The organism is Duncaniella muricolitica (genome assembly GCF_910574735.1).
Taxonomy (GTDB): Bacteria; Bacteroidota; Bacteroidia; order Bacteroidales; family Muribaculaceae; genus Duncaniella; species Duncaniella muricolitica.
In genome coordinates this window covers 1-53,758 of record NZ_CAJTCF010000019.1, presented here as the reverse complement: position 1 = coordinate 53,758, position 53,758 = coordinate 1, and the positions used below count along the sequence as shown (strand labels likewise).

At 52.5% G+C, this 53,758-nt stretch carries 69 protein-coding genes, 3 tRNA genes, 1 rRNA gene, 1 other RNA gene and 1 pseudogene (1 of these 75 cut by a window edge); 15 read left to right on the top strand and 60 right to left on the bottom strand.

Going from position 1 to position 53,758, the window contains the following annotated elements:
* Together QGT73_RS05970 and QGT73_RS05965 are read left to right on the top strand one after the other, a co-directional pair.
* A protein-coding gene (locus tag QGT73_RS05970) for a hypothetical protein (protein ID WP_280121839.1) crosses the window boundary here: on the top strand, positions 1-342 show its final stretch. Its footprint begins 399 nt before the window's first position; 342 of the gene's 741 nt are visible here — the last part of the coding sequence; the start codon falls outside the window, past its left edge; the stop codon is at positions 340-342.
* A 237-nt stretch (positions 343-579) separates the two neighbouring features.
* Positions 580-744, top strand: coding sequence for a hypothetical protein (locus tag QGT73_RS05965; protein ID WP_280121838.1), 165 nt, complete (start codon positions 580-582; stop codon positions 742-744).
* Between the two features lie 143 nt (positions 745-887).
* On the opposite strand, the gene QGT73_RS05960 is transcribed toward QGT73_RS05965, so the two are convergent.
* The 6 genes from QGT73_RS05960 to QGT73_RS05935 form a co-directional block, all read right to left on the bottom strand.
* A complete protein-coding gene (locus tag QGT73_RS05960) occupies positions 888-1,718 on the bottom strand; it encodes a M23 family metallopeptidase (RefSeq protein ID WP_280121837.1) in 831 nt (276 codons plus the stop codon).
* 89 nt (positions 1,719-1,807) lie between these two features.
* On the bottom strand, positions 1,808-2,275 hold the full coding sequence (ndk, locus tag QGT73_RS05955; RefSeq protein ID WP_280121836.1) for a nucleoside-diphosphate kinase: 468 nt from the start codon (positions 2,273-2,275) through the stop codon (positions 1,808-1,810).
* Between the two features lie 427 nt (positions 2,276-2,702).
* Positions 2,703-2,996 carry a ribosome hibernation-promoting factor, HPF/YfiA family gene (gene hpf, locus QGT73_RS05950; RefSeq protein ID WP_123617305.1) on the bottom strand — a complete coding sequence of 98 codons (294 nt, stop codon included), beginning with the start codon at positions 2,994-2,996 and terminating at the stop codon, positions 2,703-2,705.
* Complete coding sequence (locus tag QGT73_RS05945; RefSeq protein ID WP_280121835.1) at positions 2,986-3,924, bottom strand: tyrosine-type recombinase/integrase; 939 nt, start codon at positions 3,922-3,924, stop codon at positions 2,986-2,988. Before QGT73_RS05945 ends, hpf begins: the two co-directional genes overlap by 11 nt.
* Positions 3,925-4,153: 229 nt before the next feature.
* Positions 4,154-5,365 carry an OmpA family protein gene (locus QGT73_RS05940; RefSeq protein WP_280121834.1) on the bottom strand — a complete coding sequence of 404 codons (1,212 nt, stop codon included), beginning with the start codon at positions 5,363-5,365 and terminating at the stop codon, positions 4,154-4,156.
* A 392-nt stretch (positions 5,366-5,757) separates the two neighbouring features.
* Positions 5,758-7,791, bottom strand: a complete 2,034-nt coding sequence (locus tag QGT73_RS05935; RefSeq protein WP_123617302.1) for a transketolase family protein — start codon at positions 7,789-7,791, stop codon at positions 5,758-5,760.
* 346 nt (positions 7,792-8,137) lie between these two features.
* On the opposite strand from QGT73_RS05935, the gene QGT73_RS05930 reads away from it, so the two are divergent.
* Positions 8,138-9,469 (top strand): MFS transporter, encoded by a 1,332-nt coding sequence (locus QGT73_RS05930; protein ID WP_280121833.1) that lies wholly within the window; start codon positions 8,138-8,140, stop codon positions 9,467-9,469.
* Between the two features lie 113 nt (positions 9,470-9,582).
* Here the strand turns inward: QGT73_RS05930 and QGT73_RS05925 are convergent, their stop codons facing one another.
* The 38 genes from QGT73_RS05925 to QGT73_RS05740 form a co-directional block, all read right to left on the bottom strand.
* Positions 9,583-9,882, bottom strand: coding sequence for a hypothetical protein (locus QGT73_RS05925; protein ID WP_280121832.1), 300 nt, complete (start codon positions 9,880-9,882; stop codon positions 9,583-9,585).
* Positions 9,883-10,004: 122 nt separating this feature from the next.
* Positions 10,005-10,493: a 50S ribosomal protein L17 gene (gene rplQ / locus QGT73_RS05920; protein WP_280121831.1), complete on the bottom strand. Its 489-nt coding sequence runs from the start codon at positions 10,491-10,493 to the stop codon at positions 10,005-10,007.
* Between the two features lie 8 nt (positions 10,494-10,501).
* Positions 10,502-11,494 carry a DNA-directed RNA polymerase subunit alpha gene (locus tag QGT73_RS05915; RefSeq protein ID WP_123617299.1) on the bottom strand — a complete coding sequence of 331 codons (993 nt, stop codon included), beginning with the start codon at positions 11,492-11,494 and terminating at the stop codon, positions 10,502-10,504.
* 17 nt (positions 11,495-11,511) lie between these two features.
* Positions 11,512-12,117 (bottom strand): 30S ribosomal protein S4, encoded by a 606-nt coding sequence (gene rpsD / locus QGT73_RS05910; RefSeq protein WP_280121830.1) that lies wholly within the window; start codon positions 12,115-12,117, stop codon positions 11,512-11,514.
* A gap of 204 nt (positions 12,118-12,321) precedes the next feature.
* Entirely contained in the window at positions 12,322-12,711 is a 390-nt protein-coding gene (rpsK, locus tag QGT73_RS05905; RefSeq protein WP_280121829.1) for a 30S ribosomal protein S11, read from the bottom strand.
* A 9-nt stretch (positions 12,712-12,720) separates the two neighbouring features.
* On the bottom strand, positions 12,721-13,101 hold the full coding sequence (gene rpsM / locus QGT73_RS05900) for a 30S ribosomal protein S13 (protein WP_123617296.1): 381 nt from the start codon (positions 13,099-13,101) through the stop codon (positions 12,721-12,723).
* Between the two features lie 155 nt (positions 13,102-13,256).
* Positions 13,257-13,373: a 50S ribosomal protein L36 gene (gene rpmJ, locus QGT73_RS05895; protein ID WP_016562612.1), complete on the bottom strand. Its 117-nt coding sequence runs from the start codon at positions 13,371-13,373 to the stop codon at positions 13,257-13,259.
* Between the two features lie 43 nt (positions 13,374-13,416).
* Entirely contained in the window at positions 13,417-13,635 is a 219-nt protein-coding gene (infA, locus tag QGT73_RS05890) for a translation initiation factor IF-1 (protein ID WP_107031232.1), read from the bottom strand.
* A 53-nt stretch (positions 13,636-13,688) separates the two neighbouring features.
* Positions 13,689-14,471, bottom strand: coding sequence for a type I methionyl aminopeptidase (map, locus tag QGT73_RS05885; protein WP_280121828.1), 783 nt, complete (start codon positions 14,469-14,471; stop codon positions 13,689-13,691).
* Between the two features lie 33 nt (positions 14,472-14,504).
* The gene (secY, locus tag QGT73_RS05880; RefSeq protein WP_280121827.1) at positions 14,505-15,854 is read right to left on the bottom strand and encodes a preprotein translocase subunit SecY; all 1,350 of its coding nucleotides are present in this window, start codon (positions 15,852-15,854) and stop codon (positions 14,505-14,507) included.
* A 20-nt stretch (positions 15,855-15,874) separates the two neighbouring features.
* Positions 15,875-16,321: a 50S ribosomal protein L15 gene (gene rplO, locus QGT73_RS05875; protein WP_123617293.1), complete on the bottom strand. Its 447-nt coding sequence runs from the start codon at positions 16,319-16,321 to the stop codon at positions 15,875-15,877.
* A gap of 23 nt (positions 16,322-16,344) precedes the next feature.
* Positions 16,345-16,524 (bottom strand): 50S ribosomal protein L30, encoded by a 180-nt coding sequence (rpmD, locus tag QGT73_RS05870; RefSeq protein WP_123617292.1) that lies wholly within the window; start codon positions 16,522-16,524, stop codon positions 16,345-16,347.
* Between the two features lie 15 nt (positions 16,525-16,539).
* On the bottom strand, positions 16,540-17,058 hold the full coding sequence (gene rpsE / locus QGT73_RS05865; RefSeq protein ID WP_123617291.1) for a 30S ribosomal protein S5: 519 nt from the start codon (positions 17,056-17,058) through the stop codon (positions 16,540-16,542).
* 6 nt (positions 17,059-17,064) lie between these two features.
* Entirely contained in the window at positions 17,065-17,406 is a 342-nt protein-coding gene (gene rplR, locus QGT73_RS05860) for a 50S ribosomal protein L18 (RefSeq protein WP_123617290.1), read from the bottom strand.
* Between the two features lie 18 nt (positions 17,407-17,424).
* A complete protein-coding gene (gene rplF / locus QGT73_RS05855; RefSeq protein WP_123617289.1) occupies positions 17,425-17,982 on the bottom strand; it encodes a 50S ribosomal protein L6 in 558 nt (185 codons plus the stop codon).
* Positions 17,983-18,003: 21 nt separating this feature from the next.
* Positions 18,004-18,402: a 30S ribosomal protein S8 gene (gene rpsH / locus QGT73_RS05850; RefSeq protein ID WP_123617288.1), complete on the bottom strand. Its 399-nt coding sequence runs from the start codon at positions 18,400-18,402 to the stop codon at positions 18,004-18,006.
* 227 nt (positions 18,403-18,629) lie between these two features.
* Positions 18,630-18,941, bottom strand: a complete 312-nt coding sequence (rpsN, locus tag QGT73_RS05845) for a 30S ribosomal protein S14 (protein ID WP_123617287.1) — start codon at positions 18,939-18,941, stop codon at positions 18,630-18,632.
* Between the two features lie 9 nt (positions 18,942-18,950).
* The gene (rplE, locus tag QGT73_RS05840; protein WP_123617286.1) at positions 18,951-19,502 is read right to left on the bottom strand and encodes a 50S ribosomal protein L5; all 552 of its coding nucleotides are present in this window, start codon (positions 19,500-19,502) and stop codon (positions 18,951-18,953) included.
* Positions 19,502-19,819, bottom strand: a complete 318-nt coding sequence (gene rplX, locus QGT73_RS05835; RefSeq protein WP_123617285.1) for a 50S ribosomal protein L24 — start codon at positions 19,817-19,819, stop codon at positions 19,502-19,504. Before rplX ends, rplE begins: the two co-directional genes overlap by 1 nt.
* A gap of 29 nt (positions 19,820-19,848) precedes the next feature.
* Positions 19,849-20,217, bottom strand: coding sequence for a 50S ribosomal protein L14 (gene rplN, locus QGT73_RS05830; RefSeq protein WP_107031220.1), 369 nt, complete (start codon positions 20,215-20,217; stop codon positions 19,849-19,851).
* A 3-nt stretch (positions 20,218-20,220) separates the two neighbouring features.
* On the bottom strand, positions 20,221-20,478 hold the full coding sequence (rpsQ, locus tag QGT73_RS05825) for a 30S ribosomal protein S17 (protein ID WP_123615505.1): 258 nt from the start codon (positions 20,476-20,478) through the stop codon (positions 20,221-20,223).
* 14 nt (positions 20,479-20,492) lie between these two features.
* Positions 20,493-20,690, bottom strand: a complete 198-nt coding sequence (gene rpmC / locus QGT73_RS05820; protein WP_123617284.1) for a 50S ribosomal protein L29 — start codon at positions 20,688-20,690, stop codon at positions 20,493-20,495.
* A gap of 6 nt (positions 20,691-20,696) precedes the next feature.
* Complete coding sequence (gene rplP / locus QGT73_RS05815; protein WP_123617283.1) at positions 20,697-21,128, bottom strand: 50S ribosomal protein L16; 432 nt, start codon at positions 21,126-21,128, stop codon at positions 20,697-20,699.
* A 25-nt stretch (positions 21,129-21,153) separates the two neighbouring features.
* Positions 21,154-21,891, bottom strand: a complete 738-nt coding sequence (rpsC, locus tag QGT73_RS05810; protein ID WP_123617282.1) for a 30S ribosomal protein S3 — start codon at positions 21,889-21,891, stop codon at positions 21,154-21,156.
* Between the two features lie 3 nt (positions 21,892-21,894).
* Entirely contained in the window at positions 21,895-22,299 is a 405-nt protein-coding gene (gene rplV, locus QGT73_RS05805) for a 50S ribosomal protein L22 (protein ID WP_123617281.1), read from the bottom strand.
* A gap of 55 nt (positions 22,300-22,354) precedes the next feature.
* Positions 22,355-22,624, bottom strand: a complete 270-nt coding sequence (rpsS, locus tag QGT73_RS05800; RefSeq protein WP_107031214.1) for a 30S ribosomal protein S19 — start codon at positions 22,622-22,624, stop codon at positions 22,355-22,357.
* A gap of 25 nt (positions 22,625-22,649) precedes the next feature.
* On the bottom strand, positions 22,650-23,477 hold the full coding sequence (gene rplB / locus QGT73_RS05795; protein ID WP_280121826.1) for a 50S ribosomal protein L2: 828 nt from the start codon (positions 23,475-23,477) through the stop codon (positions 22,650-22,652).
* 7 nt (positions 23,478-23,484) lie between these two features.
* Positions 23,485-23,775: a 50S ribosomal protein L23 gene (rplW, locus tag QGT73_RS05790; protein ID WP_123617279.1), complete on the bottom strand. Its 291-nt coding sequence runs from the start codon at positions 23,773-23,775 to the stop codon at positions 23,485-23,487.
* Positions 23,776-23,803: 28 nt separating this feature from the next.
* Positions 23,804-24,424: a 50S ribosomal protein L4 gene (gene rplD / locus QGT73_RS05785; RefSeq protein ID WP_280121825.1), complete on the bottom strand. Its 621-nt coding sequence runs from the start codon at positions 24,422-24,424 to the stop codon at positions 23,804-23,806.
* The gene (gene rplC, locus QGT73_RS05780) at positions 24,424-25,041 is read right to left on the bottom strand and encodes a 50S ribosomal protein L3 (RefSeq protein ID WP_123617277.1); all 618 of its coding nucleotides are present in this window, start codon (positions 25,039-25,041) and stop codon (positions 24,424-24,426) included. Before rplC ends, rplD begins: the two co-directional genes overlap by 1 nt.
* Positions 25,042-25,111: 70 nt before the next feature.
* A complete protein-coding gene (gene rpsJ / locus QGT73_RS05775) occupies positions 25,112-25,417 on the bottom strand; it encodes a 30S ribosomal protein S10 (RefSeq protein WP_107031209.1) in 306 nt (101 codons plus the stop codon).
* A gap of 22 nt (positions 25,418-25,439) precedes the next feature.
* Complete coding sequence (gene fusA, locus QGT73_RS05770; protein WP_280121824.1) at positions 25,440-27,566, bottom strand: elongation factor G; 2,127 nt, start codon at positions 27,564-27,566, stop codon at positions 25,440-25,442.
* Positions 27,567-27,592: 26 nt separating this feature from the next.
* Positions 27,593-28,069, bottom strand: a complete 477-nt coding sequence (gene rpsG / locus QGT73_RS05765) for a 30S ribosomal protein S7 (protein ID WP_280121823.1) — start codon at positions 28,067-28,069, stop codon at positions 27,593-27,595.
* A gap of 216 nt (positions 28,070-28,285) precedes the next feature.
* A complete protein-coding gene (rpsL, locus tag QGT73_RS05760) occupies positions 28,286-28,669 on the bottom strand; it encodes a 30S ribosomal protein S12 (RefSeq protein ID WP_016562585.1) in 384 nt (127 codons plus the stop codon).
* A 329-nt stretch (positions 28,670-28,998) separates the two neighbouring features.
* A complete protein-coding gene (locus tag QGT73_RS05755) occupies positions 28,999-29,739 on the bottom strand; it encodes an EFR1 family ferrodoxin (RefSeq protein WP_280121822.1) in 741 nt (246 codons plus the stop codon).
* A protein-coding gene (gene prfB, locus QGT73_RS05750) for a peptide chain release factor 2 (protein ID WP_280121821.1) occupies positions 29,736-30,852 on the bottom strand; the annotation gives its coding sequence in 2 pieces (ribosomal slippage) (positions 29,736-30,788 and positions 30,790-30,852; 1,116 coding nt in all). Before prfB ends, QGT73_RS05755 begins: the two co-directional genes overlap by 4 nt.
* Positions 30,853-30,938: 86 nt before the next feature.
* Positions 30,939-31,013, bottom strand: a tRNA-Val gene (locus tag QGT73_RS05745).
* 48 nt (positions 31,014-31,061) lie between these two features.
* A tRNA-Val gene (locus tag QGT73_RS05740) sits at positions 31,062-31,136 on the bottom strand.
* Between the two features lie 486 nt (positions 31,137-31,622).
* On the opposite strand from QGT73_RS05740, the gene QGT73_RS05735 reads away from it, so the two are divergent.
* The 4 genes from QGT73_RS05735 to QGT73_RS05720 all read left to right on the top strand — a co-directional run bounded on the left by QGT73_RS05735 (position 31,623) and on the right by QGT73_RS05720 (position 33,872).
* Positions 31,623-31,913: a hypothetical protein gene (locus tag QGT73_RS05735; protein WP_280121820.1), complete on the top strand. Its 291-nt coding sequence runs from the start codon at positions 31,623-31,625 to the stop codon at positions 31,911-31,913.
* 145 nt (positions 31,914-32,058) lie between these two features.
* A complete protein-coding gene (locus tag QGT73_RS05730) occupies positions 32,059-32,688 on the top strand; it encodes a DUF4230 domain-containing protein (protein WP_280121819.1) in 630 nt (209 codons plus the stop codon).
* Position 32,689: 1 nt separating this feature from the next.
* Positions 32,690-33,280: a DUF4230 domain-containing protein gene (locus QGT73_RS05725; protein WP_280121818.1), complete on the top strand. Its 591-nt coding sequence runs from the start codon at positions 32,690-32,692 to the stop codon at positions 33,278-33,280.
* Between the two features lie 518 nt (positions 33,281-33,798).
* Positions 33,799-33,872: transfer RNA gene (locus tag QGT73_RS05720), tRNA-Met, on the top strand.
* A 183-nt stretch (positions 33,873-34,055) separates the two neighbouring features.
* Here the strand turns inward: QGT73_RS05720 and QGT73_RS05715 are convergent.
* The 5 genes from QGT73_RS05715 to QGT73_RS05695 all read right to left on the bottom strand — a co-directional run bounded on the left by QGT73_RS05715 (position 34,056) and on the right by QGT73_RS05695 (position 38,357).
* Entirely contained in the window at positions 34,056-34,529 is a 474-nt protein-coding gene (locus tag QGT73_RS05715) for a gliding motility lipoprotein GldH (protein WP_123617268.1), read from the bottom strand.
* A gap of 39 nt (positions 34,530-34,568) precedes the next feature.
* Entirely contained in the window at positions 34,569-35,999 is a 1,431-nt protein-coding gene (ricT, locus tag QGT73_RS05710; protein WP_280121817.1) for a regulatory iron-sulfur-containing complex subunit RicT, read from the bottom strand.
* Between the two features lie 14 nt (positions 36,000-36,013).
* The gene (gene rny / locus QGT73_RS05705; RefSeq protein ID WP_341874108.1) at positions 36,014-37,555 is read right to left on the bottom strand and encodes a ribonuclease Y; all 1,542 of its coding nucleotides are present in this window, start codon (positions 37,553-37,555) and stop codon (positions 36,014-36,016) included.
* A gap of 206 nt (positions 37,556-37,761) precedes the next feature.
* Positions 37,762-38,064 carry a cell division protein ZapA gene (locus QGT73_RS05700; protein ID WP_280121815.1) on the bottom strand — a complete coding sequence of 101 codons (303 nt, stop codon included), beginning with the start codon at positions 38,062-38,064 and terminating at the stop codon, positions 37,762-37,764.
* Complete coding sequence (locus QGT73_RS05695; protein ID WP_123617264.1) at positions 38,064-38,357, bottom strand: hypothetical protein; 294 nt, start codon at positions 38,355-38,357, stop codon at positions 38,064-38,066. The genes QGT73_RS05700 and QGT73_RS05695 overlap by 1 nt, the downstream gene beginning before the upstream one ends.
* A 216-nt stretch (positions 38,358-38,573) precedes the next feature.
* Here QGT73_RS05695 and ffs point away from each other — a divergent pair.
* Both ffs and QGT73_RS05685 read left to right on the top strand, forming a co-directional pair.
* Positions 38,574-38,673, top strand: an RNA gene (ffs, locus tag QGT73_RS05690) — signal recognition particle sRNA small type.
* A gap of 189 nt (positions 38,674-38,862) precedes the next feature.
* Complete coding sequence (locus QGT73_RS05685) at positions 38,863-40,068, top strand: OmpA family protein (RefSeq protein WP_280121814.1); 1,206 nt, start codon at positions 38,863-38,865, stop codon at positions 40,066-40,068.
* 162 nt (positions 40,069-40,230) lie between these two features.
* Here QGT73_RS05685 and QGT73_RS05680 read toward each other — a convergent pair whose 3' ends face one another.
* The gene (locus QGT73_RS05680; RefSeq protein WP_280121813.1) at positions 40,231-41,097 is read right to left on the bottom strand and encodes an RsiV family protein; all 867 of its coding nucleotides are present in this window, start codon (positions 41,095-41,097) and stop codon (positions 40,231-40,233) included.
* A 328-nt stretch (positions 41,098-41,425) separates the two neighbouring features.
* Between QGT73_RS05680 and QGT73_RS05675 the strand changes: the two genes are divergently transcribed.
* Together QGT73_RS05675 and fabF are read left to right on the top strand one after the other, a co-directional pair.
* Positions 41,426-41,662 (top strand): acyl carrier protein, encoded by a 237-nt coding sequence (locus QGT73_RS05675; protein ID WP_123617261.1) that lies wholly within the window; start codon positions 41,426-41,428, stop codon positions 41,660-41,662.
* 168 nt (positions 41,663-41,830) lie between these two features.
* On the top strand, positions 41,831-43,099 hold the full coding sequence (fabF, locus tag QGT73_RS05670) for a beta-ketoacyl-ACP synthase II (protein WP_280121812.1): 1,269 nt from the start codon (positions 41,831-41,833) through the stop codon (positions 43,097-43,099).
* 120 nt (positions 43,100-43,219) lie between these two features.
* Here fabF and QGT73_RS05665 read toward each other — a convergent pair whose 3' ends face one another.
* A complete protein-coding gene (locus QGT73_RS05665; RefSeq protein ID WP_123617259.1) occupies positions 43,220-43,642 on the bottom strand; it encodes a DUF3127 domain-containing protein in 423 nt (140 codons plus the stop codon).
* A 159-nt stretch (positions 43,643-43,801) separates the two neighbouring features.
* Between QGT73_RS05665 and QGT73_RS05660 the strand changes: the two genes are divergently transcribed.
* Positions 43,802-44,365: a hypothetical protein gene (locus QGT73_RS05660; protein ID WP_280121811.1), complete on the top strand. Its 564-nt coding sequence runs from the start codon at positions 43,802-43,804 to the stop codon at positions 44,363-44,365.
* Positions 44,366-44,372: 7 nt separating this feature from the next.
* Positions 44,373-44,825, top strand: a complete 453-nt coding sequence (gene smpB / locus QGT73_RS05655) for an SsrA-binding protein SmpB (protein ID WP_123617257.1) — start codon at positions 44,373-44,375, stop codon at positions 44,823-44,825.
* 82 nt (positions 44,826-44,907) lie between these two features.
* Here the strand turns inward: smpB and QGT73_RS05650 are convergent, their stop codons facing one another.
* The 8 genes from QGT73_RS05650 to QGT73_RS05615 all read right to left on the bottom strand — a co-directional run bounded on the left by QGT73_RS05650 (position 44,908) and on the right by QGT73_RS05615 (position 51,826).
* Positions 44,908-45,360, bottom strand: a complete 453-nt coding sequence (locus tag QGT73_RS05650) for a hypothetical protein (protein ID WP_280121810.1) — start codon at positions 45,358-45,360, stop codon at positions 44,908-44,910.
* 11 nt (positions 45,361-45,371) lie between these two features.
* Positions 45,372-46,367, bottom strand: coding sequence for an endonuclease (locus QGT73_RS05645; protein ID WP_280121809.1), 996 nt, complete (start codon positions 46,365-46,367; stop codon positions 45,372-45,374).
* A gap of 81 nt (positions 46,368-46,448) precedes the next feature.
* Positions 46,449-47,222: an acyl-ACP--UDP-N-acetylglucosamine O-acyltransferase gene (gene lpxA / locus QGT73_RS05640; protein ID WP_123617254.1), complete on the bottom strand. Its 774-nt coding sequence runs from the start codon at positions 47,220-47,222 to the stop codon at positions 46,449-46,451.
* An 11-nt stretch (positions 47,223-47,233) separates the two neighbouring features.
* On the bottom strand, positions 47,234-48,616 hold the full coding sequence (locus tag QGT73_RS05635) for a bifunctional UDP-3-O-[3-hydroxymyristoyl] N-acetylglucosamine deacetylase/3-hydroxyacyl-ACP dehydratase (RefSeq protein WP_280121808.1): 1,383 nt from the start codon (positions 48,614-48,616) through the stop codon (positions 47,234-47,236).
* Between the two features lie 3 nt (positions 48,617-48,619).
* Positions 48,620-49,645 (bottom strand): UDP-3-O-(3-hydroxymyristoyl)glucosamine N-acyltransferase, encoded by a 1,026-nt coding sequence (lpxD, locus tag QGT73_RS05630; protein WP_280121807.1) that lies wholly within the window; start codon positions 49,643-49,645, stop codon positions 48,620-48,622.
* A 189-nt stretch (positions 49,646-49,834) separates the two neighbouring features.
* Positions 49,835-50,641 (bottom strand): hypothetical protein, encoded by an 807-nt coding sequence (locus QGT73_RS05625; protein WP_280121806.1) that lies wholly within the window; start codon positions 50,639-50,641, stop codon positions 49,835-49,837.
* 26 nt (positions 50,642-50,667) lie between these two features.
* A complete protein-coding gene (locus tag QGT73_RS05620) occupies positions 50,668-51,252 on the bottom strand; it encodes an outer membrane beta-barrel protein (RefSeq protein ID WP_123617250.1) in 585 nt (194 codons plus the stop codon).
* Between the two features lie 55 nt (positions 51,253-51,307).
* Positions 51,308-51,826: a hypothetical protein gene (locus QGT73_RS05615; protein WP_123617249.1), complete on the bottom strand. Its 519-nt coding sequence runs from the start codon at positions 51,824-51,826 to the stop codon at positions 51,308-51,310.
* Positions 51,827-52,123: 297 nt separating this feature from the next.
* Here QGT73_RS05615 and QGT73_RS05610 point away from each other — a divergent pair, with 297 nt between their 5' ends.
* Positions 52,124-52,507, top strand: a complete 384-nt coding sequence (locus QGT73_RS05610; RefSeq protein ID WP_172478117.1) for an ISAon1 family transposase N-terminal region protein — start codon at positions 52,124-52,126, stop codon at positions 52,505-52,507.
* A pseudogene (locus QGT73_RS05605) lies at positions 52,473-53,465 on the top strand (ISAon1 family transposase). Before QGT73_RS05610 ends, QGT73_RS05605 begins: the two are co-directional and overlap by 35 nt.
* Before the next feature lie 198 nt (positions 53,466-53,663).
* Here the strand turns inward: QGT73_RS05605 and rrf are convergent.
* A 5S ribosomal RNA gene (gene rrf, locus QGT73_RS05600) occupies positions 53,664-53,758 on the bottom strand; the annotation flags it as partial.

Genomic DNA, 53,758 nt, shown 5'->3' with positions numbered 1-53,758 from the left:
AAAACGCCACAGACAACAGTCCGGAATAGATCCATGTCAAATGCATCCAGATCAATGACAGGTGGAATACTTTATTCCAGCGGCAATAGCTCAACGAGCTTTACCCCAACAAGAGGGACAACAAAAATCAACCTAAAATGTGGTACAAACTGGGCACCGGTTGTGACCTATACTTGTAATGTTACATGTGCCGGCTCAACCAAATCATATATTAAAACCGGTTCGGTATTTTGTACCAGAAGTTTTGAAGCTCCTATTAGCTCATCCTCTAGTGTGATCTATCTATCTTTCTTATCCACTGATCCAAATGGCAGTTACTGTATATGGACTCCATCATTTTAATCAAATATCTACAATCTTATGAAAAAGATAAACTTATTGCCACTCACAGCATTGGCATTATTTACGTCAGCTTGCACTAATAGCTCAGAGGAAACAGCGACAGAGAACAATACGGTCATTTCTGAAACTACAATACATGATAAAATCGTTTCAGATCCGGAAGTCGAGAAGAGAGACCGCAATTACAAGATACTACTCGAGCACATCAAAATCGCACCTGACTCCGTATCGTATATTATGGATATAACCGAAGAGGAGGCCATAAAGCTTGGCATAGACAAAGAGTATTACCAATCGACCGCCGAGCAGATCAGAGCTACCAACGAGGCTCTCAAGGAAGCTGTCGAACGTGGCGATAGTGTCGACCTTATGGATTTCAAAGATCTTCAGATAGCAGAATAACCCTCTGGTGTGATTTTCTATATAGGAGAGAGGTAACAGGGGGCTTTAAGATGACTCAAAAAAGTTACCGCAGCGAGTTTTCATGAGAAAGCTCGCTGCGGTAACTTTTATGCTTTGTATACGTGTTATGTATCCCGTCGGGATTATTTCTTTTTGGCGGTTGTGGTCTTTTTCTTTGTCGTAGTCTTACGTCTTGCAGCCGTTGTGCGGGTCTTGCGCTTGGCGGGGGTGTATTTCTGCGACTTGCCATAGGTGTTTTTATCAAAGGCGAAGATGTCTTTGTGTGGCACACCGTTGTCAAAGTCGATGATAGCGTTGGGGTTGATGGGGATGCCCATGTAACGTGTCTCGAAGTGGAGATGGGCTCCGGTGCTGCGTCCGGTGTTACCTCCGAGCGCGATGGGGTCGCCAGCCTTGACTACCTGGTTGGGCTTCACGAGAAAGCGGCTGAGGTGGCCGTAGACGGTCTCCATGCCGTTGGGGTGACGCATCACTACGTAGTAACCGTAACCTCTGCGTTCATATTTTGTGAGGCGTATTTTGCCAGAGAAAGCGGCTTTCACGGTGTCGCCTACCTGGAGCTTGAGGTCCACGCCGTAGTGGTTGCGGCGGAAACGTGCGCGATAGCCGTAATCGGAAGTCTTGTGTCCGGGACAGGGGGTGCAGTATTCCGACACATCGATGTCTTTGCGGTCGGGGATTATGGCTGCGGAGCCGTAGGCATTGACATGCTCCGAGGCCCAGAATTCCTGAAATATATCACTCTCCATATCCATGGCCTCACGCTCCTTGACATGATTGAGCAGGAGGTCGTTGTTTTCGATCTTGAACGGATTGATAGTGGGAGTCTGCTTGGCAATGAGCGAATTGTGCTGGGAATCGTGCGAGGCGGGAAGTCTGCGCTGTGCCTGCACGGCCACGGCGGTCATCATCACGAGAGCGGCCGAGAGCAATATCTTTAGATTGAAGGTCATTTTTCGGGATTTAGGGCAAGAGGATTGGGATAATGAGGATGAGAGTCTATGATTGAGGAGCGACATGGCGATTTTTACAAGATTAATTATCAGAGTTGAAGCTCGCCGGGCTCATTGATGAAACGCATCGAGACGGGCGTATAGTCAAAGATTTCACCGGGGCTGAAGAATCGGTTGATCTCGACCTCGGCATCCTCGGGCGAGGATGATGCGTGAATGATATTTTCCTGATTGGACATGGCGAAGTCACCGCGTATGGTGCCGGGGGCGGCCTGACGGCCGTTGGTGGCACCCGTCATGGAGCGCACAACCTCAATGGCTTCGACGCCTTTGAGACAAAGCACTATGACCGGGGTGGCGGTCATGGATTCAAGCAATATGGGGAAGAAGGGGCGGTCAACGAGGTGAGCATAATGCTCGCGCAGAATCTCGGGAGAGAGCTGCATCATCTTCATGCCGGCTATGATAAGCCCCTTTGCCTCGAAGCGGGCGAGCACGCGGCCCACCAGTCTACGCTCTATCGAGGACGGCTTGAAGATGACAAGAGTCTGTTGCATCGTTTTGGTTTAACTTTTATTTAGATTTAAATTTCTTACTTTTCAAATTTAGTCATTTTGAGCATCTTATCAAAACCAAATTTCCGCCACGATGTTACACGCGTGTTACAAATCCTAATATTAAACACATATAGTATTAACAAACAAATAGTTAGCCATTAATGCAAAAATAACCTAAAAAATATCAACACGATTTCACACTAAATCGACTTTGTAAAATTATGTAAATTATTGTATTTTAATAACATCATATATTAACAGTCAAAAAAATATCGTCTCAACTCAAATGCACGACACAGCGGCGACCCGACATCTCCATTTGATAATAAAAGGTGCGGCGTGCCGCCGAGTGGAGGCACACCGCACCGTGCAGGTTCAGACTATGTGACGCGTTCATCCCTGAGAAGGCTGACGTGCCGCCTGTCTGTTATTTTTTATTCTTGGCTTTTTCAAGTTGTTTTTCGATTGCGTCGAGAGCTACGTCGATAGCTTCCTCGAAGGTATCGGCAGTCTTGTCGGCGACAAACTCTTCGAGCTGGGGCACCGTCAGACGTACGATGGCCTGCTTGTTGAGCGCGGTCTCGGGCTTCACTACCTTGAGTGAAATGTCAACTGTGCTCACGGAGGGGAAGCGGCGCACTATACGTTCCACCTTCTTGTTGATAAAGGCAGTGAGCTTCTCGGTGATGTCAAAATGGATTGCTTTAATGTTAATGTCCATAGTGTCCTCCTTTGTTGTTTTGTGCACGGGGGTGTGCGAGTTGATAATTATGTTTAAGGTCACGGTAAGTCACGTGAGTGTAGACCTGGGTCGATGAGAGTGATGCGTGGCCGAGTATCTGCTGCACGGAGGCTATCGGCGCGCCGCCGTTGAGCATGTCGGTGGCCATGGAGTGGCGCATCACGTGGGGGCTGAGCCTGGAGGCGTGTGCCCCGCCAAGGCTGAGCATGCGGTGGACCACGTTGTAGACCATCTTGCGATAGAGCGGCTCGCCGTTGTCGCGCACCATCAGGGGGGCCGTGAGGTCACGGGTGCTGACGGCTGTGGATGGCGATGAGTCGCGCAGCAGGCGGTAGGCGTCGATGGCCCGGGCCAGCTCGGGGCCGAATGGTATCACTCTTTCCTTATTACGTTTTCCAAGCACTTTTAGTTCACCCCGGGCGGAGTCGACATCGGCGTCGCGCAGACCGATGAGTTCGCTGCATCGCATGCCTGTGGTGTAGAGGATGTCGAGGATGAGACGGTCGCGCACGGAGGCGAAATCGTCGGGGGCGACGGGGGTGTCGAGGATGCTCTCGGTCTCTTCGTGACGCACGTAGACGGGGAGCACTTTGGATGGCTTGGGGAGGGTGAGTCCGGCTGCGGGATTGACTTTGACTTCGCCGTTGCGGAGCAGAAAGCGGTAAAATGATCTTAACGATGAGACTTTACGCTTGATGGTGCGTGGCGAGATGTGTGATGAGGCGAGTGACGCGACCCATAGACGCAGGTCGGAACGGCTTACGTCGACAGGGCGCAGCGTCTCGGGCTTGCCTGCGGTGGCGAAGTCGGCCCACTGGCGCAGGTCGCGGCCGTAGGCTTCGACTGTGTGGGCCGAGTAACCGAGCTCGCTGACGAGATGCGACAGAAATTGTGTGATATGCTTCATAGGCGACTGTCGGGAGGGTGTCGATTGTAAGTTATCCGATAGCGAAGATATATATTTTATATGTAAAATGCAAATTTTGTGACAATGCTTAAAAACATATATGTTTTGCGCGGATGCTGCCCGGATGTGACAACGGGTTATTTCATAGGATGGTATCGGAGCGGGAACAAAAAAACCGGCCCGCGAATTATCGCGGGCCGGCTATGAGGCTTATCAACCGTGGGGTTGATTACTTGTTGGCCTTGATGGTAACGGCACGGTCAAGCGAAACGTACTCCTTGCCTTCGCCAAAGAGGTTGGCGTCGTTGGTAGTAACGTCGAGCTGAGAAGCCTTGACACCGTTGCGGAGGAGCACGCGCTCAACACCGTTGGCACGGGCTTTGCGGAGACGGTCGTTGACAGCGGCGGTGCCGGTGTAGTTGTCAGCGTAGCCACATACGGTGTATTTCTGGTCGGGGTTGGCCTTCATCACGTTTGACACGGCGTTGAGCACCTTGTTGTCTACGCGGGAGATGCGTGAGCTACCGATGGTGTAGTAGATGGTGCAGAGGGGACCTTCCTCGGCCTCGACAACTGTCTGAACGGGACGGTTGAGGCAGTCGCGGAGCTGACGCTCGAGGTCAGCGATGCGGCCGTTGGCAGCCTGGAGACGGGCCTCAACTTCGTCGCAGTTGGGGATTTCGGGGATAACGGGTACGATGGGTGCTGACCATGTGGACTTGTTGAAGTTGTAGGTCACACCTACGTAGGCCTGGAGGTCAACGTGGTTTTTGCGGAGACCCTGGTTGTTGGTGTCATCGGTGTAGAGACCTGCGCGAAGATCGAGATAGAGGGCGAAGTTCTTGCTGAGGTTGAAGTTGTTGATGAGACCAACGCTACCGGTGAGGTTGTCGTCACCGCCACGGCCCCAGCCGTCACGACGGCCGCCGTTGACATACTTGGGAACGTATACCCAATTGTAGCCTACACCTGCATAGAGGATGCCGTTGTAAACACGACCGGGACGATAGCCACACCACCAGTTGGTGAGGTTCAACATAGCGTTGAGCTGAGCACCGAACTCGTTGCGTTTGTATTTGTCATACACGGTGTTGCCGTCCTGGAATGTGCCATACCAGCCGTAACCGCCGTCGGTACCCATGCCCTTGAGCTGGGTGAAGTTGGCACCGGCACGGAGACCGATGATGGGCGAGAACCACTTACCTACCCAGATGCCGGCGTTGGGCGAGAAACGGTCAAGGAAGCTGCGCTCGCTGTTGTTGCGGTCAAAGTAGTAGTTTATACCACCTTCAGCAGAGATAAACCAGTTGTCGCTGAAGTTGTTGAGGATGTAGCCCTGTGAGGGATCCTCAACGTAGGTAATCTCCTGCGCGCTCTGGGCCATTGCGCTTTGACCCATGAAGAGAGCGGCTACGAAGCCAAGAAGAATACTTTTTTTCATAAATAATTAATTATTGGAAAATAGTTGAAATATTTTGTCTTTATGTTGTGTATAAGTCTGTATATCTCCACCACAGGAGCTACGAAATGACTGCGCACAGTATGGGCACGCAGATTATACGGGGTCAAAGGTAAAACTTTTTTTCCGAATATTCTAAATTTTTGCATAAAAATCTATAATTATTTATAACATCCGGACCTTATCACATATGGGCGTATCGAAAATAGCGTGTCAAAAACGACACATGTGTAAAAACGCACAAAAGTTTCAAAAGAAACATAAGCGGCCATGCTGACATGTGTGTCAATATGACACTAACGTTAAAAAACGATAGTCTGCTTATGTTTCTTTTGAAACTTTTGTGCGTAATATCTCTATTTTACGCCCGGGGATTACTTGCCGAGGAATGCGAGCACACGAGCCTTGACTGCGGGCACGGTGAAGCCGAATTTCTCGTCAAGCACCTTGTAGGGTGCAGATGCTCCGAAGTGGTCGAGACCAAACACTTCGCCGTCGGCTCCCACGACTCCGCGGAGTGTGGAGGGCAGACCGGCTGTGAGACCGAAGGCGGGGACTCCGGGGGTGAGAACGGCCTGACGATATTCGAGGGGCTGGTTGCTGAAGATGCCGATTGAGGGCACTGACACCACGCGGGCGTTGATGCCCTGGGCCTTGAGTTCGGCTGCTACGTCACAGAGGAGCGATACTTCCGAGCCGTTGGCCACAAGCACTACGTCGGGATTCTGAGCCTCGACCACGGTGTAGCCGCCACGACGGCAGCCGGCTGCGGCCTCGGCGAAACGGTCGCCCGAAGCTGCGGGGAGGTCGGGAAGGTTCTGGCGCGAGAGCACGAGTGCCGAGGGGGTCTCGAAGTTTTCCATAGCCATGGCCCATGCTACGGAAGTCTCGGCAGCGTCGGCCGGACGGAGCACGAGCATCGAGGGCTTGCCGCTGAGATTGCGGAGCTCTTCCATGAGACGGAGCTGTGCTTCCTGCTCTACGGGCTCGTGGGTGGGACCGTCCTCACCTACGCGGAATGCGTCGTGTGTCCAGATGTATTTTACGGGAAGCTCCATGAGGGCGGCCATGCGCACTGCGGGCTTCATGTAGTCGGAGAATACGAAGAATGTGCCGCAGGCTGCGATGACTCCGCCGTGGAGCACAATGCCGTTCATGACGGCTGCCATGGTGAGCTCGGTAACACCTGCGTGGAGGAATGCGCCTGAGAAGTCGCCCTTGACAAAGGGATGGGTCTTCTTGAGGAAGGCATCGGTCTTGTCGGAGTTGGCGAGGTCGGCTGAGGATACAATCATATTGTTGACCTTCTCGGCAAGCACACCGAGCACATCGGCCGAGGCCTGACGGCTGGCGATGTTGGCCTTGTGGGGGATGGCTGCCCAGTCGATGGCGGGGAGCTTGTTGTCGAGGAATGTGTGGAGCTCGGCGGCAAGTTCGGGATTGGCAGCTTCCCATGCGGCCTGCTCGGCACGACGGGCCTTGACAATCTCGCGGAGCTCGGCGCGGCGGGCCTCGTAGAGAGCCTTGACGTCGTCATAGATTACCCAGGGATTCTCGGGATCGGCACCAAGGTTGCGGAGGGTGGCGGCGAAGTCGGCTCCCGATGCGCTAAGGGGCTGTCCGTGGGTGGAGCACTGGCCTTCGAAGTTGGAGCCGTCGGCCTTGACGCATCCGCGGCCCATGACGGTGTGGCCTATAATTAAGGTGGGACGCTCGGTCTCGCCCTGAGCTTCAACAATAGCCTTGGCTATCTGCTCGGGGTCGTTGCCGTTAATCTCGAGCACGTTCCATCCCCAGGCACGATATTTGGCAGCCACGTCCTCGGCGTCGACAGCGTCGACCATTGTGGAGAGCTGTACCTTGTTGCTGTCATAGAACATGATGAGGTTGCTGAGACCGAGGTGTCCGGCCAGACGTCCGGCTCCCTGCGAAATCTCCTCCTGAATGCCGCCGTCAGAGATGAAGGCATAGGTCTTGTGGCTCATCCACTCGCCAAAACGAGCTACGAGGAAACGCTCGGCGATGGCACAGCCGACGGCCATGGTGTGGCCCTGTCCGAGAGGTCCGGAGGTGTTCTCTACACCACGCTCGGGATGAAGCTCGGGGTGACCGGGTGTGGGCGAGCCCCACTGACGGAACTGCTGAAGCTCATCGAGTGTGTAGTGGCCGAAGAGTGCGAGCACGCTGTAAAGCATGGGCGACATGTGACCGGGGTCGAGGAAGAAACGGTCGCGGCCAAGCCACTTGCCGTCGTCGGGGTCGGTGACAAGAAATTGCGAGTAAAGCACGTTGACGAAATCCGCGCCGCCCATGGCTCCGCCGGGATGGCCGGAATTTGCTTTTTCAACCATCGAAGCGGCGAGGACACGGATGTTGTCGGCCGCACGATTAACTGATGTTAGATTCATGAGGATTTTTGAATATGATGAATTTAAAATTGTATTTTGTACAATAACCCTCCCCGGTCACATATCAGCGGCCGCATCGAGGGGTGTTGCCTGTGGCAAATATACGAATAAAAATACAAAAAAATGAATAGATGGGTAAGTAATTATGCCGATTTGTACGTATATGATACATAAAGATAAAAATTTTAGTTATCTTTGCCATAAAAACAGGTACAAACCTTTCATGCAGTGTGGAGCGGCCCACTCTTGAATGAACGTTTCAACACCAATATGCCTTTGGCAGCCGCTTATTCCGAACCAAAATCCAATTATACAATATCTAATTCTTATCTTAAACAAAAACTAAATGGAAACTTCCGTTAAAAAAAACAGTAATACGGTAGCCATCGTGACGATGTTTTTCGTTTTCGCGATGATTTCGTTCGTTACCAACATGGCGGCTCCTTTCGGCAATATCTGGGGATTCAGATATGCCTGGGCAGGCATGGCCGGCAACCTTATGAACTTTACGGCCTATCTCTTCATGGGCATCCCGGCCGGTAACATGCTCATCCGTTACGGATACAAGAAAACCACGCTGATAGCTCTCGCCGTCGGTGCCATAGGTCTTGGCGTACAGTTGCTCTCAAGTGTAGTGGGCGACAACATCATCGTGATAGGCGGTGAGGTGCCGACCACCCTCAATCTGTTTATTTATCTGCTCGGCGCGCTTATCTGCGGTGTGTGCGTGTGTATGCTCAACACTGTTGTCAACCCGATGCTCAACCTTCTGGGCGGCGGCGGCAACAAGGGCAACCAGCTCATCCAGACCGGCGGCGCGCTCAACTCGCTGGCCGGTACTCTGACCCCGATGATGGTGGGCGTGCTGGTGGGTACTCTCACCAAGGAGACTACCATGGCTTCGGTGGCTCCGCTTGTGGTGACGGGTATCGTGATATTCGTGCTGGCATTTATTGTCATTTCGTTTGTAAAACTTCAGGAGCCCCAGGCCAATCTGAGCAATGTGAAGTATGAGCACAGCCCGCTGGCTTTCCGTCACTGTCTGCTCGGTATCATCGCCATCTTCTTCTATGTAGGTATCGAAATCGGTATCCCCGGCGAGATGAATGCCTGGATAAGCCGCGAAAACTTTGAAGGCGCGGCTGCCGTGGCCGGTTCGCTCGCCGCTCTCTACTGGCTCATGATGCTCGTAGGCCGTTTCCTCAGCTCGATCATCAGCGGTAAGGTTTCGACCCGCACGCAGCTCGTCACCGCTTCGTCAGTGGCTATTGCCCTCGTGCTCATAGCTATCTTCCTGCCCGAAAGCGTGACTTTCAAGTCGCCTGAAATCAAGATGCTCAACATCTATAGCGGCGAGGTGCCGATGAAGTGTCTCTTCCTCTTCCTCTGCGGTCTTTGCACCTCAGTGATGTGGGGCGGCATTTTCAATCTCGCCACCGAGGGTCTGGGCAAGTATACCGCCAAGGCTTCGGGCCTCTTCATGATGATGGTGGTAGGCGGCGGCATCATGCCTTTCATCCAGGACTGGATCGGCCGTACTACGGGTTATGTAAACAGCTACTGGCTTGTGTTTGCCATGCTCGTCTACATATTCTATTATGCTGTGGCCGGTTCGAAGAATGTCAATACCGATATACCTGTATCGCTCGATGAGGAGCCTGATTTGCGCGACCTCTGATAAGGGGATATTACCATAAATAAAGACTAAAGTATCGGAAGTCCGGCGACAGACTTCCGATACTTTTTTTATGGGAGGGGAGGGTAGCTTTCCGGCATTCCAATACATGACGGTCAATCGATGCGCTCATCACGCGGACTGCGCATCGGGGCGGGGCGGTCGGTAGCATGCTTAATGCCGGCAGCTTTGCGTCTGCGACGACGTGGAGCGAGGGTGGTGTCAGCATGGGAGGAGATGTCAAGAAGTGTGTCGATATGCTCTGTAGGAGTTATGGCGCGATCTTGCGTTATATCTTCATGGCGGTGGCTTAGCGACCGGTCACGCCAGCACAGCAGGATGGTGAAGGCTATGAGCAGGATGAGCAGCGCGATGAGTCCGCGCCGTTCGCCGGCGGTTATACGTGGAGGAGGCATGTCAGGTAAGGGATGGATGTTAGAGCGTGAGAAAGGGGGGGAATAGAAAAAGACCATTCCGGCGTCGGTAGGATACCTCGGCCGAAATGGTCTTTATGACTGTATAATCTATTGTCTTGTGATTATTCAGCTACAGGAGCCTCAGTAGCGGGAGCTTCGGCTGCGGGAGCCTCTGCTGCGGGCTTGTTGCTCTTGCGTGAACGACGGGTGCGGGTCGATTTCTTAGCGGCAGCCTTGTCGTCGAGCATGAGTTCGTTGTAGTCAACAAGCTCAATGAAGCACATCTTGGCGTTGTCACCGAGACGGTTGCCAGTCTTGAGGATACGGGTGTATCCGCCGGGACGGTTGGCAATCTTCTGTGAGATTTCGCGGAACAGTTCGTTGACAGCCTCTTTGTTCTGGAGCTCCGAGAACACGAGACGGCGGTTGGGGGTGCTGTCCTGCTTGGCGCGGTTGATGAGGGGCTCGGCATATACGCGAAGAGCTTTGGCCTTGGCGAGCGTTGTGAAGATGCGCTTGTGCATGATGAGCGAAATCGTCATGTTGGCGAGCAGCGCGTCGCGATGAGCCTTCTTGCGGCTGAGATGGTTGAATTTCTTATTATGTCTCATCGTAGTAGTTACTCTTTATCAAGTTTATATTTGGAGATATCCATCCCGAAGGAGAGATTGAGGTTGGCAAGAAGCTCGTCAAGCTCGGTAAGAGACTTCTTACCGAAGTTGCGGAACTTCAGAAGGTCGGTCTTGTTGAAGACCACGAGCTCTCCAAGAGTCTCGACCTCGGCACTCTTCAGACAGTTGAGAGCGCGCACGGAGAGATCCATGTCGACAAGCTTGGACTTGAGGAGCTGTCGCATGTGGAGAACTTCTTCGTCAAATTCCTCTTCGCCGTTCTGCTCGTCGGCTTCGAGAGTGATTTTCTCGTCGGAGAAGAGCATGAAGTGATAGATGAGGATTTTGGCTGCCTCCTTGAGAGCATCCTTGGGGAGGATGGATCCGTCGGTGGTAATTTCGAGAGTGAGCTTGTCGTAGTCAGTCTTTTGATCAACGCGGAAGTTCTCCACGGCGAACTTCACATTCTTGATAGGGGTGTAGATGGAGTCGATAGCGATTACATCTATGGCGTCGTTGGGGCCCTGGTTTTCTTCGGCGGGCACCCAGCCGCGACCCTTGTTGATAGTGAGGTCGATGGTGAAGCTTGCGCTCGGATCCAAATGGCAGATGACAAGGTCGGGGTTCAGGACTTCAAATCCTGAGAGGACTTTGCCGATGTCACCGGCTGTGAACTCTTCCTTGCCTGACACAGTGATGGAGGCCTTCTCAAAGTCGGTGTCTTCCACCGTCTGCTTGAGATCGACTTTTTTGAGGTTAAGGATGATGTTTGTGACATCTTCCTTGACACCGGGAATCGTGTCAAACTCGTGGCGCACACCGTCGATGCGGATCGACGATATTGCGAAGCCTTCGAGTGAGGAGAGGAGGATACGACGAAGGGCGTTACCTATGGTGATACCATAACCCGGCTCCAATGGCTTAAACTCAAATTTACCGAAATGGTTATCGGCTTCCAACATTAGGACTTTGTCAGGTTTTTGGAATGCTAATATAGCCATGGATCTTAATTTAATGATTATTTAGAATACAACTCGACGATAAGCTGCTCTTTGATATTCTCGGGGATGTCTTCGCGGGCGGGTACGTGGAGGAACTTGCCTGCCTTAACGTTCTCGTCCCACTCAAGCCAGGGATATTTGCTGTGATTGAAGCCTGCGAGGGCATCAGAGATGACTTCGAGTGACTTGGATTTCTCGCGTACGCCGATAACGTCGCCGGGCTTAACGGCGTAAGAGGCGAAGTTGACCACCTTGCCGTTTACCACGATGTGGCGGTGAAGCACGAGCTGACGGGCTGCAGCGCGTGTGGGGGCGATGCCGAGACGGTATACTACGTTGTCGAGACGGCCTTCGAGGAGCTGGAGAAGGATCTCACCGGTGATACCTTTGGCGCGTGATGCCTTGTCGAAGAGGTTGTGGAACTGCTTCTCGAGTACGCCATAGGTGTATTTGGCTTTCTGCTTCTCGCGGAGCTGTACGCCGTACTCGGAAGTCTTGCGGCGTTTGTTGAGGCCATGCTGTCCCGGGGGATAGTTCTTCTTAGCGAGGACTTTGTCTTCGCCGAAGATCGGTTCGCCAAACTTGCGGGCGATTTTGGTGCGGGGACCTGTGTATCTTGCCATTGTTGTTTTATATTTAAGAGTTGTGCACTTTTGCGCCGGCTCTTGCCATTGAAGCGTGAAGTCCGCGTGAGGCGGGCTGCTTAACGGGTGCCTCTTAGTGACAGCCGCGACCACAGAGAGGTGACTTGAATGTGGTCCATTTCACGGGGCACGTCAGCCGACAGATGAAAAGTGATGTAGATTGATGTATTTACTCCAGTGATATTAAACGCGACGACGCTTGGGAGGACGGCATCCGTTGTGGGGCAGCGGAGTTACGTCAACGATTTCGGTAACTTCGATGCCGGCACCGTGGATGGTGCGGATTGCAGACTCGCGGCCGTTGCCGGGACCCTTAACATAAGCCTTTACTTTGCGAAGGCCGAGGTCGTAGGCGATTTTGGCGCAGTCCTGAGCTGCCATCTGGGCAGCGTAGGGGGTGTTCTTCTTGGAGCCACGGAAGCCCATCTTGCCGGCTGATGACCAGGAGATAACCTGACCTTCAGAGTTGGCTAAGCACACGATGATGTTGTTGAAAGATGAGTGAACGTGAAGCTGACCAGCAGCGTCAACCTTGACGTTTCTCTTCTTAGCGGCGACTATCTTTTTTGCCATATTCTGTTATTATTTAGTAGCTTTCTTCTTGTTAGCGACTGTCTTTTTGCGGCCCTTGCGTGTACGGGCGTTGTTTTTGGTGCTCTGACCGCGCACGGGGAGACCGTTACGGTGACGGATGCCACGGTAGCAACCGATGTCCATGAGACGCTTGATGTTGAGCTGGATTTCGCTGCGCAGGTCGCCTTCGACCTTGTAGTCAGCACCGATGACTTCACGCACCTTGGCGGCCTGGTCGTCGGTCCAATCCTTGACCTTGATGTTTACATCAATGCCGGCTTTGTCGAGGATGCTCTTGGAAGCACTGCGACCGATACCGTAGATGTAGGTCAGGGCTATTTCACCTCTTTTGTTCTGGGGGAGGTCAACTCCCACGATTCTAACTGCCATATATTTAAGTTGACTAAAATTTTTTGCAAAGATACAAGTTATTTCGCATTTATACAGGCCAAAACGAGCCTTGCGTAACACAAATTAGAAATCGTTAGAACAATTTAACCAATTTGAGCCTACGCAATGGTCCCGTCGGTGCCTGTCAAGCTATTTTAGCCTTGACGCTGCTTGTATTTGGGGTTTTTTTTGTTGATGACGTAAAGACGTCCTTTGCGGCGCACGATCTTGCTGTCGGGGGTGCGCTTTTTCACTGAAGCTCTTACTTTCATTTTTCAGATATTCTTTGTGGAGTGTGTGATTGATTTTAGCTTATTATTTGTAGCGGAACGCTATGCGGCCTTTGGAGAGATCATAGGGTGACATCTCTACTTTTACCTTGTCGCCGGGGAGTATCTTGATGTAATGCATGCGCATCTTGCCTGAGATGTGGGCTGTGATTTCGTGCCCGTTCTCGAGCTCGACACGGAACATTGCGTTGGACAATGCCTCGACGATGGTTCCGTCCAATTCGATTGCAGCTTGTTTTGCCATACGTTGTTGTGATGGTGAGGGTGGTAATTGGTGATTGGGGATATTGACTGGGGTCAGATGAATCTTTCGCCTAACGCTTGCTCTATGTAGTCAAACGTGGTGAGGATGCGTGGGCCTTCGGGCTGGATGGCTATGGTGTGCTCGTAGTGGGCCGATGGTTTGCGGTCCTTGGTGCGGCACTGCCAGCCGTCGCGCTCGATGACGATGTTGCGGCTGCCCATATTGATCATCGGCTCGATGCATATGCACATGCCTTTCTTTAGTACCGGGCCGCATCCTTTGCGCCCGTAGTTGGGCACTTCGGGGTCTTCGTGCATCTTGCGTCCGATGCCGTGGCCGCACATCTCCCGCACTACGGTGTAGCCGCGACGCTCGCAGTAGGTCTGGACGGCGTTGGCGATGTCGCCTATGCGCCGGCCTTCCTGGGCGGCTTCGATGCCTTTGTAGAGCGATTCTTTGGTGGTGTGCAGCAGTTGCATCACTTCGGGGCTGACTTCTCCGACGGGGAATGTGTAGCACATGTCGCCGTTGTATCCGTCGAGCTCGACGACGGTGTCAATGCCTACGATGTCGCCCTCGCGCAGTTCGTAGCCTGAGGGGAATCCGTGGACCACCGTTTCGTTGACTTCGATGCAGAGGGTGCCCGGAAATCCGCCGTAGCCGAGACAGGCGGGCTTGCCGCCGTTGTCGCGCATAAATTCGCGGGCTACGTTGTCGAGATGGCGGGTAGTCACACCGGGAGCCACACACTTGGCTACTTCGCCAAGTGTGCGGCTCACGAGTGTGCATGCCGCTTGCATTTTCTCGATTTCTTCGGGTGTCTTAAGATAGATCATTAATCAATATCTGCAATTCCGATTGAGACCGGATCAATAAGCTGAACCTGTGGTGCGACCTTTTATCTTGCCGTCCTTCATGAGACCGTCGTAGTGGTGCATCATGAGGTGGCTCTCTATCTGCTGGAGAGTGTCGAGCACTACTCCGACAAGGATAAGGAGCGATGTGCCGCCGAAGAACTGCGCGAAGTTCTGGCTGATGCCGAAGAAGCGAGCGAAGGCGGGGAGGATGGCTACGATGCCGAGGAAGAGTGAGCCGGGGAGTGTGATACGCGACATGATGGAGTCGAGATACTCTGCGGTCTTCTTTCCGGGCTTCACACCGGGGATGAATCCGTTGTTGCGCTTCATGTCTTCGGCCATCTGGGTGGGACGCACGGTGATGGCGGTGTAGAAGTAGGTGAAGGCGACAATGAGGATGAAATAAACAAGGTTGTACCAGAAGCCGTTGATGTCGGAGAACGCTGCTGTGAATCCCGATGCGCCTTCGGAGCTGCTGAAGCCGGCGAGGGTGATGGGGATAAACATGATGGCCTGGGCGAAGATGATGGGCATCACGCCGGCTGCGTTGACCTTGAGGGGGATGTACTGGCGTGCGCCGCCGTACTGACGGTTGCCCACGATGCGCTTGGCATACTGCACGGGCACTTTGCGTGTGCCCTGCACGAGCAATACCGCGCCTACGGTTACGGCGAAGAGGAGGATGATCTCTACCACAAACATGATGAGACCGCCCTGGCTGCCGGTCGATCCGGGGAGACGGCTTGTGAACTCGTAAAAGAGTGCTCCCGGGAGGCGGGCGATGATACCTACAAGGATGATGAAGGAGATACCATTGCCGATGCCGCGGTCAGTGATGCGCTCACCGAGCCACATGATGAACATGGAGCCGGCCGCGAGGATGACCGTCAGGAACGCAATCGTCCAGAAGCCCATGTGGGCACCGCCTGTGGCGGCACTCACCTGGACCTGGAGATTTACGAGATATGCCGGGCCTTGGAGAAGCAGGATGAGCACAGTCAGGTAGCGGGTGTACTGGCTGAGCTTCTGGCGTCCGCTCTCGCCTTCGCGCTGCATCTTCTGGAATGAAGGCAGCACCATACCCAGGAGCTGTATCACGATGGATGCAGTGATGTAGGGCATAATACCGAGGGCGAAGATGGATGCCTGAGAGAAAGCACCGCCCGAGAACATGTCGAGCAACTGCATGAGGCCGCTTCTGTTGGTGAAGTTCGAGAGGGCGTCGAGGTCCTCGGGCGAGATGCCCGGAAGGACAACGTAACAGCCGAGTCGGTAAACGAGCACCAGCATAAGGGTCACGAGGATGCGCTTTCTCAGCTCCTCTATGGTCCAAATGTTACGGATTGTCTGAATAAATCTCATTGCGAGGGGGGAGGGGTTGATTAGATTTTAGTTACAGTGCCACCTGCTTCGGTGATGGCCTTTTCAGCGGCAGCCGAGAAAGCGTTGGCAACGACCTCGAGCTTTTTGGTGAGGGTGCCGTTGGCCAGGATCTTGACGGGCTGCTTGCCGTTGACCATACCTGCGGCGATGAGCTCGGCGGGTGTGATCTTGTCAAGGTTGGCGTTGGCGGCGAGCACCTCGAGATCAGCGAGGTTGACAGCCTTGTATTCGGTGCGCTGAAGGGGCTTGAAGCCGAATTTGGGAAGACGACGCTGGAGGGGCATCTGACCACCCTCGAAGCCGATCTTGCGGCTGTAACCCGAGCGGGACTTTGCGCCCTTGTGACCACGGGTTGATGTGCCGCCTTTGCCTGAGCCGGGACCGCGGCCGATGCGGGTTTTCTTATGTACGGAACCTACTGCCGGTTTCAGATTGCTTAAATCCATAGTAGTGTAAAGATTTTTAGAAATTAGGCATTGGTCACTTCAACCAAGTGATGCACTGCTTTAACCATACCCATCACTGAGGGGGTGTCCTCGAGGACTACCGAGTGATGCATTTTCTTCAAGCCGAGGGCGTCGAGAGTGCGCTTCTGCACTGCGGGAGCATTGATGCGGCTCTTAATCTGGGTGATTTTGATTTTTGCCATTGCGTTTGGTGAAGATTAGCCGTTAAACACTTTGTCGATTGAGATGCCGCGGTTCTGGGCAACCTGTGCGGGTGAGCGGAGCTCGCCGAGGGCCTCGATAGTAGCCTTGACGAGATTGTGGGGGTTGGACGAGCCCTTTGACTTACAGAGGACGTCGGTGATACCCACGCTCTCGAGGACGGCACGCATAGCACCACCGGCCTTAACACCGGTACCGTGGCTTGCGGGCTTGAGGATTACGCGAGAGCCGCCGAATTTGGCTTCCTGCTCGTGGGGGATGGTGCCTTTGTGTACGGGCACCTTGATGAGATTCTTCTTGGCAGCTTCCACGCCTTTGGCGATTGCGGCCTGAACTTCATTGGCTTTGCCGAGTCCCCAGCCTACGATGCCGTTTTCGTTACCAACGACAACGATGGCTGCGAAAGTGAAGGTGCGGCCACCCTTGGTAACCTTGGTGACGCGGTTGATGGCAACGAGACGGTCGTGGAGCTCGAGATCGCCTGTGGACTTAACTTTATTATTCTTTAATGCCATAGTGATTTAGAATTTGAGACCGCCATTGCGAGCGGCGTCAGCCAGTGATTTAACACGACCGTGGAAGAGGTAACCGTTACGGTCGAAAACGACTTCGGAGATGCCTGCGGCGATGGCCTTCTTGGCGATTTCCTCACCGACCTTGGCAGCGATTTCGCACTTTGTGCCTTCCTCGATGCCTTTGGACGAGGCTCCGCAGAGGGTCTTGCCTGCGAGGTCGTCGATGAGCTGAACGTAAATCTGCTTGTTGCTGCGGAACACCGACATGCGGGGACGCGCTGCGGTGCCAGAAATCTTGCCGCGGATGCGGGCCTTGATTTTATTTCTACGCTGTATCTTTGTAACCATAGTTAGTAGACGTTAAAATTATTTTGCGCTTGCTGACTTACCAGACTTGCGACGGATAACTTCGCCCACAAACTTGATACCTTTGCCCTTGTAAGGCTCGGGCTTGCGGAGTGAACGAATCTTGGCGCACACTTGGCCGAGGAGCTGCTTGTCGTCGCTCTCAAGGATGATGAGAGGATTCTTGTTGCGCTCGGTCTTGGCCTCAACCTTGATTTCGGGGGGAAGCTTTATGTAGATGGCGTGAGAGAAGCCGAGCGAGAGCTCGAGCACCTGGCCGTTGGATGCGGCGCGGTAACCTACGCCTACGAGTTCCATTTCTTTGCGGTAGCCGGTAGATACGCCTACGACCATGTTGTGGATGAGAGCGCGGAACAGGCCGTGCTGTGCGCGGTGCTCGCGGTCGTCAGAGGGGCGGGTCACTACGACGTGACCGTCTTCTACCTTGACTTCGAGATCGGGGTTGACTTTCTGAGTGAGGGTGCCCTTGGGGCCCTTGACGGTTACTACGTTGTCCTTGTCGACGGTGACTGTTACACCGGCGGGAATCTCAATGGGAGCTTTACCTATACGTGACATGTTGATTTTCCTCCTATTTGATTAGTAAACGTAGCAGAGCACTTCGCCTCCGATCTTGAGGTCACGTGCCTTTTTGTTGGTCATTACGCCCTTTGAAGTGGAAAGGATGGCGATGCCGAGTCCGTTCAATACGCGGGGCATGTCTTTGTAGCCGGTGTAGCGGCGGAGACCGGGACGCGATACGCGCTGAAGGTCCTTGATGGCGTTGACTTTGTCAACGGGATCGTACTTGAGGGCGATCTTAATGATGCCTGCGGGATTTTCGCCTTCCTCAAACTTGTAGTTGAGGATGTAGCCTTGGTCGAAGAGGATTTTGGTAATCTCCTTCTTCAAGTTTGAGGCCGGTATCTCGACCACACGGTGGTTGGCCTTGATTGCGTTCCTCAATCTTGTCAGATAATCTGCGATAGGATCAGTCATTTGTAAAATTGTTTAAATTGATTGGGGAGTGTCCCAACAATATTTAATACTCACTGTGAATTTTGTCAGAGCGGGAGGATGAGAGGGGGATTGGTCTTTTGAGTGTGATGTAAGCCTTTGTATGTCGGGCGGCCTTGGAGGTAACGGCTCCGAGGGCCGCCGACACTATGGCTTGGTCCGCGTGGGGCTCGTCTCATGGGAGGGTGAGCCTGTGCGGGTGGGTCACTTTACCAGGATGCTTTCTTGACGCCGGGGATGAGTCCTGCAGAGGCCATTTCGCGGAACTGGATACGCGAGATGCCGAACTGGCGGATGTATCCCTTGGGACGGCCTGTGATGGAGCAGCGGTTGTGGAGGCGGATGGGATTGCTGTTCTTGGGGAGCGACTGGAGCTTCTGAGCGGCCTCGTAAGCCTCGGCGCGGTTCTCTTCGTCGACACCTGAGTTAACAATCTTCTTGAGCTCGGCACGCTTCTGGGCGTACTTGGCTGCAAGACGGGCGCGCTTCACTTCGCGGGCCTTCATTGATTCTTTAGCCATAGGGTGTGCTTAGTTTTTAGCGTTCTTGAAAGGGAGACCAAATTCCTTGAGCAGAGCGTAGCCTTCTTCGTCGGTGTTGGCCGATGTCACGAAGGTGATGTTCATGCCCATGAGCTTGTTGATAGCGTCGATGTTGATCTCGGGGAAGATAATCTGCTCGGTGATGCCGAGGGTGTAGTTGCCACGGCCGTCGAGCTTGCTCTCGATACCCTTGAAGTCGCGGATACGGGGAAGGGCGACGCGCACGAGTCTTTCGAGGAACTCGTACATTTTCTCGCGGCGGAGGGTCACCATTACGCCGATGGGCATCTTCTTGCGGAGCTTGAAGTTGGAGATGTCCTTGCGCGAGAGGGTAGCCACAGCTTTCTGGCCAGTGATGGCGGTGAGCTCGTTGATGGCTGTCTCGATGAGTTTCTTATCCTGGGTAGCTGCACCGAGGCCCTGGTTGATGACGATTTTCTTCAACTTGGGGACCTGCATGGGGGTGGTGTAGCTGAACTTTTCGGTGAGGGCGGGAACGATGCGTTCCTGATAGTCCTTCTTTACAGATGTGCTGCTCATTACTTAATTTCCTCTCCTGATTTTTTAGAAATGCGGATTGATTTGCCATTCTCGCGGCGGATGCTGATGCGGGTAGGCTTGCCCGACTTGGGGTCGATCAAGGCGATGTTGGAGATGGCGATGGGGGCTTCCATTTTGATGAGGCCGCCCTGGGGGTGCTGAGCGTTGGGCTTGGTGGCTTTGGTAACCATGTTTACACCTTCCACGATTGCCTTCTGCTTCTGCACGAGGACTTTAAGCACACGGCCCTCTTTGCCGCGGTCTTCACCTGCGAGCACATAGACAATGTCGCCTTTTTTGATGTGTAACTTATGCATTACTTGATGTTATTTGACGGGATTGATGATTAGAGGACTTCGGGTGCGAGCGACACGATCTTCATCTGGTTGGCGGCGCGGAGTTCGCGGGCCACCGGGCCGAAGATACGGGTGCCGCGCAGCTCACCGGCGTTGTTGAGGAGCACGCAGGCGTTGTCGTCAAAGCGGATGTATGAGCCGTCGGGACGACGGATTTCCTTCTTTGTGCGTACGACTACCGCCTTTGATACGGTGCCCTTCTTTACATCGGAAGAGGGGATGACACTCTTGACGGATACCACGATGATGTCGCCTACAGAAGCGTAGCGACGGCCGGTGCCACCCAGAACATGGATGCAGAGTGCCTCTTTGGCACCGCTGTTATCGGCCACTGTTAAACGGCTTTCGGTCTGTATCATAGCTTACTTCACTTTTTCGATGATTTCTACCAGACGCCAGCGTTTTGTCTTGGAGAGGGGACGTGTCTCCATGAGGCGTACGGTATCGCCTACCGAGCATTCGTTTTTCTCGTCGTGGGCGTGATATTTCTTGGTCTTGTTGACGAACTTACCGTAGATAGGGTGCTTCTCCTTCCATTTCACCATTACGGTGATGGTCTTGTCGCCCTTGTTGCTGGAAACAACCCCGATGCGTTCTTTTCTTAAATTTCTCTTTTCCATTTTTGTGGGATGAGTTACTTGTTATTGAGTTCGCGCATGCGCAGTTCAGTCTTTACGCGGGCGATAGCCTTACGGGCATGTGTAATCTTGGCGGGGCTGTCAAGGGGCGAGATAGCGTGGTTGATCTTGAGCTGGGCATAGTCCTTCTCCATCTCAGCCAGGCGGTCGCGGAGGTCCTGTGTGGACACTTCGTTGTATGTCTCTTTCTTCATGATGGCTTACACATTTTGGGTTGGGTCATAGTCGCGGCGAACGACGAACTTGGTTGTCACGGGGAGCTTCTGGGCTGCAAGGCGGAGTGCCTCTTTGGCTACTTCGAAGGGAACGCCCTCGACTTCGATGATGATGCGTCCGGGGGTGACGGGAGCCACGAATCCTTCGGGAGCACCTTTACCTTTACCCATTCGGACCTCGGCGGGTTTCTTGGTGATGGGCTTGTCGGGGAATATGCGAATCCAGATCTGGCCTTGACGCTGCATGTAACGTGTCACAGCGATACGGGCTGCCTCGATCTGGCGACCGGTGATCCACTTAGACTCGAGGGTCTTTATGCCGAACGAACCGAAGGCCAACTGGTTGCCACGCTGCGCAATGCCTTTCATGCGGCCTTTTTGCGCGCGGCGAAATTTGGTTTTCTTGGGTTGTAACATTGTTGTGTTGAATCAATTGGTGGGTTTAACGGTTGTTTTTGGGTTTACGGAAACCACCGCGACGGGGAGCACGGTCGTTACCGGCTGCACCGCGAGACTCCTTCTGGGGGTTGGTGTACTGGGGAGCGAGATCACGCTTGCCGTACACTTCACCGCGGCAGATCCATACCTTCACACCGATAACACCTACCTTGGTGTGTGCCTCGACCAGTGCATAGTCGATGTCGGCGCGGAGTGTGTGCAGAGGTGTGCGGCCTTCCTTGAACATCTCGGAACGGGCCATTTCGGCACCGTTGAGACGGCCTGAGATCTGAATCTTGATGCCTTCGGCACCTGCACGCATGGTGGCTGCTACGGCCATCTTGACGGCACGGCGGTAGGCGATCTTGCCTTCGATCTGACGGGCGATGTTGGCGGCTACGATCTGGGCGTCGAGCTCAGGGCGTTTTACCTCATAGATGTTGATCTGCACATCCTTGTCAGTGATCTTCTTGAGCTCCTCCTTCAGCTTGTCGACTTCCTGGCCGCCCTTGCCGATGATGAGACCGGGGCGCGAGGTGCAGACGGTGATGGTGATGAGCTTCATGGTGCGCTCGATTACGATGCGCGAAACGCTTGACTTGGCGAGGCGGACATTAAGATACTTGCGGAGTTTGGAGTCCTCGAGCAGAGTATCGCCGTATTTCTTACCGCCATACCAGTTAGAGTCCCATCCACGGATAACTCCCAAGCGATTGCTAATTGGATTTACTTTCTGTCCCATTTGTTAAGCGTTTTTATTTTCAATTGTGTCAACAATCAATGTGACATGGTTAGCGCGTTTGCGAATGCGATAGCCACGGCCCTGGGGAGCGGGACGCAGACGCTTGAGCATAGGAGCGCATCCTACCATGATGGTAGAGATGTAGAGCTCGCCGGCGTCGGCTTTGCGTTCGTTTTTGGCCTCCCAGTTGGCGATGGCGGAGCGGAGGAGCTTTTCAAGACGGGCAGCAGCCTCCTTGTTGGAGAACTTCAGGATACCGAGTGCACGGTTCACTTCTACGCCGCGGATCATATCGGCGACGAGGCGCATTTTGCGGGGCGAAGTGGGGACGTTGAGCAGCTTGGCGAACGCGATGTTCTTCTGCTCGGCTTTCCTGAGGTCGGCCGAATTTCTTTTTCTTACACCCATTTTATTTTAATTCTTTTCTTTTTTACAAATGAATTATTTATATCAGGGCCCTATTTTATTTCTTGCGGTTACCGGAGTGGCCGCGGAAAGTGCGCGTGGGGGCGAACTCGCCGAGCTTGTGGCCAACCATGTTTTCGGTAACGTAGACAGGGATAAACTTGTTGCCGTTGTGGACAGCGAATGTGTGTCCTACAAACTCGGGGGCAATCATGGAGGCGCGGCTCCAGGTCTTGATTACAGACTTCTTGCCGGACTCCTCCATAGCAGCCACCTTCTTCTCAAGCTTAACGCTGATAAACGGGCCTTTTTTCAATGAACGACTCATAGAGATGTTGCTTGTTTAAATCAGATTACTTCTTTCTTCTTTCGATAATGTACTTCGAAGAATGCTTCTTCGGTGCACGAGTCTTGAGGCCCTTAGCGTAGAGACCCTTGCGCGAACGGGGATGACCGCCGGATGCACGGCCTTCACCACCACCCATGGGGTGATCGACGGGGTTCATAACTACGCCGCGGTTGCGGGGGCGACGGCCGAGCCAGCGAGAGCGGCCGGCTTTACCGGAACGCTCGAGCGAGTGCTCGGAGTTGCCTACGACGCCTACAGTGGCGCGACATGCTGCAAGGATCTTGCGGGTCTCGCCTGAAGGTAATTTGACGATGGCGTAGGTGCCTTCGCGCGATATCAACTGGGCGAATGTGCCTGCTGAACGTGCCATGAAGGCACCCTGGCCGGGACGCAACTCAATGTTGTGGACGAGTGTGCCGACAGGAATGTTGGCCAGCGGGAGGCAGTTGCCTACCTCGGGCTGGGCCTCAGGGCCTGACAAGAGCACGTCGCCGACTTTCAAGCCGTTGGGTGCAATGATATAAGCTTTTGCGCCGTCTTTGTAGTAGAGAAGGGCGATACGGGCCGAACGGTTGGGATCGTACTCGATGCTCTTTACTACTGCGGGGACGCCGTCCTTGTTTCTCTTAAAGTCAATGAAGCGATATTTGCGCTTGTGGCCACCACCAAGGTAACGGGTGGTGAGATGACCTTCGGCGTTGCGGCCGCCTGAGGCCCTTTTGCCGACTGTAAGAGATTTCTCCGGTGTTGTAGCAGTGATGGTACCTTTGAAAACACCGATAACCTTGTGACGCTGCCCAGGGGTAGTGGGCTTAAATTTTCTTACTGCCATGTTATTTTTAGATGTTGCTGTAGAAGTCAATGTTCTGACCGTCGGCCAGGTCTACGATGGCTTTCTTCCAGGCAGCGGTCTTGCCGCGAAGCAGGCCGCTCTTGGTCCAGCGTGACTTGTTCTTGGGACGGACATTGATAGTGTTGACGCGGGTTACTTTCACGCCGTAGAGGTTCTCGACGAGTGCCTTGATCTGATACTTGTTAGCCTCGGGAGAAACCATGAAGGTATAGCGGTTGAGCTTCTCGGTGAGGAGGCTCGCCTTCTCGGTAACGATGGGTTTGATTGAGATTTCCATTGTCTACTGTTGTTTTCTCGGTGAGGGTTTAAAGTTTATTCACGCAATCAAGGCTGCTCTCGGTGAGGATCACAGCGTTTGAGTTCATGATGGCATAGGTGTTGAGCTCCGATGCTACCATGGTTTTTGCGTTGGGCACGTTTCTGGCTGACAAAGTTACGTTTTTATTGTCGGAAGGTAAAACGAGAAGTACCTTTTTGCCGTCAACTTTAAGATTTTTAGCAATATTTATGAAATCTTTAGTCTTCGGAGCCTCGAAATTGAAGTCCTCGACTACGATTATCTGCGAGTCCTGCACTTTGTAGGTGAGGGCACTCTTGCGGGCGAGGGCCTTAACTTTCTTATTCAACTTGAAGCGATAGTCACGGGGACGGGGACCGAACACGCGACCGCCGCCTACGAGCACGGGCGAGTTGATGTCACCGATACGTGCACCGCCGCCACCCTTCTGCTTGTGGAGCTTGCGGGTCGAGCCGGATACTTCGCTACGTTCCTTGGACTTGTGTGTGCCCTGACGCTGGTTGGCGAGGTACTGCTTCACATCGAGATAAACGGCATGCTCGTTGGCATCGACTGCGAACACCTCGTCGGCGAGCTGGGCCTTGCGGCCGGTATCCTCACCTTTGATATTGTAGATTGCGACTTCCATTATTTCTCAATTAAGACGATTGAACCTTTGCTTCCGGGGATTGAACCTTTGATAAGGAGCACGTTGTGCTCGGGAAGCACTTTAACGACACGGAGGTTTTGGATGGTAACCTTTTCGTTGCCCATCTGGCCGGCCATACGCATGCCCTTGAATACCTTTGCGGGGTAAGAGCAGGCACCTACCGAACCGGGGGCGCGGAGGCGGTTGTGCTGACCGTGGGTTGACTGGCCGACGCCGCCGAATCCGTGACGCTTCACTACGCCCTGGAAACCTTTACCTTTGGAGGTTCCCTGGATGTCTACGAAGTCGTCTTCGCTGAAGATGTCTACGGTGAGGGTGTCACCGAGCTTAACCTCTTCGCCAAATCCTTTGAACTCGGCCAAGTGCCGCTGGGGTGCTACTCCGGCCTTCTTGAAGTGTCCGGCCATGGGGTTGGTTGTGTGCTTCTCTTTCTTCTCTTCGAAGCCGAGCTGCACGGCGGCATAGCCGTCCTTGTCAACCGTTTTCACTTGAGTAACTACGCAGGGGCCTACTTCGATAACAGTGCACGGCACGTTCTTGCCGTCGGCACTGAAAACGGATGTCATTCCGATTTTCTTTCCTAATAATCCTGGCATTTCTCTTTGATTTAGAAAATGTGAACTGATTGTTGTGTTACTTAAATTCCTTTAAAGGGTCTGAATGGTCTTAGACCTTGATTTCCACTTCAACACCTGAAGGGAGCTCGAGCTTCATGAGAGCGTCGACAGTCTTGCCGGTGGAGTTGTGGATGTCAATCAAACGCTTGTAGCTCGAGAGCTGGAACTGCTCGCGCGACTTCTTGTTGACGAAAGTGGAGCGGTTGACGGTGAACACGCGACGGTGTGTGGGCAGGGGTATGGGCCCGCTGATCACTGCGCCGGTGGCCTTAACGGTCTTCACAATCTTCTCTGCCGACTTGTCAACGAGGTTGTAGTCGTAGGATTTAAGTTTAATTCTGATTGTTTGATCCATATTGGTTAGTTGAATGAAAGTGTTACTTGATGAGATCCACGCGGCCCTGGCACTCGGTGAGTACGTTCTTGGCGATAGAGCTGCTTACCTCGGCATAGTGGCTGAAGGTCATTGTGGATGTGGCGCGACCAGAAGTGATGGTACGGAGGGCGGTCACATAACCGAACATTTCGGCAAGAGGAGCCTTGGCCTTTACGATGCGGGCACCGCTGCGGCTTGTCTCCATGCCTTCTACCTGACCGCGACGCTTGTTAAGGTCACCGATCACGTCACCCATGCTCTCCTCGGGGGTTACAACCTCTACTTTGAAGATGGGCTCGAGAAGCACGGGACCGGCCTTCTCTGAGGCTTTCTTGAATGCCTGGATGGCGCAAAGCTCAAACGAGAGCTGGTCGGAGTCAACGGGGTGGAACGAGCCATCGATTACAGTCACCTTGAGACGGTCAAGGGGATAACCGGCGAGCACACCGTTCTTCATAGCGGTGGTGAAGCCTTTCTGAATCGAGGGGATGAATTCCTTAGGAATGTTACCGCCCTTAACCTCGTCAACAAACTGGAGCGAGCCTTCGAAATCGTCGTCGGCGGGCTCTACGCGTACGATGATGTCGGCAAACTTACCACGACCACCGGTCTGCTTCTTGAACACTTCGCGGAGTTCTACGGGCTTGGTGATGGCTTCCTTGTAGGTTACCTGGGGACGGCCCTGGTTGCACTCTACCTTGAACTCACGACGCAGACGGTCGATGATGATGTCAAGGTGAAGCTCACCCATACCGGAGATTACGGTCTGACCGGTCTCCTCGTTGGTCTCTACGCGGAATGTGGGGTCCTCCTCAGCGAGCTTCTGGAGGCCGACACCGAGTTTGTCGAGGTCTTTCTGAGTCTTGGGCTCTACGGCGATGCCGATAACGGGTTCGGGGAACTCCATAGCCTCAAGTACGATAGGATGGTTTTCGTCGCAGAGGGTGTCACCGGTACGGATGTCCTTGAAACCTACACCTGCGCCTATATCGCCGCAACCGATCATCTCCTTGGCGTTCTGCTTGTTGGAGTGCATCTGGAAGAGACGGCTTACACGCTCCTTCTTGCCGGAGCGGCTGTTGAGCACGTATGAGCCGGCTACTACGTCGCCGGAATATACACGGAAGAATGTCAGACGGCCTACATAGGGGTCGGTGGCAATCTTGAATGCGAGAGCACACATGGGGGCGTCGCTCGAGGGCTCACGGGTCTCAACCTGCTCGGGATCCTCGGGGTTGGTACCCTCGATGGCACCTGAGTCAACAGGGCTGGGGAGGTAAGCGCACACACAGTCGAGCAGACACTGCACACCCTTGTTCTTGAACGAAGAGCCGCAGATCATGGGCACAACTTCCATCTTGAGGGTAGCGTTGCGGAGGGCACGCTTGATTTCTTCCTCGGTGATGGTGGAGGGGTCGTCGAAGTACTTCTCCATGAGGGCGTCATCAAACTCGGCGATTTTCTCGAGCATCTTGTCGCGCCACTCTTCAGCCTCGTCAACGAGACCGGCGGGAATCTCCTCGATGGTGTAGTCGGCACCCATAGTCTCGTCATGCCAGAAGATAGCCTTCATCTTGATAAGGTCTACAACACCCTTGAATGTCTCCTCGGCACCGATAGGTATCTCGATGGGACAGGGGTTGGCTCCGAGCACTTCCTTGAGCTGACGCACAACCTCGAAGAAGTTTGCGCCCGAGCGGTCCATCTTGTTGACATAACCGATACGGGGCACATTATATTTGTCGGCCTGACGCCATACGGTCTCCGACTGGGGTTCTACGCCACCTACGGCGCAGAAAGTAGCCACAGCACCGTCGAGCACACGGAGTGAACGTTCTACCTCTACGGTGAAGTCAACGTGTCCCGGAGTGTCAATCAGGTTGATCTTGTACTGTTCGCCAAGATACTTCCAGAAAGTGGTGGTAGCGGCTGAGGTAATGGTGATACCACGCTCCTGCTCCTGCTCCATCCAGTCCATGGTGGCGGCACCGTCGTGTACCTCACCGATTTTGTGGGTAAGACCGGTGTAGAAGAGGATACGCTCGGAGGTAGTGGTTTTACCGGCGTCAATATGGGCCATAATGCCGATATTGCGCGTATATTTCAACTGTTCGTCTGATTTAGCCATTTTGCGTAAGTGTCAAATCGTTGTAATTAGAAACGGAAGTGAGCGAAAGCACGGTTGGCCTCGGCCATCTTGTGCATGTCTTCCTTGCGCTTGTATGCGCCGCCCTGCTCGTTGAAAGCGTCTACGATTTCGGCAGCCAGCTTCTCGGCCATGGTCTTGCCGCCACGCTTGCGGGCATAAAGGATAAGGTTCTTCATAGAGATTGACTCCTTGCGGTCGGGACGGATTTCGGTAGGAACCTGGAAAGTGGCACCACCTACACGGCGCGACTTAACCTCTACGGTAGGAGTTACATTCTCAAGGGCTTTCTTCCAGATCTCGAGAGCGGTCTTCTCCTCGTTGGGGAGCTTGCCTTTTACGAGTTCGAGAGCTGAGTAGAAGATTGTATATGAAGTGTTCTTCTTTCCGTCATACATCAGGTGATTGACGAACTTTGAGACTCTCACGTCATTGAACACGGGATCGGGGAGGATTACCCGCTTTTTAGGTTTAGCTTTACGCATTTTGGGTTGTTGGATTGTTGTTTTTGTTGCTTGGCTGCTGCATCTTTCATCTTCAACGGCCTCTCTCGCCTCTTGTCCGGGCGACCGGCCATTTACTCAACCTGTGATTTAGCCTTCCAATCAAATCAAAAACGAGGTTAACGACTCTGTTTTTAATTCAATGTTGATTATTCAGAAAAGGAGCGTCGTAATTTTTATGATTTTCGTCCGGAGCTATTATTTCTTAGCAGCTTTGGGACGCTTTGCACCATACTTGGAGCGACGCTGTGTGCGGTCCTTAACGCCCGATGTATCGAGTGTGCCGCGCACGATATGGTAACGTACACCGGGGAGGTCTTTCACACGACCGCCACGCACGAGCACGATTGAGTGCTCCTGGAGGTTGTGACCCTCACCGGGGATGTAGCTGTTGACTTCCTTACCATTTGTGAGGCGCACACGGGCAACCTTACGCATAGCGGAGTTAGGTTTCTTAGGGGTTGTTGTGTAGACACGCACGCACACGCCACGACGCTGGGGGCATGAATCAAGCGCAGGTGACTTGCTCTTATCCTCGAGAGCCACACGTCCTTTTCTTACTAATTGCTGAATAGTAGGCATCTTAGTTTCTTTTGTTTGACTTTATAGTTATTAGTATTTCTGTATTTTCTCTTTTACGTTGCCTCTGCATGCACTTCACGCCCCGACAACGCTAACCCTCAATGAGTTAGCGTTGTCGCGACGGCACACTTTTCCCAAAGGCGATGCAAAATTACAACTTATTTTCCTAATTACCAAACATTTCCGAAAAATATTTCGCACCATTTTTATCCACCCATCCCGACAAGACCGATAACAGACCACGCCTGCCCGTCACCGGATACGTGACACCCGCAACCCGGACCAATTAAAAAGAATCTCACATCAAAAGCCCTCAGAACTCCCCTCCCCTACTCCATCCGGCAGCCCGACGCCTTGAGTATGTCACGAAGCGACACACCTTCATGACGATACTGCACACAACTCTTCTCTCCACGATAACGAATAGTCGCCGACGGACAATTGTGATAACATGCCCCACAGGTCAGACACCTCTCCCCTATCTCCGGACGCCCGTCTTTCATGACGATATTTCCGATCGGGCACAGACGCACACACGTGGCGCAGCCATTACATCCGCCATCAGTATAGAAGCGGCCGTATGCATCAGACGACAGCGGAAACAGACGCATCCACCACCCCGCCACACGACCGAAAAACGCCACCCGCTCACGCTTCACAGCTCGCCGACCCACCTCACCGACTATACGTGCAAGATTCTCACCGACATGCTTTGACGGAAGTTCACGCACCTGGCGCGCAACATCAAACATCGGGAAATAATTGTCGACCACACGTATACTCGCCACATAATCCCACCCATGCCGGTCGGCCACCGCAAACGCAGGTGTAGTGCCGCAAGTGAGGACAAGAAACCGATATGGAGCGCGAAGCGTAACCCGATCAAGAAACTCCGACACAGGCCGCGGCAGCTCGCCGAAATACACAGGACAAACCACGCCGACAGCCTCGTCGTCTCCCCACTCCACACATCCCGATGATGCGGCCGACACCAACGAAAGCAACTCGCCACCGATGGCGCGAGCCACGGCGAGCGAGTTGCCTGTAGTAGTAAAATAAAATATTTTCATTGCTCGGTTCCGGCAAATTCCATGAGATAAGCCTTGATAAACGGATCAAGATCGCCGTCCATCACTCCGCCGACATCAGCCGTCTGATGACCGGTGCGGTGGTCCTTGACACGACGGTCGTCAAACACATAGCTCCTTATCTGCGAACCCCACTCTATCTTCATCTTACCGGCCTCAATCTTGGCCTGCTCCTGCAGACGATGCTGGAGCTCCTTATCATAGAGTATGGAGCGCAACTGACGCATGGCGTTCTCCTTATTCTTGGGCTGGTCGCGAGTCTCGGTGTTTTCAATGAGTATCTCCTCATGCTCACTGGTGTAAGGGTCGGTAAACTGATAGCGCAGACGCACACCCGACTCCACCTTGTTGACATTCTGACCGCCGGCTCCACCCGAGCGGAAAGTATCCCACGACAACAGTGCGGGATCGACCTTCACCTCAATGGTATCGTCGACAAGCGGCGTCACAAACACCGACGCAAACGATGTCATACGCTTGCCCTGAGCATTATAAGGCGACACACGCACCAGACGGTGCACACCGTTTTCACTCTTGAGGTAGCCGTAGGCAAAGTCGCCCTCGACATTAATGGTACACGACTTAATACCGGCCTCATCACCTTCAAGAAGGTTAGCTATCGAGGTCTTGTAGCCATGATCCTCACACCAGCGCAGATACATACGCATCAACATCTGGGCCCAGTCCTGACTCTCGGTACCGCCGGCTCCCGAATTAATCTTGAGCACCACTCCGAGTTTATCCTCTTCGCGGCGAAGCATGTTTTTAAGCTCCAGCTCCTCAATCAGAGCGATGGCTTTGGCATACAGTTCGTCAAGCTCGCTCTCTTCCACAAGACCTTCTTTAAGGAAATCCCAGGCCAATTCGAGTTCGCCGACAGCCTTGTCGACCTCTTCATAGCCCTTAATCCAGCTTTGAAGATCCTTGATTTTCTTCATCTGCACCTGTGCCTCCTTGGGATGCTCCCAGAAATCGGGCACATGTGTACGGAGTTCTTCCTCCTCTACTTGAATTTTCTTACTATCGATGTCAAAGATACCTCCTCAACGCGAGCTTGCGTTCAAAAGTCTCTTTTAGCTGTTCCTGTGTGATCATTTCTGTTACTACGGGAATTTATGGTTAATAATAAAAACAACAAACGCCGAGTCCATCGTAAGGATTCAGCGTTTTTCAAACTCGAGTGGGTGCTGAGGGATTCGAACCCCCGACCCTCTGCTTGTAAGGCAGATGCTCTGAACCAGCTGAGCTAAGCACCCGAGCGACTTTCGTCTATCAAGCTTAAGCAAGAGTTTTGGTTTATTGGGTGGGTGCTGAGGGATTCGAACCCCCGACCCTCTGCTTGTAAGGCAGATGCTCTGAACCAGCTGAGCTAAGCACCCTTTCTTGCTTAAAGCGATGCAAAGGTAGAGACTATTTTTGAATCCTCCAAATATTTTCCAAAAAAATTATCGAAAAAATTCAATTTCGCGTATTTTTATCATTATTCCATACCTCGAGTGCATCCCGCAAAAGAGATACACATTAATTATATAGAAAACACCCTGCTGCCGCCCGACCGTATTCTCTCAGCACTACTCAAAATCGTTAAGCAACCAAGGACCTCCACATTAATATATTTTAACTATTTATAATCCGTATTTATTCAAATATGTGGTAAATTTGCCACATATAACAATTCCAATCAATCATTCTACTGCGTCAGATATCGCACGCACGACACGAACCGCACCCCGGTCAGTAACCAAAGACCCAGCACCTCCCCTCTCCCCGCATCGCCTCCCGGGCAACAAGACTTAAAACATTGCCTTATTCTTCCAACAAACCCTTCCATTACCTCCACTGTATTTTGTAAAATACACCTAACTATGTCAACAAAACAAGCACGTCAGCACGACAACACGCACACCCCGACCACAGACGGGACTCCGCACCACCATTATCAGCATTCCGACTCCGACAACAGACCACACCACGACAGCAACGCCGGACATATCCCCGCATGGGTATTTATCATCCCGGCTCTCATCCTCGCTGTTGCTGCCGCAATCTTCATACTCAACCCGGCCGAAAACAATGCCCCGGCCACCGAGCTGCTCGTCGGAGACAACGCTCTGGCAAGCGACTCGGCCTATGTGCAGCAACTGCCGGGCATCTGACGCCTCATCCGCTGCAACACAACCGCCACGACTGCAAACCGTATCGCCGGATTTGAGGTTATAGAATAAACACCCCGTGTAGCGACTGGGTGCCCCACCCTATGTCGACGCCCCCACTCTTACATCAATTATATATGTAGCCTCAATGAACATCATACATCATCTTATTCCCGCCTTACTGCTCAGCCTTCCGGCTGCAGGCCTATGGTCATGCGCCGAAGAAGAGCAACGCGACAACGTGCTCTTCTCCGAAGTCAAGTCGGTCGACAAACTCATTCTTGCCCGAATGACCGTCTCCAAGATGGCCACCATCGATGACATTCCTCTGTCAGAAGCCGAAGGTCTGAAACAGACTTCGGCGGCATTGCTCGACGCCCTGAAACTCGGAAAGCGCAAGGCCGCCTATTCCTACGACACATATCTGCGCGCCTACATCGACCTCTCGAACCTCACACCCGACGATGTGAAAGTCGACGAGAGCACCAAGACCATCACTCTCTCGCTCCCGCCGGTCACAACCGAATATCTCGGACGCAACATGGAGATACGAGAAGACCACTATCGCGTCACCGGCCTGCGCTCCGAAATCGACGTAGACGAGCGTGCCGCCCTAAAAGAGCAGATGAACACTGTGCTCAAAAACGAAGTCAAGAACAAACCGATGTTTCGCAACAAACTCGTCACAGAGGCCAAGGCCAAAGCCGAGGCCTATTTCAGCTCGATGCTCGGCAAAGACGGATACAAGGTAATCATAAATTTCAAGGAGGACAGATAAGATGAAACTTTTCGGAACACTGCGACTGCTGGTCATAATCGCCGTCGTCACCCTTGTCGGCGCGGCCGCCATATGGTGGGCCCGCTCGCCCAAGGCGTCACGCGTCACAACCCACGACTCCGCCATCACAGACATCAGCCCTATGGTGCGACTCTGCGCTCTTGACATATATGAGGATGTACCCATCAAAGCATCGATAGGCACCCGACACATGTTTGCCCGCGCCACTCTCAACGGCACCATAACTTTCGAACTCGAGAACATAGGCCTGAGCGAACAGAACGACACCATACTCGTGACACTTCCCCGCGAAATAGTCGAGATATACGAATCGACCGACCCCGATTCCTATCTTGTCATCGATACATGGAACGACCGGCTCTTTGGCTCGGAGCATTTCACTACATCAGAGGAAAACACCATCAAAGCCAAGGTCCGCGACAATTTCCGACGCAAGATCTATCGCAAAGGCTATGTCAGGCGCGCTCGAGCCGAAGCAGCCGACAATCTCACCTCAATGCTTTCGGGCCTTACAGGCAAGACTGTCATCGTCACCGACCCGACACCCGAAGGCTCCCCCGACATCAGATAACTACCTGGACGCCGCCACACCCTACCGAAGGCAAAAAAGCACATCGACCAGAGACAAAACACCGTAGAATAATTAAAAACCATTAGCGGCACTCCAATTTTCAACTCAATAATCATTCTTTTTAGGTATATACCGAAGCAAATAATCTTAGTAATTTTGCATCAGGATAAAAACCTCATAGTGATCTCTCCTCCTCGTAGGAGATATACGAATGTTATTGTTGAGTAAAAGAATTGCGGCACGGCTCCAAGTTGCGACAACATGGGAGCAATGCCGCTTCTTTGTACAGATATTTAACACTGTTTCCAACAATACCGCCAAGTTGTCAACACAAAATACCCACAAAACAACCATCTATATCACAAGATATTACACTAAAATGTTGATAATTTGTAAAAGCATTGTCAATAACATGTAGAAAGAATGTCAATAAAATGTCAATAACTACGACAAAAGTTTTTGCAGAAAAATTTGGTGATTTTAAACAAAATGTCTACCTTTGCAACGCAAATCGCGATGGCGAGATAGCTCAGTTGGTTAGAGCGTCGGATTCATAACCCGGAGGTCCCGAGTTCAATTCTCGGTCTCGCTACAAAAAGCAGCCTCGGGCATCAATCGTTTGATTGATGCCCGAGGTCTTTACGTATACTATACAGGCCTTTCTCACAAGAACTGATGTCCTGCCGGACACATCTGTCAGGTAGATTGCCGATATTAATCTATGATGCATCGGAATTTCGGCTTAATCCAGCCACCTCTTAGATAGCAGTGCCCCCTATCTCACACTCACTCCTATCCTGTCAAGACCGCGGAGCGTGTCGACACGCATTATATGTCGCACCGTGACAGGTCGGGTAAGATCGATATCGGCACGCGGATTGAGCACAATCTCATGCTGGTAATTTGCACCGAAACCGCTGCCGAGCCATCGGCCGTAGACATCGGCAAGCGACACATTGAGAGTGTCGCGATAGCTGCTTTCCTCACCGTGATAAGTCACCTCAAGCCACAGATTGGAATAAGGATAATCGTTGGAATGAGTGAGCCCGAACCTCAACGGTCGTCTCACAAGCGAATCATTGTCATGAAGAGCCGTGTCGATAGGCAACAGGCTCACCGTGTCGCCATAAGCCCACCCACGGGCCGGCAGGTCGGTCCAGCGGCTATAATCACGCTGCCCACCCGTACAAGAGGCAACCGCCACCCATAGGGCGGCGATTGCTGTAAGTATGTAGACGATTCTGATCATCTCGCGTTAACAAAATAATATTGCATGACATGACCGGGATCAGGCATTACCGTTTTCCTCACCGCGGAAAGCCTTGGGCCCACGGCCCGACGAAGGTGCCGGACGCTGAGATGGCTGTCGTGTCGGCTGATTGCCACCCTGACGCTCGCCCTGAGGCTGGCCGCCCAGTCGCGGCTGACGGTCATCGCGACGCTGCTGTTCAGGCTGACGGGCTTCATTGCGCGGCTTGTCCTGATGTTCGGGTCGGTCCTGCGGCTTGGACTGCGGCTTCTGACCGGCAGGACGCTGTCCCTTGGGCTTACGGTCCCCACCCTCCTGCCGCTGCGGCTTCTGCTCCTGTCGGGCCTGACCGGCAGCGGCCGGTTGCTGTTGTGCCGCCGGAGCCTGTGGCTTGTCGCCGGTCTGTTGTGGTTTCTTTTTCTTTTTCTTCTTTTTGGCCTTGTCAAAGCGTGTGAGGTCATCCTGCGAAGCCAGGTCGATAGGCTTGGCCTTTTCGCGCTGCTTTTCCTGGCCTTCACGCTCGAGCTTCAGCGGCTTCTCGCCCCGACGGTTCATCTCGATTACCTCAAACGCCCTCTCGGCATCGATGGTCACCAGATTGGCCGCCATCTGTTTGTCGGTCGAATAGGTAATCTCCTTCTTGAATATATCGGTCTTGAAGTGATAATATGTATTGTCGGCCGTCTCGAGGCGCACATTCTTCTCGGGAAGAAATTTGGAGCTCTCCACATAGGTGTCCACCTCAAAGTTGAGACAACACTTGAGCTTGGCACACTGTCCGGCCAGCTTCTGCGGATTGAGCGAAATATCCTGATAACGCGCGGCACTGGTGCCGACCGACACAAAGTTGGTCATCCAACTGGCGCAGCACAACGGACGTCCGCACGAGCCGATGCCGCCTATGCGGCCTGCTTCCTGACGCGCGCCTATCTGCTTCATCTCGATGCGCACCTTGAATGTCTCGGCAAGCACCTTGATGAGCTGACGGAAGTCGACACGCTCGTCGGCTATGTAATAGAATATGGCTTTGTTGCCGTCGCCCTGATACTCCACGTCTCCAATCTTCATATTGAGATTGAGTGACTCGGCTATCTTGCGGGCGCGTATCATGGTGTCATTCTCGCGCGCACGGGCCTCCTCATATTTCTCGATGTCGGCCGGCTTGGCCTTGCGAAACACACGCTTAATCTCGGCATCGCTCTTGAAACCGGCGCGACGCATCTGCATGGCCACGAGACGCCCCGTGAGCGTGACGCATCCTATGTCATGGCCCGGAGTAGCCTCCACGGCCACCATCTCGCCGATCTCGAGCGGCAGCCCGAGCGAGTTGCGGTAATATCCCTTGCGGGTGTTCTTGAACTGCACCTCGACAATGTCGTCGACACCCGCTCCGGGCACCTCAGGCACATCATCGAGCCAGTCGAAACAATGGAGTTTGCCGCGCGGACAGCGGCGGTCTTTCTCTTTCATGAGCCTGACCCTCCTTACTTAGCGAAACTTACAGAGCGTGTCTCGCGGATTACGGTAATCTTCACCTGTCCGGGATAAGTCATCTCATCCTGGATGCGGCGTGCTATCTCTTCCGAGAGCTTTTCGGTCTCGACATCGTCAATCTTGTCGGCACCCACTATCACACGCAATTCGCGACCTGCCTGGATGGCATAAGTCTTGATTACGCCGGGATAGCTGAGAGCGAGCTGCTCGAGGTCGTTGAGACGCTTGATGTAAGCCTCGACAATCTCGCGGCGTGCGCCCGGACGGGCACCCGAAATGGCGTCGCACACCTGCACGATGGGCGCGAGGAGCGATGTCTGCTCTATCTCGTCGTGGTGAGCACCTATGGCGTTACATATCTCGGGCTTCTCTTTGTATTTCTCAGCGAGCTTCATGCCGAGGAGAGCGTGGGGCAGCTCGGGCTCCTCATCAGGCACCTTGCCTATGTCGTGGAGCAATCCGGCGCGACGTGCCTTCTTGGGGTTGAGACCAAGCTCGGCAGCCATGATGGCACAGAGGTTGGCCGTCTCGCGCGAGTGTTGCAGCAGGTTCTGGCCATAGCTCGAGCGATATTTCATCTTGCCCACCATACGTATGAGGTCGGGATGCAGACCATGGATACCGAGGTCGATGGCGGTGCGCTTGCCGGTCTCGACAATCTCCTCCTCGATCTGACGGCGCACCTTGCCTACCACTTCCTCGATACGGGCGGGATGGATGCGGCCGTCGGCCACAAGCTGATGCAGAGCCAGACGGGCTATCTCGCGACGCACAGGGTCGAAGCCCGACAGCACGATGGCCTCGGGGGTGTCATCGACGATAATCTCAATGCCGGTCGCAGCCTCGAGTGCACGGATGTTACGGCCCTCGCGACCGATGATGCGGCCCTTGATTTCATCGCTGTCGATGTGGAATACAGTCACCGAGTTTTCAATGGCGGTCTCGGTGGCAAGACGCTGTATCGACTGTACGACGATGCGCTTGGCCTCCTTGTTGGCGGTCATCTTGGCCTCGTCCATAATGTCGTGTATATAGGCGGCGGCAGCAGTCTTGGCCTCGTCCTTGAGACTCTCGACGAGCTTCTCCTTGGCCTCTTCACTCGACAGGCCCGAGATGTGTTCGAGAGCCTCCTGAGCCGAGCGGCGCAGACGGTCAAGCTCCTCGCCACGCACTTCGAGAGCCTGGCTCTGAGCCTCTATCTCGCGGCGCGACTGCTCGATTTCGTTGCGGGCCTTAGTGTTTTCGCTCTGCTGCTGATTGAGCTGCGACTGACGCTGCTTGAGCTTGGCCTCCTCGCTCTGCACGCGCGAGAGCCGCTGGTTGGCGGCCTTCTCGGCCTCGGTCTTGATGCGGAGCTCCTGCTCGCGGGCCTCGAGGAGTTTGTCTTTCATGATCACCTCCGCTTCACGCTGGGCGTCCTCGACGATAGTCTTGGCGCGCGAGCGGCCGGTAGACTTCTGCACGGCCATTAATATGCCTATGCCCAGTGCCGCTCCTATCAATGCGATGGCGATATAAAGTAATGCTATCATAAACATGTCTGAATGTTGATAATAAAAAGGATGAATAAAGATATAAAAAAACACACGTGCCGACCCCTGCGGGCCCTCGGGCTTGCGTCGGCTCCACGCCTGAAAATTGCGCGGGGCTTACGGCCACGGGGCTACGATAGGGTCAATCGTGCGTGATGTGTCGGCATGTGCCGCTCCGGCCGAGGCTTTTGTATGCCTGTGTCGGATTATGTTATGTCGTCAAGAAGCAGGCTGTCAAAAGTCTGCTCCATGCCGTCGAGCATGCTGTCGAGGCTCTCGCCGGCCTCCAGGTTGGAATAATAAAGCTGGGCAAACCTGAAGGTGACCATCGCCAGGACTTCGGCCGACGACTTGTCGCGGAACTCATCCCTCTCCTTCCATTTTTTCCACAGGCCGTTGATATTTTCTTCGGCACGTCTCACCAGCGGCTCCTGACTGTGGGGCACTGTGAGCTGTATGCGTGGCAGGTCGGCGATACGGATGGATATGTTATGTATTTTGTCAGACATCAAATGCTTAACTGAGCGATGCACTTGTCGATTTCGCGCACTAATTCGGATAGGAATGTACGTGTGGCCTCAACGTCCTTATGGTCGGGGGTCAGCACCGACGACACCTTCAGACGCTCTATCTCGGCGTCTCTGAGCGATAATTCCCGCTCAAGACGCAAGACTTGTGCCTGAAGCTCCGCCACCCGGCCTTCGGCCTCTTCCCGGCCTCGCTTCACCACCTTGTATCGGTCGGCGAGCAAGCGGGCTTTGGACTGGAGCCTGTCGATGCGTTGTTGAAGGTTTCCGGCCATTCTTTTCCAAATTTCTACAAAAGTAATAATTTCTTTCCATTTTTCACACCTCCCGCCCTATCTTTTATTTTTACGATTTTATTTTTAACTAAAATAATGTTAATACAAAACACACATTACACCTTATTATATAGAGTGAGTATTGAAAATAAAAAGCATTATAAAAATATTGTGCCAACGCTTGCCGTGATTGAAAAAAGTTGTACCTTTGCAGTCGGGTAAGTCCTACACGACCAGCTCCCCGAGAACTCCGCCAGGTCTTGATCGAAGCAACGGTATCGGGTCGTAGCGGTGCGATGTAGTAAGCTTACCCTTTTTTCGTATCCCTACCTTCCGTCATTTAACGTCCTTAACATAAATGTGTTAAAAAGCCACGCCGGACCCCTACTTTTTGTTTTACTTTGAACAATTAAAGATTGCTTAACGTTACAAGTTCATAAAGTATCATACTTACTTAGCAAGACTAAACAATCTTCAAAAGTTTCATTCCAAATTTATGAGAGTAATGAAAAAGCAACTGTTTCTTATGGCAGCATTAGGCGGTGTCCTCATGTCGGCCAATGATGTGAACGCACAGGAGACTACAGATGTAGTAGTCGAAGAGAGCACTTTTGCCGTAGAGCAGGTGCAGTGCAAGGACATTTACACCCCCGGTTCATGGCGCGACAACTGGTATATACAGCTCGGCGCAGGCATGCGCACCCCGATTATGGAACAGGGCACCAAGGAACGCCGCATAACGGCAATCTACAACATTGGCGTAGGACGCTGGATCTCACCATACCTCGGATTTAGATTCTCGGCCTACTACGGCTCGATGCACTGGCAGAAAGGCGCAATGGCCTCGGCCCGCACAGCCAATCTCAACGTCGACTTCATGTGGGACATGTGTAACTCCATCGCCGGCTACAATCCCTCACGACCCGTGTCAATCATCCCCTACGTAGGACTCGGCGGCACATTTGTCTATAACTTCCGCAACGTCGATGGTGCCAACGATTACCATGAGGCCGGACGCATCAAACACAACCAGTGGATGCTTCCCGTATCGGCCGGCATTCAGCTCCGCTTCCGTGTAAGCCCCTATGTCGACCTCTTTGCCGAGGGACGCGCGATGTTCTATGGCGACAACTACAACAACGTAGTGTTTGACCGCCCCATCGACCTCGACATCTCGGCCACCGGCGGTGTGATCATCCACTTCACAGGCTCGAAGTTTGAACGCTACAACCCCTGCGACTACGTAAACGCACTCAACCAGGCCAATGCTCAGATCAACGACCTGCGCGGCGCACTTGCCACTACATCGGCCGCTCTTGCAGCCGCCGAGGCCCAGCTCCCCTGCCCCGAGGTACCCGAAGCAGTGGAAGTCGAGAGCACTTCGACCACTCTCTTCCCCACCGTACGCTTCAAGATCAACTCGGCCTATGTATCGTCAGAGGAAATAGTCAACGTATATAACATCGCCGAGTATCTCAAGGCCAACCCCAACGCACAGATCGTAGTATGCGGATATGCCGACAAGAACACCGGTACATCGGCCTACAACATGAAACTCTCTCAGCGTCGCGCCCAGGCTGTGGCCGACATCCTCACCGGCGACTACGGCATCTCGGCCGACCGACTCATCCTCCAGGCCGAAGGTTCGGACACTCAGGTATATCCCACCAACGACTGGAACCGCATCGTAATCTTCGCTGCTCCGGAATAATCCCTAACCTTTCCTCGTGAACAATAGTTCCCACGTGCTCCCCGGCCCGACACTCTCGGCCGGGGAGCATTCACATATCACCCTCTAAAAAAGCTCAAAAGCGACGCCAACCGTCACTTTTGAGCTTATCCATGATTATCTATACTTTTTATTCAGAGCATGTCATATGCCGACATCAAAAAGTTTTGCAACCCCGGGGGCAAGAAAACGCTCCACCTCATAGGGGTAGACGGCCACGTCGATCATCCCGGCGGCATAGGGTGCGATGTCATAGGGATTATAATGGAAATACAACACATTGTTGCTGATGTATGGCTGGCCGGGATAAGTGAGCTGAGCCGTAAAGATGCCGGCACGGTCGAGCCCGCTGACAGGGACATCGAGCTGACGGGCGAGAGCATTGACTATCACGGGCATTATACTGTCGCGTCCGGCGGGGGTAAACATATTGTCGAGCGTAAGCACGCGTCCGGCCTCGAGGTCATAGGTAAAGGGGCGGATGGTGGTAAACGGATGCGCCCCGCCCAGATAGGATGATGAGGTGACCTGATAAGTCACCATCTCCTCGTTGAGCTCGGTCACCGAGGCCGTGACATTGTTGAAATAACATCCGAGCCCGGCAATACCCTCGGGCAACGAGTCGACAGGCTCGATGTTTTTATACACCGACTCCTCGCCATCCTCGCCGGTGAGCACCGACACGTCCGATACAAACTTACGGATAGCCTCTTCGGGACCCGCACATGCAGTGTCGCCGAAACAATATGACAGCAGTGAGTCACGCAACACACTCAGATCGGCATCGCCAAGCGACTTGGGCCAGAGCAACGATACATACTGGTCAAGATAGACAGTGTCGCCCTGCAGCAGTGCGCGATAATTGCGGTCGGCTGTCATAATCACCTCGTTCACGGCAAACTCCGTGATTTCCACGCCACCATCCGATTTCTTCTTATCCCTGTCGCCACATCCGGTGGCCATCGCTCCGAGCAGGAGCGAGCAGGAAGCAAACAATACGAGTTTTTTCATTTACATAGGGTTTTTACAACACAAAATTGGGAAATATTACCGCATCCGCCAAATAAACTTATTGACATTTACAGCAAGACAATATCCCTTATCAGATGTAACACATTGTACTCTCGCAGAGTTTCGAGTCAAAAACGAAAAAATCGCACCTTAAATGACCAATTTTTATGACTTTTTGAACAAAATTTACCAAAAAGGAGCCCAATTAACATCTTTACACGTTTAAAAGTTTAGTAATTGATGAAAAATTTCTTACCTTTGCACCGCGAATGTGAAAAAACTTTCGCACCATAAAAACCGAATATACTAATCAAAACTCTTTATTACTATGTCTGAAATTGCATCACGAGTTAAAGCTATCATCGTTGATAAGCTCGGTGTTGACGAAAACGAAGTAACCGAAACCGCAGAATTCACCAAAGATCTTGGCGCAGATAGCCTCGACACCGTTGAACTCATCATGGAATTTGAGAAGGAATTTGGCATCACTATCCCCGATGATCAGGCCGAAGGCATCAAGACCGTGGCCGACGCCATCTCTTACATCGAGGCAAACCAGAAGTAATTAGCCTCAAAAACTCCGTCCGCGCCCGATCGCTCAAACCTACATCATAATACGACCTAAGGTTTGCCGCGAAGATTTGCGGCCGTGAACCATCAAAGGCTCCACTTTCGCCTCTCAGCAAAGTGGAGCCTTATTTCAATTTTTCCTCACTTATACCACAATTTTACAATGGAACTTAAACGAGTTGTAATCACAGGACTCGGAGCTATAACACCTATCGGCAACGATGTGGCCACCACATGGGCCAACGCCCTCGCCGGCGTCAGCGGTGCTGCTCTCATCACCCATTTCGACGCTTCTAAATTCAAGACCCAGTTTGCATGCGAAGTCAAGGGCTACAACGCAGCCGATCACTTCGACCGCAAGAAACTCCGTCAGCTCGACCTCTATGCCCAGTATGGCATCGTCGCAGCCCGTCAGGCCGTAGCCGACTCCAATCTTCTCGAAGCATCCAACCTCGACCGCAACCGCGTGGGTGTAATCGTGGCAGCAGGCATCGGTGGTCTGCACACTTTTGAAGAAGAGGCCGGATATTATGCCGTGAACGGTGCCGAGCAGGGCCCCAAATACAACCCATTCTTCATCCCCAAGATGATCGCCGACATCGCTTCGGGCCACATCTCCATGGAGTATGAGTTTCATGGTCCCAACTTCGGTGTGGTTTCGGCTTGCGCATCATCCAACAACGCCATCATCGACGCCTTCAACCTCATCCGTCTGGGCAAGGCCGACGCCATCGTCACCGGCGGTGCCGAGGCTGCCATCTATCCCGCAGGTGTAGGCGGCTTCAACTCGATGCACGCTCTCTCGACCCGCAACGACTCGCCCGAGACCGCCTCACGCCCCTTCAGCGCGTCGCGCGACGGCTTCGTGATGGGTGAAGGCTCAGTAGTACTTGTACTTGAAGAACTCGAGCACGCCAAGGCCCGCGGTGCCAAGATTTATGCCGAGGTTGCCGGCGGCGGCATGAGTGCCGATGCATATCACCTCACAGCCACCCACCCCGAAGGCCTGGGTGCAATCCTCTCGATGGGCAACGCTCTCGATGATGCAGGCATGAAGCCCGAGGACATCGACTATATCAACGTACACGGCACTTCGACCCCCGTAGGTGACATCTCCGAAGTGAAGGCTATCGTTGATCTCTTCGGCGAACACGCCCACAAGCTCAACATCAGCTCGACCAAGTCGATGACCGGACACCTGCTCGGTGCGACAGGCGCACTCGAGGCCATGTTCTCGGTGCTCGCTTGCCAGAACGACGTAGTGCCCCCCACCATCAACCACGAGGAGGGTGACAACGACGAAAACATCGACTACACTCTCAACTTCACCTTCAACAAGGCTGAAAACCGCCCCGTGCGCGCAGCCCTCTCCAACTCTTTCGGTTTCGGCGGCCACAACGCTACCGTAATCGTGAAGAAGTACGAAGCATAATCAACAAAGGCCATATCGCAAACATGTGATATGGCCTTAGATATACACATAGAGAAAAGTCTCAAAAGAAACTTCTGTTTCTTTTGAGACTTTTCTCTATGTGTAGAATTATTATTCTTTTCAGAAAGGCAAGTCGTCGGTGGGGCTGGGAGCCAGATCGACAGCGGGGGGAGGCACGGGCGCGCCGGGAGTTGCGTAACCCGAAGGCATCTGGGGTGCGGGACCATAGGAGGGAGCGGCGGCTACGGGCTGGGCCATAGGAGCGGCGGGAGCTGCATCGGGAGCCTCGGCTTTCCATGCACGGATGTCGACATACCAACGGCCGTTATACTCACGGCTGTCAATGTCAAAGCTGACCTTTACGACCTGACCCACCTGAAGGGGAAACTGGTCGACACGGTCGCCGAAGAAGTTGAAAAATACCTTTTTGGGATATGTCTCCATAGTCTCGAGCACATATTCACGCTTCTTCCAAGCGTTTCCTTTGGCTGAAGTGCCGCCTACTTCGGGCATGGCCACTATAATCTTGCCTGTAATTTCCATTATATCTGTTTATGATTTTACCTTTGGACGTAATTCGTACAAAAGTACTCAAAAATTTGCTATCACTTTGTTAAAATACATTAATAAAGCATTACGCAAGCATCTGAATTATGGCCCGGTGCACTCTCAACTGCGAGATTCTTAGTAATTTTGCAGTCTATGAAATATTATCTCCAATATCTGTTTCAGCTCATACTCTCCCCTCGCAACGGATGGGAAGACATCGACAAGGCCATGTCGGCAAGCGGCTCTCGGCTCACCCCGTCGCGCATTGCAGCCGAAGGGTTCTACCCGCTCATAGCTGTGGCAGCCGTCAGTGTGTTCACCCAGGCTCTGTTTAAGCACCACGTGGTGTTTCTATCCCTGTTCATGAAGATGATTATAACCTTTGTGGTCTACTTCATCTCATATTTTTTCAGTACATTTGTGCTCTCGGTTGCTGTGGAGCCGATGATTGAGGGGGAATATGACGAGCAGCGGTGCCAGACATTCACGCTGTTCACCCTCGGGATGCTCGCAATGATTTCAATCATTGTCAACTGTCTGCCTATCACGCCACTGGTGTTGTTTTTTCTCCCCTGCTACGTCGCGCTCGTACAGTGGAAAGGATGCGAATATATGCACGTGCGCCCTGACCGCATAGGCCACTTCATGATGCTGGCCATACTGGGCGTGCTGCTCCCTCCCTACATTTTCTATTTCATATTCTCTCTCATTTTCTAAAATTATCATGCAATCCAAGGATATAAACATAAAAAACAGGCGTGCGACGTTTGACTACGCCATCGGTGACACCTATACGGCCGGCATCGTGCTCACCGGCACCGAAATCAAGTCGATACGCGAGGGCAAGGCTTCGCTGGTCGATACATTCTGCTATGTCGACAATGGTGAGGTATGGGTCAAAAATATGTATATCGCAGAATACTTCTACGGCTCTTACAATAATCACGCCGAGCGTCGCGACCGTAAACTGCTGCTCTCTCGCAAGGAAATCAACAAGATAGAGAAGTCGGGCAAGGAGGCGGGATTTACCATCGTGCCCCTGCGCCTTTTCATCAATGAGCGCGGACTTGCCAAACTAGTCATCGGCATAGCCCGAGGCAAGAAAGAGTATGACAAACGACAGTCAATCAAGGAACGCGAAGATAAGCGCGACATGGCCCGTCTGATGCACAAGTAGACATTATAGAGTTTAAAAGATTAGAGGTTAAAGTTTATACGCTTCACAAAGCCATTAAACTTTAACCTCTAACCTTTATACTTTAAAATGGCAAGACCAATATCCACAAGCCGTCGGAGCTGTCGGTGGCCATATACCATGACCTGCCGTCGCCGTGACGCAACATCTTTACCCTGCGCAGAGTCAATGCATGGCCGTTGACAATGATATCCGTCCCCGACATCAGCGAGTCGGTCCCCTCCTTGCCTATCCCGACCGAAACGCTGTCGGCTCCGTCAAGATCTGAAATATTGATCCGACCGTCGGCCTGCGTGTCAAACAATATACCTCCGCGGTCGTAACGCATCGTCAATGTCGGACCCGACACTCGCCACACGTCATCGGCCAGCTCACGCGCCATGGAATTGGATTCTCCGACTCCCGGACGCTGTCCCTCCACACCGGGACGTTCCGTCATAATATCCCGTCCCGACGGACTGTCATGGCCGCATGAACACACCACGGCGAGCATGCCCATACACACTGTTTTAATCATCCCTTTTGACTTCATTTCTCGACAATTTTAATCATTATCCTTCCGCTGCGTCCCGTCGAGGCTGAAGTATAGACAAGATGATGGTCGCCGAGGCCGAGTTGGCGCGGATCATAGCTGTCCGACATGGCCGGAGTGCCGTCAATGGTCCACCGGGCGTCGGCCGGCACATGAGGCGACATCAGATATATCCTGTCAGTGTCCATGCGATAGGTGGAATGAAGCGGCACAGGCTCACCCTCCTCGGCATATGTCTCACCCGCTTTATCACCCCATATATAATCGGCAAGCGATGGATACGACACAAACGGATTGCCACACCCCTGCATGCGGGTCACATAGTCGTCCCATTCCTTTTCAGCCTCGTCGGGCTCACAGTCGCGCGCCCATTCACACAGTAGGCCTGTGGAATAAGGCGTGAGGTAAGGATAGTCGGGGCGTAGCATCATATACCCTTCGGCCTTCAGCATATCAGTATGATACATTGCGGCTATATAGAAGTAGGTGCGGGCCAACCGTCCGCGCAACTCACGCGGGGGTGTATACAGGTCGGTCATCGTACCGTATATCTCGGCTCGGCCTACACTCCAGCGGCCAAAGTCGTCTGTAACCTCGGAGAGCACACCGGGCCGGCGGTCAGTCAGAGCCTTAGCCGCGCTCGGTGTGAGCGGGATGAAGTTGTGCAGGTCTCCCCCTACGCTGTCAGCTCGCGTCTTGTCATCCCACCATGCGGCAGGGACAATCGAACCTGTCAGATAGCCGGACGGAAGATGTCCGGCCGACATCTCAACCACACAGCCCTCAAACGGGTCATAAAAGCTATAGGATATCTGTTCAAGCGTCACAAGCCGCGATGGACGCGCCGTGCGCCTGATAGCTGCCACAAGCCCGTTGCCCGACTTGCCGGCATAAGGATTGAGACTGTTATATGCATCAGGCATCTCCGCGCGGGTAGATACCGTCACGGAGATGCCTGCAAGCAATATTGACAACGCTATGGAGCGTTTCACTTCTGTAATCGTTAAAAAGGTGAGGAGAAAAATTGTCGGTCTGTAGTCTGCACGCTACCGGGCTCAGAGTCCCGTCCGGTGTCAGTAACCGCGGATAATGCCTCGGTTGGAGTTGCGCACGAAGAGTATTATCTCGTCACGCTCTTTCGATGCGGGCAGCTCGGCCTCGATGCGGCTGATGGCGTCGGAGTTGTTAAGGCCGGAGAGATAGAGATAACGGTATATCTCCTGGATGTCGCGGATTGTCTCGTTGGAGTATCCCCTGCGGCGCAGACCGATGGAGTTGACTCCGGCATAGGCTATAGGCTCGCGGCCGGCCTTGACAAACGGGGGTATGTCCTTATTGACCAGCGCGCCGCCCTGAAGCATCACATGGGCTCCGATGTGGCAGAACTGATGGACAAGCGCACCGCCGCCTACGACGGCAAACTCGTCGACCACGACCTCGCCGGCAAGCTGCACAGCGTTTGACATGATGACATTGTCCTTGACCACACAGTCGTGGGCCACGTGGCAATAAGCCATGATGAGACAGTTGCTACCCACCACAGTCTTGCCCTTGGAGGCTGTGCCGCGATGCACGGTCACACACTCGCGTATGGTGGTATTGTCACCGATAATCGCCAGAGTGTCCTCGCCCTTGAACTTGAGGTCCTGCGGGGGACCCGAAATCACGGCTCCGGGATATATATTGCAGTTTTTGCCAATGCGCGCACCCTCCATGATGGTCACATTAGAGTATATGTGTGTGCCTTCGCCTATCTCGACGTTGGGGCCGATTGTGACAAACGGCTCGATCACAACGCTGGGATGAATCTTGGCTTCGGGATGCACGTATGCTAAGGGTTGATTCATTATAGTCTTTCTTATTTGTTCTTTATAATCTGAGCCATAAACTCACACTCGGTGACGATTTTGTCGCCCACGAATGCATAGCCCTTCATCATGGCGCAACCGCGGCGAAGCTCGGTCATGAACGATACGTGGAAAAGGAGTGTATCGCCGGGAACGACCTTCTGACGGAACTTCACATTGTCAATCTTCATGAAGTAGGTCGAATAACGCTCGGGCTCATCGACTCCGCTGAGCACAAGCAGACCGCCGGTCTGAGCCATAGCCTCGATCTGAAGTACGCCGGGCATCACAGGCTCCTGGGGGAAGTGGCCGGGGAAGAAAGGCTCGTTGGCGGTGATGTTTTTCACGCCGACGATATAATTGGTGCCCTTCTCGATTACCTTGTCGACAAGCTGGAAAGGATAGCGGTGGGGAAGAAGTTCGCGGATGCGGTTGTTGTCCATCAGCGGAGCCTTGTTAGGGTTGTATATCGGGGCCTGTACTTCCTGATGCTTGATGTCCTTGCGGATTTTCTTGGCAAAAGTAGTATTGATTGTATGGCCGGGACGGGTGGCGATGATGCGACCCTTGAGCGGACGTCCTATAAGGGCGATGTCACCGATAAGGTCGAGCAGCTTGTGACGCGCGGGCTCGTTGTCGCTTGTGAGAGGACGCTCGTTGAGATAACCGAGCTCAGCCACATCCTTGCGGGCCACACCCATGAGGTCGGCCAGACGGTCGAGCTCACCCTGCGCCATGGGAGTGTCATAGATGACAATGGCGTTGTCGAGGTCACCACCCTTGATGAGATTGTTGGTAACAAGAGGCTCTATCTCGCGTACAAACACGAATGTGCGGCTCGGAGCTATCTCATCGCAATAGGTAGCGATATTCTCAAGGGTGGCAAACTGATTGTTGAGCACCTTAGAGTCAAAGTTGATTTTCACGTCCACCGAGAAGTCATCGTCGGGAAGCACGATAATCGACGAGCCGGTCTCGGGATCTGAGACTTCCATGCGCGACTTCACGTAATAGAAATCCTTGTCGGCCTTCTGCTCCACGATACCTACCGAAGCGATGGCCTCGCAGTAAGGGAGCGCGCTGCCGTCAAGGATAGGCAGCTCGGGCGCATTGACCTCGATGAGACAGTTGTCGATACCGGCGGCATAGAGAGCCGACATGGCATGTTCGATAGTCGAGACACGGGCGTCACCCTTGGCTATCACGGTGCCACGGTTGGTGGCCACCACATTTTCGGCAAGTGCATCGATTACAGGCTGACCCTCGAGATCCACACGCTTGATTTTATAGCCGTGGTTTTCGGGAGCGGGGAGAAACCGGGCTGTGATTTCAAGCCCTGTATGGAGTCCTTTGCCTGTGAGCGTAAACTCGCCGTTAAGAGTTCTCTGATTCATATATTATGGTTTCTTTATTTCTTTTTCGATTGTCTTTACCTGCTCGAAGAGTTTGCCCAGACGCTTGGCATAGACAAGTCCGCGGGCATACTCGCCCATCTCGACAGCCGGTGAGCCCATGATACGTTCACCCGGCTTGGTGGCACGGTTGACACCGCTCTGCGCTCCTATCTGAGTGCCGTCGGCAAGCGAGATATGGCCTACGATGCCTACCTGTCCGCCAACCATACACTGCCGTCCTATCTTGGCCGAACCGGCCACTCCGGCCTGTGCCGCCATGACCGTATTGTCACCCACCGAGCAGTTGTGGGCTATCTGTATGAGATTGTCGAGCTTCACTCCGTTGCATATGCGGGTCGAACCCATCATGGCGCGGTCGATGGTCGTATTGGCTCCGATCTCCACGTCATCCTCGATGATGACATTGCCGGTCTGAGGTATCTTTTCATAACGACCGTCGACAGGTGCGAATCCAAATCCGTCGGCACCAATCACCGCACCCGAGTGAAGTATACATCTCTTGCCTATACGGCATCCGTCATACACCTTGACACCCGAATAGAGAATGGACTCGTCGCCCACCTCACATCCGTCACCCACATAGGTGTGGGGATAGATTTTGGCTCCTGCTCCGATAACGGCACCTTTGCCAATATATGCAAAGGCTCCGACATAAGCATCCTCGGGTATTACCACACCCTCGGCCACATAGCTGGGCTGCTCGACCCCCTTCTTGACCACACGGGTCATCTCCTGCACCATCTCAAGAAGTCGGGCGATGGTGGCATAAGGATCATCCACACGGATAAGGGTGGCTTTGACAGGCTGTTCGGCCACAAAGTCGCGTTTCACAAGTACCACCGACGAATCCGTGGTGTAGATATGGTGAGTATATTTGGGATTGGCAAGAAACGAAAGAGCACCGGGCTGGCCTTCTTCAATTTTGGCAAATGTGCCCACTTTCACTTCACCGTCACCTTCGACATCTCCATGCACGAGGGCGGCAAGTTGGTTAGCAGTAAGTTCCATTATAAAATTGGCTGTGCTGTCGGGTATTAATGATAAAATCAGGTATAATTACCCAATTTCAGCGCAAAGATACTTATTTTTTTGTTAACGGCAATGACCGTTAACTTAAAACAATTAAAACGGGCCCGCATACTCAGTGGAGCGGGCCCGAAACATAATGCTAAATTCCCCGTCTGATGACGTGGTACGTCAGTCCTGTATCACATTGCTGACAATGCCGTCAGTAAATATGATTATGAAATCATTGGTGTACATCCATTGCATGCTCTCGCCTAACGGACTTACGCTGCGTGGCGCACCGCTTATGAGACGTACCTCAGTTTCATTCATTCCTTTGACTATCTTGCCAGCTTTGATGTCAGTCCAATGTGTCACATCGGCCGGCTTGGCCTTAATCGCAGCTCCGGCCATATCATCAATTAAAATCGAATTGGCAAGGCTTAACCCCTCGGACAGTTCGCGATGACTCTCATTAGTGGCCGGTTTGAACTTCTCGATGTTGATCTTACGCGGCAATATGCCTTTCTCTCTATACTCTACATTTATATCATAAGTCGAGAATGACATTTTACCGTCGCTAAACACATAGTCGGTGACAAAACGATACATTACAGCATCCTTATATTCACCCTCACGTATTTCACGATACACTGAAAAACACTTTGCGTCATAGTCCACAGCTTCAATTCTATCAGCATTCCCAAGATTGTCACAGGCATAAATATAGGCAGCAATGAAACCTTGCGATTGTTTTTTGGCCGGGAGTTCGACACTTCCGTCAATACTTATCCGTCCGTCATCTCCGATAGTATTGGGGCGGAATACCTTCACCCCATCCACATCATTAGGTAGGCAGGATACTTCATGTCTGAGCCATACCACAATGTCAATATCAGGCGTTTTGTCTTTCTTTCTATTGAGCCCCTTTATATCCAGCCCCCAACAGACCGACACCATGCAGGATACCAATAGGAATAATATGGATTTTCGAAGCATATTCCGTATGATGACTGACTATGTATTTAGAACCTATAACCTACTCGTATCAGGAAATTGCCTGTCTTGCCGGCATCATCACCAACATTAACAAAACCAAATTGATACATAAAATCAAGATTCACACGCTTATACCAAAAGCCAAGACCGGCCTGTAGGCCTACATCAAATTTATTATCAAACTCATAATCATTGCTCGTTGCAAAATCATAGAGTGCGTATGCCCCGACATGCGGATCAAGTTTAAAATCCTCAGTAATGGCATACTTATATCCCATAGTAAACGGTGACCATTTGATGTCATAAGCAGTCATACCATACTCCTCGCCGTTATATTCAAGGTCTGAACCAAAACCGCGGGTACCGATACCGAGTTCCATACCCCAGTAAAGCGGACTCTGACCAAACGACTTATTAAAGGCAATGTCTACATCAAAGCCAACCTTGCTGTTGAGACCGTCTATACCTGTGATGCTGTTGATGCTGGGACCAGCACGCAAAATCCACTCAGTATTGGACTTTGTCTTTGTAAAGGTGCGGCTGGTGCGCATCTGAGCAGACGCAGAAAGTACAGCCATTGCTGCGACAATAAAAACAAATAACTTTTTCATTACGATAAAAGAATTTTAATGTTTAATGAATGGTATATTATTTTCTTTATATTTATTATTTGGTTCCTTCAGTGGCAGTGGTCACTACAGTGCCGGCATTCTGCTGTTGTATGCCATGGACACCGTTAGGATATAGGGCGCGAATCATATCTATATCGGTAGGTTTTAAAGAACGGAAATTCACATAACTGGCAGGATATCCGGAAAGACTCACCCATATGGTCTTATTATCCTTATCATAAACTGTCGATGTGTAGAGCGGCTCAATTATCAAATCAGCACCTGAGAGACGGCATGCCTTCTGCAATGCACGAGTCTTTACATTTTCAAGCTCTTGGTTTGTAAGAGTGTTAAGATCTTTGGCTAAAGCGAAATCATAGGGGCCATAGTCTACTCGAGTCTTTGAAATCATATTTAGGTCACATATTTGTGGGAATACAAACACCGCGACATTAGGAGTGGCTTCGCGAGCACTTGCCTCCTCAAAAATAGCAACACTCCCCTTTTTCTGCCCAAAAACGCTGAACGCACCCATTGCAAATACTGCGGTCAACAAGAGGAAAATTCTTCTCATCAAACAATACCCTAAAATACGTGTCGGGCACAACTCTTTGATTAAGATTCTACCGCCTACCCCATGACGGAACTAATTAAAACACTGTACAAAACATTCAAATAGTTGGGGTAATACATTGAATATGTCAGCAAATGTACGACAAAAATCACCCCCCCCAATTATTTAACTATCATTAACTTATTTATTCATATATTTACAACGCTTATCAGATAAGGATAGGTTTGAATATGGCGCATGGTAATAAACCTGTGTAATGAAAATAAAAGTAGTACCTTTGCAGAAAATGAAACTGCAATGGAAAAGAACCCATATATAGAGTTGGCTGAGTGTCTTCTGCCGGAAGAAATGGTAGAGTATTTTGAGGTTGTCAAAGTAGAAAAGACTTCCGAGACTCTTGACGTGACATTGGAAGAACGTGATAATGGTGTCGAGGGTTACAAATCCGGAGAACTTCGTCCGAATGGTTTCTACGAGGAAAGCATCGTACGTGACTACCCGGTAAGAGGGCGCAAGATGTCGTTTCACATCAAGCGTCGACGCTGGGTTGAGATTGAGACCGGCAAGAGCGTCAGCCGACGCTGGGATTTAGTAGCCGAAGGCACCCGCTTCTCAAAAGAGTTTGCGGCTTTTTTAAAAGATATGCTTGGACAGATACCCGATTACGGGCCGCTCTCTTGAATGGTTCTTTGATATAGACGGAGATCTGTTTGAGCGTCAGTACAAACGCCATCTGAGCGGCTATTGGCAATGGAAGGACTCGGCCGAGGGCCTTCACGCGGAGCGATGGCGCGTGTTTCCGCAGAATATAGGCCCGCACCTGAGCATAGACGAAACCTCGTTAAGCCGCGGAGAGCTTTATACCATCGTCACCAACAAGGATGCTCACGGCCGTAAAAATGCCATCGTGGCAATAATTCTTGGAACAGATGCCGATACGGTCATCCGCGCTTTGCGTCAGATAAAGAGCGCATTACGCAATAAGGTAACAGAGGTGACGCTTGACCTGTCGGACAGCATGAACAAAATATGCCGCATGGCATTCCCTCGGGCATCACGCGTCATAGACCGGTTTCACGTCCAGAGGCTCGCGCTTGACGCAGTACAGGAAATTCGCATCAAACATCGCTGGGACGCCATCAATTCCGACACCGATGCCCGCGAGAGGGCCAAACCTGAAGGACGCAAGTATGAACCCAAGCGACTTGAAAACGGCGATACACTAAAAGAGCTGTTGGCGCGTGGACGCTACGCCCTATTCAAGTCTCCTGAAAAATGGACAGCCTCACAGCGGCAGAGAACCGAAATGCTGTTCAGCCTATATCCCGACCTTAAGGAAGCATACCGGCTGTCACAAAATCTCTGAGTCATATTCAACAAACGTTCATCCAAAGACAGTGCCCGGCTTAATCTCGCCCACTGGTACGATCGCGTCGCAGACTCAGGCTTCAAGTCTTTCAACACAATTGCTGCAACTTTCTACGAACATGCCGATGAAATACTGAACTTCTTCGACAACCGCTCCTCAAACGCATCCGCCGAATCTATAAACTCAAAAATCAAAGCATTCAGAGCCAAACTACACGGCGTCAACGACACTAAATTCTTCATCTTCCGCCTGTGCAATATATATGCCTAAACACAGGTTTATTACCATGCGCCTTGAATATATATGTTATTTTTATACTACTAACGGAAATCATCTCCTCTAAAAACTTTTGTTTCTTATCGTGCTTATGAGGCTTTTGTATCTCCCCCCGTGGGTCTGCCAGGGGATAGCGGGGGCGGGGATAAAAAAAGTCCGCCCGGATTCCTGTGTAGGAGTCCGGGCGGACGGAAGGGGCGGTTATCTACTTTCCCACTTTCGCAGTATCATCGACGTGGTGAGGTTTAACTTCTCTGTTCGGAATGGGAAGAGGTGGAGCCCTCACG

Excerpts from the sequence above, each read along its gene's own strand:
- QGT73_RS05735 (WP_280121820.1), top strand. The coding sequence starts at position 31,623 with ATGTCAACAAAACAAGCACGTCAGCACGACAACACGCACACCCCGACC.
- QGT73_RS05960 (WP_280121837.1), bottom strand. The coding sequence starts at position 1,718 with ATGACCTTCAATCTAAAGATATTGCTCTCGGCCGCTCTCGTGATGATG.
- hpf (WP_123617305.1), bottom strand. The coding sequence starts at position 2,996 with ATGGACATTAACATTAAAGCAATCCATTTTGACATCACCGAGAAGCTC.
- rpsN (WP_123617287.1), bottom strand. The coding sequence starts at position 18,941 with ATGGCTAAAGAATCAATGAAGGCCCGCGAAGTGAAGCGCGCCCGTCTT.
- QGT73_RS05615 (WP_123617249.1), bottom strand. The coding sequence starts at position 51,826 with ATGAGAAGAATTTTCCTCTTGTTGACCGCAGTATTTGCAATGGGTGCG.
- rpsD (WP_280121830.1), bottom strand. The coding sequence starts at position 12,117 with ATGGCAAGATACACAGGTCCCCGCACCAAAATCGCCCGCAAGTTTGGC.
- QGT73_RS05715 (WP_123617268.1), bottom strand. The coding sequence starts at position 34,529 with ATGATCAGAATCGTCTACATACTTACAGCAATCGCCGCCCTATGGGTG.
- rplX (WP_123617285.1), bottom strand. The coding sequence starts at position 19,819 with ATGCATAAGTTACACATCAAAAAAGGCGACATTGTCTATGTGCTCGCA.
- QGT73_RS05660 (WP_280121811.1), top strand. The coding sequence starts at position 43,802 with ATGAAATATTATCTCCAATATCTGTTTCAGCTCATACTCTCCCCTCGC.
- QGT73_RS05675 (WP_123617261.1), top strand. The coding sequence starts at position 41,426 with ATGTCTGAAATTGCATCACGAGTTAAAGCTATCATCGTTGATAAGCTC.
- QGT73_RS05610 (WP_172478117.1), top strand. The coding sequence starts at position 52,124 with ATGGAAAAGAACCCATATATAGAGTTGGCTGAGTGTCTTCTGCCGGAA.
- rplR (WP_123617290.1), bottom strand. The coding sequence starts at position 17,406 with ATGGTTACAAAGATACAGCGTAGAAATAAAATCAAGGCCCGCATCCGC.
- QGT73_RS05625 (WP_280121806.1), bottom strand. The coding sequence starts at position 50,641 with ATGCTTCGAAAATCCATATTATTCCTATTGGTATCCTGCATGGTGTCG.
- rpsJ (WP_107031209.1), bottom strand. The coding sequence starts at position 25,417 with ATGGATCAAACAATCAGAATTAAACTTAAATCCTACGACTACAACCTC.
- rplN (WP_107031220.1), bottom strand. The coding sequence starts at position 20,217 with ATGATACAGACCGAAAGCCGTTTAACAGTGGCCGATAACAGCGGTGCC.
- rplW (WP_123617279.1), bottom strand. The coding sequence starts at position 23,775 with ATGGAAATCTCAATCAAACCCATCGTTACCGAGAAGGCGAGCCTCCTC.
- rplQ (WP_280121831.1), bottom strand. The coding sequence starts at position 10,493 with ATGAGACATAATAAGAAATTCAACCATCTCAGCCGCAAGAAGGCTCAT.
- QGT73_RS05935 (WP_123617302.1), bottom strand. The coding sequence starts at position 7,791 with ATGAATCTAACATCAGTTAATCGTGCGGCCGACAACATCCGTGTCCTC.
- rplB (WP_280121826.1), bottom strand. The coding sequence starts at position 23,477 with ATGGCAGTAAGAAAATTTAAGCCCACTACCCCTGGGCAGCGTCACAAG.
- QGT73_RS05940 (WP_280121834.1), bottom strand. The coding sequence starts at position 5,365 with ATGAAAAAAAGTATTCTTCTTGGCTTCGTAGCCGCTCTCTTCATGGGT.
- secY (WP_280121827.1), bottom strand. The coding sequence starts at position 15,854 with ATGAGATTTATTCAGACAATCCGTAACATTTGGACCATAGAGGAGCTG.
- rny (WP_341874108.1), bottom strand. The coding sequence starts at position 37,555 with ATGATAGCATTACTTTATATCGCCATCGCATTGATAGGAGCGGCACTG.
- rpsL (WP_016562585.1), bottom strand. The coding sequence starts at position 28,669 with ATGCCTACTATTCAGCAATTAGTAAGAAAAGGACGTGTGGCTCTCGAG.
- fusA (WP_280121824.1), bottom strand. The coding sequence starts at position 27,566 with ATGGCTAAATCAGACGAACAGTTGAAATATACGCGCAATATCGGCATT.
- QGT73_RS05635 (WP_280121808.1), bottom strand. The coding sequence starts at position 48,616 with ATGAATCAGAGAACTCTTAACGGCGAGTTTACGCTCACAGGCAAAGGA.
- rpmJ (WP_016562612.1), bottom strand. The coding sequence starts at position 13,373 with ATGAAAGTAAGAGCTTCAGTGAAAAAGCGCACCCCCGACAGCAAGATC.
- ndk (WP_280121836.1), bottom strand. The coding sequence starts at position 2,275 with ATGCAACAGACTCTTGTCATCTTCAAGCCGTCCTCGATAGAGCGTAGA.
- QGT73_RS05755 (WP_280121822.1), bottom strand. The coding sequence starts at position 29,739 with ATGAAAATATTTTATTTTACTACTACAGGCAACTCGCTCGCCGTGGCT.
- rpsC (WP_123617282.1), bottom strand. The coding sequence starts at position 21,891 with ATGGGACAGAAAGTAAATCCAATTAGCAATCGCTTGGGAGTTATCCGT.
- QGT73_RS05725 (WP_280121818.1), top strand. The coding sequence starts at position 32,690 with ATGAAACTTTTCGGAACACTGCGACTGCTGGTCATAATCGCCGTCGTC.
- rplO (WP_123617293.1), bottom strand. The coding sequence starts at position 16,321 with ATGGATTTAAGCAATCTGAAACCGGCAGTAGGTTCCGTACATAAGAAA.
- rplD (WP_280121825.1), bottom strand. The coding sequence starts at position 24,424 with ATGGAAGTCGCAATCTACAATATCAAAGGTGAGGATACCGGCCGCAAG.
- rpmC (WP_123617284.1), bottom strand. The coding sequence starts at position 20,690 with ATGAAGAAAGAGACATACAACGAAGTGTCCACACAGGACCTCCGCGAC.
- rpsS (WP_107031214.1), bottom strand. The coding sequence starts at position 22,624 with ATGAGTCGTTCATTGAAAAAAGGCCCGTTTATCAGCGTTAAGCTTGAG.
- lpxD (WP_280121807.1), bottom strand. The coding sequence starts at position 49,645 with ATGGAACTTACTGCTAACCAACTTGCCGCCCTCGTGCATGGAGATGTC.
- QGT73_RS05945 (WP_280121835.1), bottom strand. The coding sequence starts at position 3,924 with ATGAAGCATATCACACAATTTCTGTCGCATCTCGTCAGCGAGCTCGGT.
- QGT73_RS05965 (WP_280121838.1), top strand. The coding sequence starts at position 580 with ATGGATATAACCGAAGAGGAGGCCATAAAGCTTGGCATAGACAAAGAG.
- rplC (WP_123617277.1), bottom strand. The coding sequence starts at position 25,041 with ATGCCAGGATTATTAGGAAAGAAAATCGGAATGACATCCGTTTTCAGT.
- QGT73_RS05700 (WP_280121815.1), bottom strand. The coding sequence starts at position 38,064 with ATGTCTGACAAAATACATAACATATCCATCCGTATCGCCGACCTGCCA.
- map (WP_280121828.1), bottom strand. The coding sequence starts at position 14,471 with ATGATCTATCTTAAGACACCCGAAGAAATCGAGAAAATGCAAGCGGCA.
- rplF (WP_123617289.1), bottom strand. The coding sequence starts at position 17,982 with ATGTCACGTATAGGTAAAGCTCCCATTGAGATTCCCGCCGGTGTAACA.
- fabF (WP_280121812.1), top strand. The coding sequence starts at position 41,831 with ATGGAACTTAAACGAGTTGTAATCACAGGACTCGGAGCTATAACACCT.
- QGT73_RS05650 (WP_280121810.1), bottom strand. The coding sequence starts at position 45,360 with ATGATTAAAACAGTGTGTATGGGCATGCTCGCCGTGGTGTGTTCATGC.
- QGT73_RS05925 (WP_280121832.1), bottom strand. The coding sequence starts at position 9,882 with ATGCCTCCTCCACGTATAACCGCCGGCGAACGGCGCGGACTCATCGCG.
- infA (WP_107031232.1), bottom strand. The coding sequence starts at position 13,635 with ATGGCAAAACAAGCTGCAATCGAATTGGACGGAACCATCGTCGAGGCA.
- rpsM (WP_123617296.1), bottom strand. The coding sequence starts at position 13,101 with ATGGCAGTTAGAATCGTGGGAGTTGACCTCCCCCAGAACAAAAGAGGT.
- QGT73_RS05930 (WP_280121833.1), top strand. The coding sequence starts at position 8,138 with ATGGAAACTTCCGTTAAAAAAAACAGTAATACGGTAGCCATCGTGACG.
- rpsG (WP_280121823.1), bottom strand. The coding sequence starts at position 28,069 with ATGCGTAAAGCTAAACCTAAAAAGCGGGTAATCCTCCCCGATCCCGTG.
- QGT73_RS05680 (WP_280121813.1), bottom strand. The coding sequence starts at position 41,097 with ATGAAAAAACTCGTATTGTTTGCTTCCTGCTCGCTCCTGCTCGGAGCG.
- rpsK (WP_280121829.1), bottom strand. The coding sequence starts at position 12,711 with ATGGCAAAAAAGATAGTCGCCGCTAAGAAGAGAAACGTCAAGGTTGAC.
- QGT73_RS05685 (WP_280121814.1), top strand. The coding sequence starts at position 38,863 with ATGAAAAAGCAACTGTTTCTTATGGCAGCATTAGGCGGTGTCCTCATG.
- rpsH (WP_123617288.1), bottom strand. The coding sequence starts at position 18,402 with ATGACTGATCCTATCGCAGATTATCTGACAAGATTGAGGAACGCAATC.
- lpxA (WP_123617254.1), bottom strand. The coding sequence starts at position 47,222 with ATGAATCAACCCTTAGCATACGTGCATCCCGAAGCCAAGATTCATCCC.
- rpsQ (WP_123615505.1), bottom strand. The coding sequence starts at position 20,478 with ATGGAAAAGAGAAATTTAAGAAAAGAACGCATCGGGGTTGTTTCCAGC.
- smpB (WP_123617257.1), top strand. The coding sequence starts at position 44,373 with ATGCAATCCAAGGATATAAACATAAAAAACAGGCGTGCGACGTTTGAC.
- rpsE (WP_123617291.1), bottom strand. The coding sequence starts at position 17,058 with ATGGCATTAAAGAATAATAAAGTTAAGTCCACAGGCGATCTCGAGCTC.
- rplV (WP_123617281.1), bottom strand. The coding sequence starts at position 22,299 with ATGGGTGTAAGAAAAAGAAATTCGGCCGACCTCAGGAAAGCCGAGCAG.
- QGT73_RS05915 (WP_123617299.1), bottom strand. The coding sequence starts at position 11,494 with ATGGCTATATTAGCATTCCAAAAACCTGACAAAGTCCTAATGTTGGAA.
- QGT73_RS05730 (WP_280121819.1), top strand. The coding sequence starts at position 32,059 with ATGAACATCATACATCATCTTATTCCCGCCTTACTGCTCAGCCTTCCG.
- QGT73_RS05620 (WP_123617250.1), bottom strand. The coding sequence starts at position 51,252 with ATGAAAAAGTTATTTGTTTTTATTGTCGCAGCAATGGCTGTACTTTCT.
- rpmD (WP_123617292.1), bottom strand. The coding sequence starts at position 16,524 with ATGGCAAAAATCAAAATCACCCAGATTAAGAGCCGCATCAATGCTCCC.
- ricT (WP_280121817.1), bottom strand. The coding sequence starts at position 35,999 with ATGAAAGAGAAAGACCGCCGCTGTCCGCGCGGCAAACTCCATTGTTTC.
- rplP (WP_123617283.1), bottom strand. The coding sequence starts at position 21,128 with ATGTTACAACCCAAGAAAACCAAATTTCGCCGCGCGCAAAAAGGCCGC.
- QGT73_RS05695 (WP_123617264.1), bottom strand. The coding sequence starts at position 38,357 with ATGGCCGGAAACCTTCAACAACGCATCGACAGGCTCCAGTCCAAAGCC.
- QGT73_RS05665 (WP_123617259.1), bottom strand. The coding sequence starts at position 43,642 with ATGGAAATTACAGGCAAGATTATAGTGGCCATGCCCGAAGTAGGCGGC.
- rplE (WP_123617286.1), bottom strand. The coding sequence starts at position 19,502 with ATGAGCAGCACATCTGTAAAGAAGGACTATCAGGAACGCATCGTTCCC.